Source organism: Bradyrhizobium sp. 138, from assembly GCF_023074075.1.
GTDB lineage: Bacteria > Pseudomonadota > Alphaproteobacteria > Rhizobiales > Xanthobacteraceae > Bradyrhizobium.
This window is the reverse complement of record NZ_JADPKT010000033.1, coordinates 113,858-169,958: the sequence shown is the minus strand read 5'-3', so window position 1 is coordinate 169,958 and position 56,101 is coordinate 113,858. Positions and strand designations below refer to the sequence as shown.

Here is a 56,101-nt window from a genome sequence, read left to right as displayed (position 1 = left end):
CCAGAAGCTCGACAAGGCGAAGCTGCCGAATTTGGCCAATGCCTGGCCGATGGTGAACCAGCGTCTTGCGACCTACGATCCCGGCAACGTCTACGCCGCCAACTACATGTGGGGCACGACGGGCATCGGCTACAACGTCGCCAAGCTGAAGCAGATCCTCGGGGCTGACGCGAAGATCGACAGCTGGGACATCGTCTTCAAGCCGGAGAACCTTGCAAAATTCAAAGACTGCGGCGTGCACATGCTCGACTCCGCCGACGACATCTTTCCGGCGGCGCTGAACTATCTCGGGCTCGATCCGAACTCGACCAAGCAGGCGGACCTTGAGAAGGCCGCCGATGCCGTCGCCAAGGTCCGGCCCTCCGTGCGCAAATTCCACTCGTCGGAGTATTTGAGCGCGCTCGCCACCGGCGAGATCTGCTTCGTGGTCGGCTGGTCCGGCGACATCATGCAGGCCCGCGCCCGCGCGGCCGAAGCCAAGGGTGGCATCGAGATCGGCTACGCCATTCCGAAGGAGGGCGCGCAGATGTTCTTCGACAATCTCGCGATCCCCGCGGATGCCAAGAACGTCAGCGAAGCCTACGAGCTGATCAACTATCTCTACCGCCCGGACGTCGCCGCCAAGAACTCGGACTTCCTGTCCTACGCCAGCGGCAACCTCGCCAGCCAGAAGCTGGTCGATCCGAAAATCCTTGGCGACAAGAACATCTATCCGGACGAGACGACGCTCGCAAAACTGTTCGTCATCACCGCGCGCGAGCCGGCGACCCAGCGGATCATCAACCGGCTCTGGACCAGGGTGAAGACGGGGCGGTAGCGGGGCGGCGACCAGCCTCGAATCCAAAACCTGCAAAACAACCCCATGCACAGTAGAACCGCGCCCGCCGCGTTGTCGGCGGTAGCGGCGCTCAAGTCACGATGCGAATTGGCCTAATCGCTCCGCAGACGCAAAGGAACTGAAACACCTCGCGCGTGGTGAAAAGTGAGCCGCAAGCGCGAACCTACCACTCATACCGGACTGTGCCCTTGCCCGTGTACGTCCGCGTGCTGCGCGAGAACTCGCCCTCGACCGTGCCCGCGAGGGAGAGACCGTTTCTCCACTTCAGCTCGGCGCGGCCACCGGCGAGCGCGGAGTCCGCCGCAGGCCGCGCGCCGCTGACCGTGAAGGCGGCCCCGGGGAGTGTTTGGAAGGCTGCGTTCACGAACCGGCTGGTGTTGGTGTCGTGGGCCCAGGCGAGGCGGCCGCGCAGGGTGAGCACGCCTTCGCTGACGAGGAAGCGCTGGTCGGTGCGGGCGCCGAGCTCGGTGCGGACATTGGTGGTGTCCCGTGACGTATAGGACAGCGCGAACTGGTTGCTGCCGACCAGCGCGGTCTCGCCGTAGCCGGGGAGGTGGAAGGCCGTCGCCTGCACCGCTGCGTAAGGCGTGACGCCGAAGCTGGAGGTGGGGATAGGCGCGAAGCGCCAGCCGGTTTCGAGGCGGGCTGAGAAGGTGCTGGCCTTGAAGTTTGCGGTGAGCTTGTCGGTGCCCGACACCGTGACGGTGCGATCGGTGGTGACGTCCTGCCAGCCATAGGCGAGAGCGGCGGAGACGTAGGCCGGGCCAATCGTGTGGCGGGCATAGAGGCCGGCCTGGAACAGATCGGCGCGGCCGCTGCCGAGGTTGTCGGACAGCGAAAAATTGTAGCCGGCGCCGCCGAGCGCAAAGCCGACCAGCGTGTTCGGAGAGGCGCGATAATCGGCGCCGACCACGGTGCCGTAGATGCGGCTGGTGGTGGTGCTCGACCCTGTTGCAGCGTTGCCGTTCAACGTGCTGGCGCCGCCATAGCCGGAAGCCCACACGCCCCAGCGCCGGTCGATGACATCTGCGCTCGCCTCGCGCGGTGTCACCGCGGCATAGGCCTCGCGCACTTTGGCGTCGCGCGGGCTGGTGGAGGCGTAGCCCAGCGTTCCACCGTCGCCGGTCGCGCCGCGCTCGCCGTCGGTGCCGCCGCCGCCGAGCGGGTCGAGCATGTTCACGAACTGCTGCGTCGCGTTGAACGCGGATTGCGTGCCGGCGGCGCCGGGCTGGCCGGAGACCTGGCTGAGCCCGCGGTTGAGCTGCGGCTGGCCCATGTTGAGCAGCGCATCGAAGCCGGCCGGCGGCGTCGCGCCGCCCTCGACCGCCTTGTTGATGGCGCCGGCGACGCTGCTCTGGTTGGCGCCCGTGCCTGCCGGCAGCACGATCGTGCCGGGATCGAGCACGAGATAGACGTTGTTCGTGTCGTAGGTGAGGTGCGGATTGCGCGTGGGGCTGAAGCTGCCGGCGACGCTCAGCCCGGCGAACCGGGTGCCGCCGAGCCCGCCGGTCGCGTTGAGGATGGTGTAGGTCTGGCTGCGGAAGCTGCCGGGGATTGCCACCGCCTGCACAGTGGCGCCGGCGAGCGTCGCGGTGCCCGACACGTTGGTGCGGTCGGCGGCGGACGTGGAGACCTCCACCCTGTAGAAGCTGCCGGCGGTGAATGCCAGATTGCCGCTGACGGAGAGCGTGCCCACGGAATTGCCGGGCGCCAGCGTGCCGCCGCTCGCGATCGTCGTATTGCCGACGATGCCGGTGCCGCCGAGCGTGCCGCCGCTGTTCACGGTGAGACTGCTGGAGGATGCAATCGAGCCGTTCACGACGAGCGCGCCGCCGTCCACGATCGTCGCGCCGGTGTAGGTGTTGTTGCCCGACAGCGTCAGCGTGCCGGTGCCGCCCTTGATCAGCGATGTTCCGGTGAGCATGCCGTCGCCGGTGACCACGCCGGTGACGGTGGTCGACAGATTGTTGCCGCCGACCGTCAGCTCTGTGCTGTTGAGGTCGAAGCGGCCGTTGCCGGCGAGCGAGCCGGCACTGATCCTGCCGTCGCTGCTCGGGCCGGGGGTGAAAAAGTTGAAGACTGCGCCGGGGTCGGTGTTGATGAGCTGCGCGTTGCCGGCCGTGGAGTTGCCGTCGAACAGGACATTGCCGCTGTTGTGGATGGTCGCGCTGCCGGCTGTGGAGTTGCCGTAGAACGCCAACTGCGCGTTGTTGGTGATAACAGCGCTGCCGGCCGTGCTATCGAGGAAGGCCAGCGTGCCGGCGGACACCGTCGCGCCGGAAAAACTCTCCGCGCCGGTCAGGGTGAGCGTGCCGGCGCCGGCCTTGGTAAGCGTGGTGCCGCCAAGATTCTGGCTCAGGACGAAATTGTTGGCGGCATCTGCGATGTCGAACGTGCCGCCGCCGGCGCCCAGATTGATGGTGCGTGCGGTGGTGGTGAAGGTCGTGCCTCTGATCTGCAGAGTGCCGCCCTTGAAGGTGAGGCTGCCCGCGAGGTCGCCGAGATTGTCGTCGGAGGAGACGATGACGGTGCCACCGGCGAAAGTGGTGCCGCCGCTATACGTGTTGGTGCCTGTCAGCGACAGCGTGCCGGTGCCGGTCTTCACCAGAGAGCCGCCGGTGCCGCCGCTTGCGCCACCATCGGCGATCACGCCGCTGACAATGGTCGACAGATTGTTGCCACCGACCGTCAGCTCGTTGGCGCCAAGATAGAAGGTGCCGTTGCCGGCGATCGAGCCGGCGCTGAGCTTGTGGTCGCCGTTCGGGCCGGAGCTGCCGGAGAAATCGATCACGGCGTTGGCGGCGTTGTTGATCAGCTGCGCATTGCCCGCGGTCGAATTGTCCTGGAAAGTGGTCGTTCCGCCGGCATTGTTGGTGATGACAGCGCTGCCGGCCGTGCTGCTGACGACAAAATTGATGGTATTGCTGTTGGCGATGGAGGCGTTGCCGGCCGTGGCCGCGTCGCGGAAAACCATCAAATTGGAGTTGGTGATTTCAGCGCTGCCAGCCGTGCTGTTGCCGTAGAAATACAGCCAGCGATTGTTGGTGAGAGTGGCGCTGCCGGCCGTGCTGGTGTCGTTGAAGGACAGCCAATCGTTGCTGGTGATCGTTGCGTTGCCGGCCGAGCTGTTGCCGTAGAAAAACAGCTGGGCGTTGTTGCTGTTGGTGATGTCAGCGCTGCCGGCCGTGGCGTTTCCGAAGAAAATGGCCCTGCCGTTGCTGCTGTTGGTGAAGGTGGCGCTGCCCGCAGTGCTGGTATCGTTGAAATACACCCAATTGTTGTTGGTGATGGTCGCGCTGCCCGCCGAGCTCGAATTGTTGAAGTTGACGGTGCCGGTGGCAGTGTTGGTGATGGTGGCGGCGCCGGCCGTGCTCGTGTCGTTGAAGTTCAGGGTTCTGTTGTTTGAGATGGCGGCGGAACTGGCGCTGCTGGTGTTGTGGAAGATCGTGGTTCCGCTGTTGGAGAGGCTGGTGATGCCGCTGGTGTCGGCGTTGACGACGTCGAACGTGCCGCTGGCGCCAACATTGACCGTTCCCAGAATGGTGCCGACATTGGCGGCAGTGCCGAGCTGTAACGTGCCGCCATTGACCGTGCTGCCGCCGGTATAGGTGTTCGCTCCCGACAGGATCAGCGTGCCGGCACCAGCCTTGGTCAGCGACGTGCCGTTCCAGCCGGTCGCGGCGTTCGCCGCCTGATCGGTCAGTGCTGCGCCGACCGTGAAGACGTCGGTGGCGTTGGTCAGCGTGAAGGTGCCGTGGGCGAGGGAGTTGCCCGCCGTCCAGCTCAGACCGTAGCTGGCGAGGTATTGCAGGCCGTCGATCGATTTACGGGTGGACAATGTGAGGTAGTCCACCGTGCCGCTGAAGCCGCCGATGCTGACACTGGCGAAGTCGCCGCTGATGCCCGATCGGGTGCCGATCAGCACCTGGTCGAGCTGGCTCGCATTGCTGATGCCGCTGATGTTGAAGGCGACGCCGTTGCCGATCGCTACGCTGTCGGCGGACAGCGCGGGGCTGTTCGTGCCGGCGGTGATGGATAGTGCGGTGTTGTTGCCGAAGGTCACGGTCTGGGAGACATTCAGGGTCGTCGCCGTCTGGATCGCCAGCGTGCCGCCGGTCACGGTCAGGTTGCCGCCCAGGTTGTTGCTGCCGCTCGTGCCGCCGTCGCCGAACTGCAACCGGCCGCTGGAGACGATTGTATCGCCGCTATAGGTGTTCGTGCCCGTCAGGATCGTGGTGCCCGAACCGATCTGCTGCACGGAACCGCTGCCGGAAATATCGCCGGCCAAGGTGATCGCGTCGCTGCGGTTGAAGGCGAGCACGCCGTCGTTGACGACATTGCCGACGATCGAGCCGGTCGTCCCGCCATTGCCGATCTGCAAAGTGCCGGCGGCGATCGTGGTGCCGCCCGTGTAGCTGTTGTCTCCGGTCAGGATCGTGGTGCCCGAACCGGTCTGCCGCAAGGCGCCGCTGCCGGAAATATCGCCGGCCCAGGTGATCGCGTCGCTGCGGTTGAAGGCGAGCACGCCGTCGTTGACGACATTGCCGACGATCGATCCAGTCGTCCCGCCATTGCCGATCTGCAAAGTGCCGGCCGCGATCGTGGTGCCGCCCGTGTAGCTGTTGTCTCCGGTCAGGATCGTGGTGCCCGATCCGATCTGCTGCACGGCACCGCTGCCGGAAATATCGCCGGCCAGGGTGATCGTGTCGCTGCGGTTGAAGGCAAGCACGCCGTCGTTGACGACATTGCCGACGATCGAGCCGGTCGCCCCGCCATTGCCGATCTGCAAAGTACCGGCCGCGATCGTGGTGCCGCCCGTGAAGGTGTTGGTGCCGGACAGGGTCAGCGTCCCGGTGCCGATCTTGACCAGCGAGCCGCCGGTGCCGGCGATGACGCCGCTCACTTCGGTCGAGAGATTGCTGGACCCGACGGTCAGCTGGTTGGCACCGAGATCGTAAAATCCGGCGCCGGCGATCGAGCCGGCGCTGCTTGCGGTGCGAAAGATCGCGGTTCCGTCGTTGGTGATGGCAGTGATGCCGCTGGTGTCGGCGTTGACGACGTCAAGCGTGCCGCTGCTGCCGATTCTGACCGTGCCCAGGATCGTGCCGGTGCTGGCGAGCGTGCCGAGCTGGAGAGTGCCGCCATTGATGGTGGTGCCGCCGGTATAGGTGTTGGTCCCCGAGAGCGTCAGCGTCCCGGTGCCGATCTTGACCAGCGAACCGCCGGTGCCGGCGATGACGCCGCTCACCTCAGTCGATTGATTGTTGGACCCGACGGTCAGCTCATTGGCGCCGAGCAAATAGAAGCCCGCGCCCGCGATCGAGCCGGCGCCGATCCTGTTGTCGCCGTTGGGTCCGCTGGTGTTGCTGAGATCGACCGAGGCGTTGGCATTGTTGATGATCGCCGCATTGCCGGCCGTGCTGTAGTTCCGGAAAGTCAGGCCCCCGTTATTGGTGATGGTCGCATTGCCGGCTGTGCTCCAGTCGGAGAACGAGATGCCGCCATTGTTGGTGATGACTGCGCTTCCCGCCGTGCTGCTATCGTTGAAGTTCAAGAGATTGGAGTTCGTGATGTTCGCACTGCCGGCGCTGCTCTGGCTGTAGAAAGTCAGCACGGCGGAGCCGGCGTTGGTGATGGTCGCGTTGCCGGCGCTGCTTTGGTCGAAGAAACTCAGCAAGCCGACGCCGACGTTGGCGATCGTGGCGTTGCCGGCCGTGCTGGTGCCGCGGAATTTCGCAACCCCGTTGTTGGTGATAGTCGCGGCACCGGCCGTGCTCGTACCCACAAATGACATGGTGGCGTGGAGTTGGTTGTTGATGGTGGCGCTGCCGGCGCTGCTTGCGTAGCTGAAGTCCAGGTTGCCGGAGTTGGTGATGCCAGCGCTGCCGGCCGAAGCGTTGTCCTTAAAGTAGAGATTGACGGTGTTGGTGATCGTGGCGCTGCTTGCCGTGCTGCTGTCGAGGAACGACAGGCTGCCTTGGTTCAGGATGCTTGCGCTGCCGGCGCTGGTTGCGTTGCGGAAGATCGCGGTTCCGTCGTTGGAGATGTCTGTAATGCCGCTGGTGTCGGCGTTGACGACGTCGAGGGTGCCGCTGCTGCCGATTCCGATCGTGCCGAGGATCGAGCCGGCGCTGGCGAGCGTGCCGAGCTGGACGGTCCCGCCATTGACGGTGGTGCCGCCGGTATAGGTGTTCGCGCCCGACAGCGTCAGCGTGCCGGTGCCGATCTTGACCAGCGAGCCGCCGGTGCCGGCGATGACGCCGCTCACCTCGGTCGAGAGATTGTTGGAGCCGACGGTCAGCTCATTGGCGCCGAGCTGGTAGAAGCCCGCGCCCGCGATCGAGCCGGCGCTGATCTTGTTGTCGCCGTTGAGTCCCGTCGTGCCTGAGAAATCCACCGAGCCGGCGGCATTGTTGGTGATGGCGGCGTTGCCGGCCGTGCTGTTGGTGCGGAAAGTTATGCCGCCGTTGTTGACGATCGACGCGTCGCCGGCTGTGCTTAAGTAATCAAAAGTGATGCCGCCATTGTTGGTGATGGTGGCGTTGCCGGCCGTGCTGTTGAAGTAAAAAGTCGTCGTGCCGCCGTTGTTGTTTGTAATGGCTGCGTTGCCGGCCGTGCTGTTGGCGTAAAAAGTCGTCGCGCCGCCGTTGTTGTTTGTAATGGTTGCGCTGCCGGCTGTGCTGGTGGCGCTGAAAAGCAGGGTGTTGTTGTTGCTGATGGCGGCGGTGCCGGCCGTGCTGCTGTTGGAGAATACAACTTGGCCGTTGTTGGTGATGGCGGCGGTGCCGGCCGTGCTGCTGTCGAAGAATTGAACGATGCCGTTGTTGTTGATTGTCGCTCCGCCGGCCGTGCTGGTGTTCCGGAAATACAGGGAGAAGTTGTTGGTATCGATGGTAGCGCCGCCGCCGTTGATGACGATGCCGGCGCCCGTGAAGGTCAATTGTGAGCTGCTGAGGTCAAACGTGTAGTTCGAGGCGCCGGCATTGAATGTCCAGCCGCCGACCGTGACGCCGCCAAAAAACGACAGGTCGGTGATGTTCGACGCGCCGAAATAGGCGGTGCCGGTCGGCCTTGTGCCGGTGTCCCAGTTGGCGCCGGTAATGTAGCTATTCGAACCTGGCGAGGCGAGCCAGGTGGCATCCTGCGCACGCGCCGGGGTAGCCGGGAGCGTCCAGGCCAAAGCCAGCGCCGACGACGTCAACAACGCGGCCCGCAGCCGGCGGGTCGCCTTGAAACAATCTTTCCCCGTCCGCACCACGTCCCCCGGTCTGCACTTGCGAGTCCTCGACCGGATTTGTCGCATTGGGTGGGAGGGGTGTCCTGATAAGGGGTTGGCTCATTTCTGAAGCTTTCTGATATTTCCGTTTCAGGCCCGATTTTCGGGCATTTCCGGCGGACTTCCGCTATATGAGCCGCCTTGATAGACGTGTTGGGGGATAGCTTGCTTCGTTTCGCCGGCTTCGAGCTGGACCTGCAGCGCGCGGAGCTGCGCGGGGTCGATGGCACGCCGATCAAGCTCCGGCCCAAGACCTTCGAGATGCTGCGGCTGTTCGCGACCAGCGGCGGCCGGGTGCTCAGCAAGCAGGAGCTGATGGAGGCGGTCTGGCCGAACGTCCATGTCGGCGAGGACAGCCTGTTTCAATGCATCCGCGAGCTCCGCACCGCGCTGGGCGACGAGCGGCGGCAGCTGATCAAGCTCGCCTCCGGCGGCGGCTATCTGCTGGCGACGGAGGTTGAGGTGGCGTTCGAATCGGGCGCGGTGCAGGCCGTGGAGACCCGGCCGGACCCCAGCAACGAGGTTGCGGCCCTGTTGCCGGCCGAGGTCGCCGCCGCAAGGCCTCAGCGCGCCTGGTTCGGCTTGAGCCGGCAGGCCACCGTCGCCGCCGTGGCCGGACTCTGCGTGATCGTCATGGGGCTTGCGGTTGCCGCGCCCGTGCTGAAGCCGGACCTCCTGTTCAGACGAACGCTGCCGCGGCTCGCGGTGATGCCGATCGTTGACGCCAGCAACGATCCGCGCGGCGTGACAATGGCGGCCGAGGTCACCGCGCGCCTCACGGATGGGTTTGCGAAGGTTCAGAACATCAGCGTGGTTGCGCCGCGCGTGGCGGTCAGCGGCGGCGACAGCACTGCTGTGTCCGGTGGACCATCCGATTACGAGCTGCGCGGCGAGCTCCAGCATGGCGATCAGTCCTGGACGCTGCGCGCGCGGATCATCAAAGCCGCGACCGGCGAGGTGCAGTCGGTCGTTGCAGCGTCAGTCGCCGCTGAGGAGATGGACGTGCAGCTCGCGCAGTCGCGCCTCGTTGCCGGGGTCGGTCATGTGCTTGCACGCCGTCTCAACGAAATTCTGGAGCGGAGTGCGGCGCGCGCCAAGACGCCCGGCGCGTCCGCGGGCGGCGACAAGGTGGCCGTCGAGCAGGCGCTCGCTTCGATCAACCAGACCACGCGCGAGCGCTTTGGCGCGGCGCAGGCGATGCTGCAGAAGGCGCTCACCGACGACCCCGACAATGTCGATCTCGCCGTCGCGCTTGCCTCGCTGCAGATGCGCGGCATCCAGATGGTCTGGTTCAGCCCGGAGGAGGCCGCTGCTGTCGAGGCGAAGGCCAATGCGACGCTCGAGCAGGCGCTGCGCGTAAAGCCGAATTCGATACCGGTGCTCGAGGCCACTTGCCGTTTCCTAAGCGCGACCAACCATTTCGTGGAAAGCCTCGTCACCTGCGCCAAGGCCTTGAGCTTCGATCCGTGGAACGGCTCTGCGCTCTATCTGATCGGCCTCGGGCAGGTCTATCTCGGCCGCTTCGACGACGCGCTCGCGACATTCCAGCAGGCCGATCGTTATGACACGCCGCCGGCCTCGCGCTGGACCTGGTTGCTCGGCGCGGGCATGACGTACGTCCTGACGGAGCATTACGAAGAGGCCTTGCCGTGGCTGCAGCGCTCGATCGCTATCACGCCGGGGACCGGCCGCTCGCACTTTCTGCTCGCTGCCGCCTACCAGAAAACGGGGCGCGCCGAGGAGGCGAGGGCGGCGATGCAGGAAGGGTTGAGGCTGCGGCCCGGCACGACGAGACTGAACGTCTCGCCGCCGATGAAGAACGCAAGTCCGGTTTGTATCGCAGCCTGGGAACGGGTCGTTCAGGCCGAGGTGGATGCGGGACTGCCGGAGCAGTAGGGCGGATAAGCGCCTCAACTTCTCAATCGCGCACGATGGTGAATTGAGCTAGTATGGGCCTCGAACGCAGCTATTGAGCCGAAACTGATGACAGAGCATTCGCGCATTTCGCTTGCACCTGATGTCCTTGCTGGCAAGCCCGTGATTAGCGGGACCCGTATCGCGGTCGAGTTCATCATCGGATTGATGGCAGATGGTTGGAGTGAAGCCGATATTTTGGCGAACTATCCGGGCGTTTCGCGCGAGGACATTCTCGCGTGCCTGGCCTACGCACGCGACTCACTGAGCGTCGAACGCGTTCACCCGACCGCAGCTTGAATGCGCTTTCTCGCGGACGAGAATTTTCCTGGCTCTGCGGTCGACGCACTTCGCGCGTCGGGTCATGACCTCATCTGGATCAGAGCTTCTGCACCCGGTAGCAGCGACCGCGAAGTATTGGCGCAAGCGTCGCAGAACCATTATCCTCCTTACCTTCGACAAGGATTTTGGGGAGCTGGCGAAAGCGTCACCGCTTCCGACCACATGCGGTATTGTGCTCTTGCGCATCCCTCCGCCCCCTCCCGGCCAGATCGGCAACGTGATCGCCAATCTGATTATGTCCCGGGACGACTGGGCGGGCCATTTTTCCGTGATCGAGCCCGGCCGAATCCGGATGCGACCGCTTGAAAAGTAGCGTCAGCCCAACCGCCACCTTCTATGCAGCCACAGCCACTGCTCGGGATGCTCGCGCACCCAGCTTTCCACCACGCTCGTGATCGCCTGCGTGGTGCCCTGGATATCGATCTTGCCGTCGGCATCGCGCACGGGCTGGACCTCCTCGGTCAGCTCGCCACGGAAGCGGCCGCCGGGCAGGCGGATGATGCGCACGCCGTGGATCGGGCATTCGACCTGGCGGAGCAGGCGGGCCAGCATCGGATTGGCGCGGGTCTTGCGGCCGAAGAAGCTGACCTCGACGCCGCCGGTCAGGTACTGGTCGATCAGCATGGCGACGTGCTTGCCGTCTTTCAGTGCCTGCGCGAGTCGCAACGGCGCATCACGGCCCGCCGGGATCAGCGTGCCCATGTTGACCTGGCGCATCTCCTGGATGATGCGGTCGGCCGAGGCGATGTTCGGTCGGCGATAGAGGATCGCGGTATCCAGCCCATGCGCGACGGCGGCGAGTGCCGGCAATTCCCAATTGGCGAGGTGCGCGGCGAAGATCAGCGCCGGCTTGCCGTCGTCACGGATCTGGTCGAACAGCTCGATGCTGCGCGGCGACAATTCAATCCGGCTGTTCTCCGGTTGATCGCGCTCGTAGTCCCAGACGTGGTCGATATGGGCGAACTCGGCGCCGACGCGGCCGAGATTGTCCCAGACGCCCATCAGGATGGCTTCGATCTCCTCGGCCGACTTTTCCGGAAATGCCGCGGTGAGGTTGGCGCGGCCGATGCGGTGCTCGCGCAGGCGCGGGCCGATCTGCTTCACGACGCGCGCGAAAAAGTCCGAGGTCTTGACCGGATCGAAATAGCGCGTCGTGCGCAGCATGCCGACGGTCGCCGCGCCGATCAGGCCTCCGCTGATCGACTTGGCTGCATTACGCGCGCGAATCTTCGTGCTGATAGGAATCAGCGCCATGCGTCCGGTCAGGCCGGTTCGCGGGTCAGGATCAGCGAGGCGTTCTGGCCGCCGAAGCCGAACGAGTTCGACATCACGGCGGTGACGCGGGCGTCGCGCGCGGTGTTGCCGACGACGTTGAACAGGATCGTGGGATCCGGGGTCTCGTAATTGATCGTCGGCGGGATGCGCTGATGCTCGAGCGTGAGCAGCGAGAAGATCGCCTCGACGGCGCCGGCTGCCGAGATGGTGTGGCCGACCATCGACTTGTTGGAGGTGACCGGGATCTTCTGCGCAAGCTCGCCGAACACGACCGAGGTCGTGTTGAACTCCATCTTGTCGTTCTCGGGCGTCGCGGTGCCGTGCGCGTTGATGTGGTCGATCTGGTCCGGCGTCATGCCGGCATCGGCCAGCGTCTTGTTCATGCAGCCGATGATCGGCTTGCCGTCGGGCGAGGAGCGGGTGCGATGGAAGGAATCGGTGAGCTCGCCGCAGCCGGCGATGACGCCGAGGATTTTTGCGCCGCGTGCGGTCGCCGCCTCGTAGCTTTCCAGCACCAGTGCGCCTGCGCCTTCGGCCATGACGAAGCCGTCGCGGTTCTTGGAGAAGGGGCGGGAGGCCGCCTGCGGCGGATCGTTCTGGGTCGACAGCGCCGAGAGCAGCGAGAAGCGCACCAGCGCTTCCGGATTCACGGTGCCGTCGGTCGCAACGCACAGCGCGGCGTCGGTCTCGCCGCGGCGGATCGCCTCGACGCCGAGCTGGATCGAGGTCGCGCCCGAGGCGCAGGCCGTCGACAGCGAGATCGGCGAGCCCTTGGTGCCGAAGATCTCGGCGAGGTGCGCGGCCACCGAGCCGAACATGAAGCGGTGATGATAGCCACTGTACTTGCCGCCGCCGGAGATGCGCAGCAAATCGTCATAGGTGAAGTCGGGTGCCCCGACGGCGCGGCCGAGCTCGCGGCGCTGCGGCCATTCGACCTCGACCGGTGCGACCGCCAGGAACAGGGGACCCGGGAAGTCGGCTTTGGCGCCGATGCCGGCCTGCGCGAGCGCTTCCTCCGTCACCAACTCGGCCATCCGTTCGGACAGGCCGGTGGAGGAGAACGGATCGACGCTGACGAAATCGACAGTGCCGGCCATCGTGGTCTTCAACCCGTCGACCGGAAAGCGCGTGATGGTGCGGATGCCGGATTCGCCGGCGACGAGCTTTGCCCAATTGTCGGCCTTGCCGGCACCGAGCGAGGTCATGATGCCCATGCCGGTGACGACGACGACGGGACGCCCGAGTTTGTCGCGTGGTGCAGTCATGTCGATCCCCCGGTGAGCTAGCCAACTGCCTCGACCAGCGCCATGCCTTCGCCGCGCCAGTGTCCGGCTCCCACCACCACAATCTGGGTGGGCGCTCCCTGCATTTCAATCTCGGTGCCCGTGGAATCGTTCGGCGGGAACAGCGCACCGCGCGAGATCGACAGCGCGGCGAGCGCGATCCCGAGCGGGAATTGCGTCTCCATGGTGTGGCCGAACATCGTGCCGGTCGAGCGCACCGGAAGGTCCGCATGGCTCTTCAGGAAACTGCGCTCCTCGCTCGTGGCCGGCTCCGCACCGGTCGCGCCTGATATGATCGCGCCCTTGCCTTCGCGCTTGGGCAGTTTTGCCCAAAGCTTCTCCAGCGTCGCGGTCATGTCGCCACCCTGCTTGCGCCGGGCGAGATCGGCAACGACGCTCGACAGCTTCGCGAACGGCTTTGCACCGCGCGCTTCCGCATGCGCCCGCGATTCCAGCACCAGGAACGCGCCGGCCGAGCCGAGCGCGAAGCCGGGATGATCCGTGCGCGCCCACACGGGGGCGAACTTGTCCTTCAGGTTGAAATCGCCGAATTCGTAGAGGACCAGCAAGTCCTTGCGCTCGCCATTGTGCGAGCCGCCGACCAGCGCGATGTCGCTCTCGCCCGAGGCGATGCGCGCCAGCGCAATGCGGGCGGCATCGGCGCCGGCGACCTCTTCGCCCATGAAAGTGCGCGAGGTGCCGCCAAGACCATGCACGATGGCGATGTTGCCGGCGAGCAAGTTGGAGAGCTGCGCCAGGAACAATGTGGGGCGCAAATCGCTCATCAGCCGTTCGTTGAGGAAGCCGGGCGCGTTCGCTCCCTTCGCCTCGGCGGTCAGCACGCCGGTGTCGACGTTAAGATCGCGCTCGCCGCCGCCGGCGGCCACCACCATGTCGATCTTCGACAGGATGTCCTTGTTGCCCTTGATCCCGGCGGAATCGAGCGCCAGGCCCGCGGCATAGGTGCCGATGCGCTGCCAGGCTTCCATCTGGCGCTGGTCGCCCTTCTTCGGGATCTGGCTGTCGAAGGTAACGGGCATCAAGGGATGCACGACGTAGGGTGCAAAACCCTTCTCATCGACATTGATGCGCTTCTCCTGAAGCGCGGCCCAGTTGGCATCCAGGCCCTCGCCGAGCGAGGTGGCGAGTCCAATGCCGGTGATCCAGACTTCGGTCTGGCCTGGCTTCGACGCAGTGTCAGTCATGGCGATACGGCCTGTTGCGGAAAGCCGACGCGCTCGGCGACTTTCGCCATGTACCCGCGCATATCCGCATTGGGGAAGGGAATCAGCGTGAAGGTGAGCGCCGAGTTGGCGCGCAGCTTGCCGCCAACCCTGATCTTGGCCTCGGTCATGGCATAGCCGGAGCCTTCATGCGTGAGGCTCGCCTCGATGCTCATGAGATCGCCCGGATAGACCGAACCGCGGACCTTGGCCTCCTTCACGGCGGCAAGGATCGGCATGCGCTCGAACTTGAACACGCCGAGCTGAAGCCAGCCCGAGGCCTGCGCCATCGATTCGATCAGGAGCACGCCGGGCATCAAGGGGTAGCCCGGGAAGTGCCCCTCGAAGATGGTGCTCTCCTTCGGGACCACGGCTTCGACGACGATCGTCTTCTCGTCGACCTTGAGGTCGACGATGCGATCGATCATGTGGAAGTATTCGAGTTGCATGACCGCGCGCTTAGGCGCTCGCGCCCTTGGCCGCAACCAGTTCGTCGATGCGGGCGCACAGATTCTTCAGCACGAAATATTGCTCGGTGGTCGCTTTGCCGTCGTTGACCTCCTGGGTCCACTTTTCCAGCGGAAGCTTGATGCCGAACTGCTTGTCGATCGCGAACGCGATGTCGAGGAAATCGAGGCTGTCGATGCCGAGATCGTCGATGGCATGGCTATCCGGCGTGATCGTGTCGCGCGGGATGTCGCAGGTTTCAGCGATGATCGTGGCGACCTGATCGAATGTGGAAGACATCACTAAGCCTTTGATATATTGCGGGTATTTGTCAGATTATCCAGAGTGGCACGGTGGGTGGGCATCGCGCCCCTGATGACGCCCTCAAACCCCCCTCTGGCCGGGTCGAAAGCCCGTATATCGGAGCGCCGCCCTGAGTTCAATGGAGCCGGACAGGCGAGGAGACGGGGCTGGGGATGCCCGCCGGAGCCGTTTCCGCCGGAGGCCGGCGATAGATCGGGCCTAGATATGCGGCGTCGTGATCTTGACGCAGTCGCGACGGCCCATCAGCACGCAATCCTGGGTCCGGCGCAGGTCGGCGATGCTGACCGCGAGCCAGATTCCGATTGCGGTCAGCGCGATGGTGAAGGCCAGCGCGGCGATGTTGGCGAGCATGCGATGGCGGAAATCGTCCGGCTCGGCGCGGGGCTGCTCGTAGCGTGACAGGTCCAGCCGTTCGGGCGCGACGCGCATCGGCTGCACGGAGCCGCTGCCGCGGTGGGCCGTCGGGGAGGGAGAGGTGCGCGGCCTGAACTGGAGCACCCGGTGCTCGTCGTCAGAGCTGATGGGCCGCTGGTTATTCATGGGGAGGGATCACTCCGAAGCAGCGGTTTTAGATAGCACAGGAGGTGAACACGTTGCAGAAAATATTCGCAATGCCTGCGTGCATTCGTGCGCGCGCACTATTTGAGCATGGATCGGTGTGGAGCAACTGCGGAACCAGCCGTCATGCCGGCGGCAGGGCCCGAGGGGTGCGTTGCAACAACGGGCGTAGCAATGGCCAAGGACGTCACGCCTTCCTTTGCCGTCCACATCGGCTTGTGATCTCCGCGTCCTTCCGAGCACGTGTTGCCGCCGCATGGCCCATGTCATAGTCGGGGGAACCTGGACCGCAGTTGCAACCATGCGAGGGGCCTTCGACCATGACCACGACCAACGCGCGCGAGCCGAGAGTGCATCCGGTCCCGATCCTGTCGCTCCGGCCGACGCAGATGACGGTCGGCATGCGCGAGGTCAAGGAGAAGCGCAAGCGCTGGCGCGAGCATGGCAAGAAGAAGCAGGCCGATCTGCTCGGCAAGCACATGATCCCCGTCGTCTACGGCCCGGACGCGCGCTATTACGTGATCGACCATCATCATCTCGGCCGCGCGCTGCACGATGAAGGCGTCAAGGAGGTGCTGGTGACCATCGTCGGCGACCTCCGCATGGTCGAGCGCGAGGCGTTTTGGGGCGTGATGGACAACAAGCGCTGGGTCTACCCTTACGACGCCAAGGGCGAGCGGCGGCGGTTCCGCGACCTGCCGAAATCGATCGCCGATCTCAAGGACGATCCGTTCCGTAGCCTTGCCGGCGAATTGCGCCGCATCGGCGGCTTCGCCAAGGACACCACGCCGTTCTCCGAATTTCTGTGGGCCGACTTCCTGCGCCGAAAGCTCTCGCGGAAGGTGGTGGCGGCCGATTTCGACAAGGCCGTGGAGAAGGCGATGGCCGCGGCCAAGAGCAAGGATGCGATCTATCTGCCCGGCTGGTGCGGTCCGGCGGACGATGATTAGGACGGCGGAAATCTCGTGTCGTGATGCTTCACATCAATCGCGCTGGAAGATCCTGGCGCCGGGGTAGGCGCGGCGGGCGTAGGTGATCACCAGCGCGCGGTCCTGGGTGTCCAGGAAAGGCGTTCGGATCCGGCACGACCCGATGATGAGGTGCCACAGGCCATTGAGCTTCTGGATCACGACTTTCATTTGAGTATTCCTTGATGACTCCCGTTCCAGCGAACGCTGCTTGTCGCCGCTGCGCCCAGGGCTTGCGGCCGCGCCGTAGAATTTGCGACATCGCCGGCGATCCGCTGCAAAATACGTCGACCATTGTTAGTTGGTTGCGGCACGTGCCCAGATAAGCCGCGTCTCATCACAGCCGCTTGAGCGAAATCAAAATCTACGTCGATGAAACCGTCCTGAAACAGAGCCGTCGCAACTCTATGGCGTAGTCGAGCTCACACAGGAGGCGAACATGCGCCGTCTGGTTTTCGTAATTGCCTTGCTCGCGGTTGCTTCGGCGGGAATCTCGGCATCGTTTGCCGCCGTTCACCACACCAAGTCGTTGACGTTCGCGGAGCGCTTTGCTCCGGCGCTCGAGTTGATGGCGAAGCGCTAGCGGCAAAGCGCCTCGCTGGTGCGGTCCGGCGGACGATGATTAGAGAGCGCCGCCATCGCGCGGCAATTGCATCGCTGCGCGCGAACGCATGGCTTCAGCCGGCCGGGTCCCGATCGATGTTCCGCAGCCGCACGAAGGCCGCCCAAGCCTGCGGATACGCCTTGTCAGCGGGATCGATCGCTAGCAGCGCGCAGCGTGCTTGCTTGATCTCTTCCGACAACACGCGTTTCGTCGGAGCTTGCAATTTCCGCGATTGCTCCCAGCGGGCCTCGATCTCCTTCGCAAGAGCCAAGGCTTCAGCGGCCGTCCGCTGCTGCGTCGATTTCGCCGGGCATTGATCTGAGCCGAGCGCCGGCCATGCGATCGGTGGCCGATCGGCCTGCCAGGTCGGTTCGCTGTCGGGTGCGGCCCTCACCTGCGAGCCCGAAGGCTGTCCAGTCAGTGCCGGTCCCGGCCCGGCCGGACCCGACGAGGAGACCGATCCCGGCGCGACTGCTGCTGTCTGCGCGGCGAGTTGGCCAAGCTGTTGCTCCATTGTCCCGCCGCTGGATTGAGGGATCACCTTCCCGACGGCCTTGGCCACCGCCAGCGCGCCGGGGGAGATCGGCAGTTGTTGTTCGGCAGTCCTGACGTCGGCTGCGATCGGGCACGACTTGTAAGGCGTGTGTTGGGACGTAATCCGGCCGTCGTCGTCGACCCGGGCGAGATCGCTGGCGACGGTGTAAACGAACGCGGCATCGATGGAGTGGCCGGTCTTGTTCTTCGCTTTCACGGCGCCGCATACGTATCGCGCAGCGTCTGCCTCGACCGTTCGCAGGCCGCTGAACTGAGCCGAATGCGGCTCAATGAGCATGCGAGAGACCGCCGCCCGGGCCTTGCGATGCTCGGATTGAAACAGGCTCCATATTTCATCGGGATTGACGATGTCGGGTTGGTAGTTCCACACGTAGCCAGCCCCGAAGAATGCTGCGCCGATGCACGTCGCGATGATGGATGCCCGCAGGTTCATGAGATGGCGCCCTCTGGCAGGCACGACTCGTCCGCGTCTCCGCCCGTGGTCTGGACGGAGATTTTGGAGGTTGTGCCGAGATGTTTGCGCTAGTAGGGGGCGAGAGCGTTAATAAAACGTGTGAGATTGTGGAATCGCTTGGGTTCCCGTCGAGCGGGAACTTTATTTCTTGCTGCGGCGTCATTTTCGCATACGAGTCACACGCCCGTCATGCCCGGCCACACTGATCGCCGATCTGTCTTTTGAAGCAAGCAAGGGGTCGGCGGGCCAGCGACATCGCGTCCCAGGCTCGGCTTGACATGCCGCAAATCCGTGCCGGTGCTGGCCGGTACTGTTTGCCTGCATGACTGCCGAAGAGCGTTGCGCCCCGATGTCAGGGGTGAGGTGGCTCCAGGTCGTGCTGATCGGAGACCTGATCATGAGCATCATCTTTCGCGTCGTCTTTATCATCGCCGGCGCGGTCTCCGCGCTGTTCGTCGCGCGTGATGCCCTGAACTTCACCATCATCCAGACCTTCGTCGCCGTCCTGCTCGTGACGGCCATCGTGGGGGCTGGAAGTCTCGAGCCTGCGGCGGAAGACGTGAGGGCAGAACACGGCGAGTGCGGCGGTGAAATCGTCAGCGCCGGAATTCATGCAGCCAGCGGAAGGCGAGCGCGAGACGCTGACGTCATTTCATTAGAACGGGTCCAGTCTAAATAGATTCTACGGCGCGAACGTCCAAAAGACTTTGATTGTGCGTTCGGAGTCTCTGCATGGTCGTCCCCGTAAATTCGGGGACTGGGAATGCTGGAATTCGTGTTTGACGTACGCGCAACGAAGCGCGGGCGCGTGTCAATGTTGTGCGGTCTTCTCGCGCTTCCCCCAGCCATCGTCTTCGGCGGCAACGTGCATGCCCAGAGCACGAGCGGAGCATCCGATCTTCCACCTGTCGTGGTCGAGCAAAGCGGCGCGAACAAGCGCCAGGTTACGGCACCGCGCAACTCGCGATCTGCCGGCGCCGGACGCGCGCGCTCGCGGGCGGCGCGACAGGCGACCCAGGTCGTCGCTCAACCAGCTGCCGTTGCTGCGGAACGCGGGACGGACCCGGTGAGGGGGTTCGTACCCGTCGTCAGCTGGGCTGCGATGAAGTCTGACGTACCAATCCTCGAGACACCGCAATCCGTCTCGGTCGTCAGCCGCGATCAGCTCGACGCCCGCTCGGTCACGACGCTCGCCGAAGGATTACAATATGTTGCGGGTCTCGCGGTGCAACCGGGCGGCAAGGACCCGCGGTTCGACAACGTTTTTATCCGAGGCTTCGACAACAACGGCTACGGCGCCTATCGCGACGGACTGCGAGAGGTCGGCGATCCCGCTTTCTTCTCGCTGTTCCGCAACGAGCCCTACGGCTTCGAACGCATCGACGTCATCAAGGGACCGAGCTCGGTCATGTACGGGCAGGGCGCACCGGGCGGCCTCGTCCACGTCATCAGCAAGCGGCCGCCCGAGCGTGCCTTCGGCGAGATCGTCGGTCAGTTCGGCAATTACGACCGGTTTCAGGGCGCATTCGACGTCGGCGGTCCCGCGACCAAGGATGGCACGTTGCTCTACCGGTTGACCGGCGTGTTCAGGGATTCCGATGCGCAGATCGCCAATTTCTCGAATTTCGTGAAGGACAACCGGACCTATATTGCGCCGGCCGTGACCTGGAAGCCGACCAACGATACGACGTTGACCATTCTTGCCGACTATACCCACGATCTGACCGGCAACGCCTTTCCACTGTCGGTGGCTCATCTGAGCGGCGGAAAGATCACAGGTATCACAGCGCTGCCGCTGTTTCTCGGTGATCCCAGCTACAACAAGTTCGACCAGGAGCAGGAGCGTGTCGGCTACCAGTTCGAGCATCGCTTCAGCAACAATTTGATCTTCGAATCGAAAGCCCGCTACGGCCACAGCGAGCTCGACTATCGCTATCTGACGTTCATCGGAAGTCCGCTCGATACGGCCACGGTCTTTCCGCGGCGTGCAATGCGCATACGGGAGCAGGTCGACACGCTGTCGACCGACAACCACCTGATCGGCAAGTTCAGCACGGGGCCGCTTCAGCATACGGTGGTATCCGGCATCGACTATTTGACGTTCAACATGACGGACCGGACCTATTCCGGAAATGCGCCTTCACTCAGCAAGATCAATCCGGTCTACAACCAGGCCATCGCGGATCCGACTTTGCTCACCACCCCCTCGGCGAACCAGACGATCGACCAGGTCGGGGTCTATGTGCAGGACCAGATGAAAATCCAGAACTGGATCTTCACACTGGGCGGACGCTACGACGCGTCCGATCAGAACACCTATGCCTTGCTGACCAACAAGACCACCGACACCAAGGACACCGCCTTCACAAAGCGCGGGGCGGTCTCCTACGTGTTCGATTCCGGAGTGGCGCCCTATTACAGCTATTCGGAATCGTTCCTGCCGACGCCGGGTACGGATGTCGCGGTGAAACCGTTCAAGCCGACGACGGCGCAGCAGCATGAAGTCGGCGTGAAGTACCAGCCGTCGCGGACGCTGCTGATGACTTTGGCGCTGTACGACTTGACGCGGCAGAATTCGCTCACGTCCGATCCCGTAAATCTCGGCTATTCCGTCCAGCTCGGCGAGGTGAACTCGCGCGGCATCGAGTTCGAGACGCTGGCGCAGATCGTGCCCGGGCTGAATCTCGTGGCGACCTACACCAACCAGGACGTGAAGGTGACGCGGAGCACCGGGGCCGATCTCGGGAAGGTGCCGACGCTCGTGGCCCGCCAGATGGCGTCGGCCTATGTCGATTACACAGTCCAGGGCGGCACCTTCGACGGCTGGGGTCTTGGCGGCGGCGTCCGCTACAATGGGCCGACCTTCGCCGATCCGGCCAACACCATCGTCAACGAGGGTTACGTCGTGTTCGATGCCGGCCTGCACTATCGCCAACCCAAGGGCGTGAACCTGGCATTGAACGTGAAGAACATCGCCGACCGCGTCACCCTCGCTTGCACAACGAATGGCGGCTGCCAATACACCAGCCCGCGCACCGTCACGGGCACGGTGAGCTATCGCTGGTAGAGGCCATGGTTCAAGCACGCACGATCCGCCTGTGGTCCCGCGTTCACACCTGGACTTCGCTGGTGTGCATGCTGTTCCTGCTCATGCTGTGCGTGACGGGGCTTCCGCTGGTGTTCCATGACGAGATCGACGATCTGCTCGAGGATGAAATTGAAGCGCCGGCCATGCCGGAAGGAACGCCGCGTCTCTCGCTCGATCGGATGATCGCGGCGGCCCAGGCGCGCTTTCCCGGACAATACGTCCTGCTGCTCAATTTGAAGCAGACCGAGCCGCTGGTGACGGTCGCGGTCTCTCCGACCGCCGTCCCGGCGCCGGGCAACTTCCATCGTCTCACTCTCGATGCGCGCACGGCGGACGTGCTCGGAGAGGAGGCGCCGCATCAGGGTGTCATGGATATCGTATTGCGGATCCACAAGGACATGTTCGCAGGGCTGCCCGGCGAATTGTTTCTCGGGGCGATGGGGCTCGTGTTCGCCGTGTCGATCATATCCGGTGTCGTGGTCTATTGGCCGTTCATGCGCCGGCTCGATTTCGGTACGATTCGCCGGCGATCGTCGCCCCGCGTCAAATGGCTCGACAGCCATAACCTCCTCGGCATCGCCACTGTGACCTGGACGATGGTGGTGGGCCTGACCGGCATGATCAACACGCTGGCGACGCCGCTGTTCGATTTGTGGCGGGCGCAGCTCATTCCCGTGTTGCTGGCGCCGCATCTGGGTAAGCCTGTGGCTCCGATCCCTTCGGTTCAGGCCGCTGTCGAACTCGTCCGTGCAAGATTTCCGGATCGCCTGGTCACCTCGGTGACGATGCCGACGGCGGCGCGCTTCGGCAGCCCGCAGCACCTCGTCGTCTGGACCAAGGGCGCGACGCCCTTCACGGCGCGCATGCTCCAGCCGATGCTGGTCGACGCCAACGACGGCAAGACGATCGTCGCGCCCGAAGTGCCGTGGTACCTGACGACGCTTCAAGTCTCGCGCCCGCTGCATTTCGGCGATTATGGCGGGCTTCCGCTGAAGATCGTCTGGGCGCTGCTGGACGTGATGACGATCATCGTCCTCGTCAGTGGAATCTATCTCTGGGCGGCAAGGAGGAGGTCGTCGGTCCGCCGCAAGCCGCTCGACGCAGGCCGGACCGCGGCAATCGGTGTCTAGTCCCATGCTCCCTTCCGTTTCCAAGGCGAACGTTCCGAACCGGGCCCGGAATCACAGAAGCGCCTGGGACGCCTTCCGGGTTCCGCTCCTCGTCGGCCTGGTCTGCGCCGCGGGACTGGGTCTCGCGCTCGTTGGCGATGGGATCTGGGATGGCCTGTCGTGGCTGGCGTTGTCGTTGCCGGTTGCGCTTGCGGTGTTTTACTGGCATCGCGCAGGTCGCTCGCACTGACGGCGCAACCGATTGAACGGGTTGCTATGGGCGCTGCTCTTCGGGGTTGCTTTCGGCCTCGTGCACCTCGTCCTTGCCGCCAAGCATCCGGTGCAGCCGGCGCTCGAGGCGGTGGCCGATGGTCAGCAGGACGAAGGCCAGCGCCAAGGCGACGACGACGATCTTCCATTGTCCGGCGCCGCAAACGATGCCGAGGCAGGCGGCCAGGAACGTGCAGGCGGCGCTGGTCAGGCCGCGAACGCGAAACCCCGTGCTCTCGTGCACGATGACGCCAGCGCCGAGAAAGCCGATCCCGGTGAGGATGCCCTGGATGACACGGCTGGCGGCGTCGGCGACCTTGGCCGGTTCGGCAAGCTGCAGTGCGAGCAGAACCACGGTCGCGGTGGAGAGCCCGACGATGCCGAGCGTCTTCAATCCGATCGGCTTGCCGTGCAGGTCGCGATTCAGGCCGATCGCGCCGCCGGCGAGCATCGCGGTCCGAGGCGCAGCAGAATTTCGGGCCGGTCCAGCTCGGTCATGTCTTGTCCGTCACTTCGTGCGCGGGCTTTGAGGGCTTAGAGCCGGCAAAACATAGGTGATGCGGGCTAGATGCTCCAGAGGCGCCGTAGCGTCTCGTGCCCCGGACGCACCGCAGCGCTTCCCTGGCGATGCGAAGCATCGTCCAGTCAGCGGTACGCTGCAGAGCCAGGGCCCATCTCTCCACATGTACCGTGTTGCCGTCTGGGTCTCCGCTCTGCGCAGCAGCGTTTCACGCTGCAGCGCGTCCGGGACACGAGAGGGGTTTACCGCAGCGGCTTCTTCAAGAGCGAGAAGCGGTCCGGATCAAGCCCCATCGAGGGCTGCAGCATCGGAGCCTCGACGTTGGAGAGCGTCTTGGCCGGAGGGGCCGAGAACACCGGGTCGTTCGGCACGTCGCGCTGCGAGGTGGCACCGCGCCAGCGCTCGAGCACGGCGCCGACGAAATGCATGTCGTGGCCTGAGGTGACGGACGGTACGCTCGAGATGGTCGCTTCGCCGCGCGGCAATTGATGCGGCGGCACCTCCTTGAAGCGCAAGCGCGTCGGCAGCGCGACGCCTTCGCCGAAGGCCAGCACTTCACGGGTGCCGAGAGAAGGCACGAAGGAGAGCAGGTTCGCTGCGGCGTCCGACACGGCCGCGCGGAGCAGCGCCTGGTCGCGCTCGTTGGCAAGCCGCATCGTGAACAGCGTGTTGCACTGGGAGATGATGGTGGCGTCGAGCTCGGCCGGACGCTGGGTGATGAGACCGAGATAGACGCCGTATTTGCGGCCTTCCTTGGCGATGCGCGACACCGCCTTGCGGGTCGGCCCGAAGCCGATGTTGCGGTCGGCGGAAGCGTAGCGATGCGCTTCCTCGCACACGAACAGCAGCGGCGAGACGCCGTCGCTCCACAGGCCGAAGTCGAAGGCCATGCGGCAGAGCACCGAGACGACGGAATCGATGACCTCGGCCGGGAAGCCGGCGAGCTGCATCACCGTCATCGGCTTGCCGTTCGCCGGGAGACGGAACAGATGGCTGATGACCTCGGCCATGGTGTCGCCGCCGACATTGGCGTTGTCGAACATGAAGGCGTAGCGCGGGTCGTTGCGCACGGCCTCGATGCGCGAGATCAGCTTGTGATAGATGATGCGCGAGGAGCGATTTTCCAGCTTGCCCATGCGCTCGTCGATCAGCGACATCAGGTCGACCAAGCGATAGGGCACCGGCGTGTCGACGGTGTAGCCGATCTGCTTGGGATCGATGCGCTTCAGGCCGATGCGGTCGGCGTTCTGGTACTGGGTGTAGACGCCCTTGGCGAGCGGGATCACCTCGGCGAGGATGTCAAGCTCCTCCGGCACGCCGGCGCGGCCGCCGAACAGCACGTCGACGATTTCCTCGAAGTTGAACAGCCAGAACGGCAGCTTCAGATTTCGCGGGTTGAGCACCAGCGCGCGGTCGCCGAAGCAGCGGCCATATTCGTTGTGCACGTCGAGCAGGAAGATGCGCAGGTTCGGCCGCGCCTTCAGGATCTCGTTGAGCAGCAGTGACACGCCGGTCGATTTGCCGACGCCCGTCGATCCCAGCACCGCAAAATGCTTGGACAGCATTTCCTCGACATCGACATAGGCGATGACCGACCGGTCCTGCTGGAGAAAGCCGACATTGATCTGGTCCGAGCCGGTCGGCGCGTAGATCGTGCGCAGCTCCTGGCTGGTGATCAGATCGACCGAATCCCCGATGGTCGGATAGTTGGTGACGCCGCGCTGGAATTTCGGCTTGTCGGCGGCGTTGAGGATCTCGCCGAGCAGGTCGACCGAGGCGACCGCGATATAGTTGTCGCTGCTCGACAGGTTCTCGCAGGATACCTCGGTGATCATCGCGACGATGACTGAACTGGCGCTGCGAATGCTGACGAAGCGGCCGACGGTCGCCCTAACTTCCGAGATCGGCATCTGGCTCTCCGCCAGCAGCCCGACCCGGGCGAGCGATCCGCGAACCGAAATCACGCGTCCAAAGGATGTCACGATCAATGAACCTGGCAAGAGCGAGGGATTTGCCCCGGACTATGCGCGGCCGTCGCTGCACAAACGGTTAAGCGGCAGGCGCGGCCGCTTCGTTAAATCCGCGACAACTGGGCCGTCAGGTTTGTTCCGATCGCATCCATTTGGGCGGAAACGGCAGGAAAATGCTGCAATTCTTGGAAGGTTGAGCAATTAAGCAATATTTTACCATCCCGCCAGTGAGTCCGCCGTTCCCAGGATATTGGACTTCCAGCAGGGACGCCATTCGATATTCAGCGTGATGCTTGATTTGTTGACGAGACCTAATCATTTGTACATTAGTACAAATGAGCCGGCGGCTTCCATGCCGCCTTCGGGCAAGAGGGCGCATTGCGGCCCTAAGCCCGATCGCGCGATCCGACGGATCGCTAGCTGTGCCTGGAGGAAACCATGCAGCCCGAACCGATCCTCGATCTCGCTCATCTCGGCCATATGGAGCTGCTGACGCCGAAGCCCGACGAGAGCCTGAAATTCTTCGTCGACGTCATGGGCATGACCGTCAGCGGCCAGAAAGGCGAGTCGGTTTACTTGCGCGGCTGGGACGATTACGAGCGCTATTCGCTCAAGCTGACGGCGTCGAAGACCTCGGGCATGGAGCATATGGCGCTGCGTGCGCGCAGCCAGCAGGCGCTGGAGCGGCGCGTCGCCGCGCTGAAGGGCTCCGGCTTCGACATCGGCTGGGTCGACGGCGACATGGGGCAGGGGCCGACCTTCCGTTGCCACGATCCCGACGGTCACATCGTCGAGCTCTATTACGAGACCGAATGGTACCAGGCGCCGCCCGAGCTGAAACCCGCACTGAAGAACCAGGCGCAGCGCTTTCCCGCACGCGGTGTCAACGTCCGCCGCCTCGATCACCTCAATTGCCTCGCCGTCGATATCAAGGCCAACCGCGAGTTCTTCGAGAACTATCTCGGCTGCCGCCTTACCGAGCAGATCGTGCTCAACGACGGACGGGAAGCGGCGATGTGGCTGACGATGTCGAACAAGAGCTACGATTTTGCCTATTCGCTGGATCATTCCGGCACGCCGGGCCGCTTCCACCACGTCACCTACGCGCTCGACAGCCGCGAGGAGATCCTTCGCGCCGCCGACATCTTCCTGGAAAACGGCATCCACATCGAGACCGGCCCGCACAAGCACGCGATCCAGCAGACCTTCTTCCTCTACGTCTACGAGCCCGGCGGCAACCGCGTCGAAGTCGCCAATGCCGGCGCGCGCCTCATCCTCGCACCCGACTGGAAGCCGATCGTGTGGACCGAGGAGGAGCGCAAGAAAGGCCAGGCCTGGGGCCTGAAGACGATCGAGTCGTTCCACACCCACGGCACCCCGCCGGTGGACGGGAAGAAGCACGCTTAGTGGACTGAATTGCGCGCCCGCGCGATCGTCTCGCGGACGCCGGTCCAAGCCGGCTTGTCCGGTGCGAACTGCCTGCGCAGGAAGGTGACGAGTTCTTCGACCTGCGCGTCGCTCATGCTGCCCTTGAAGGCGGGCATGTAGCCGAGATCGCTCGACACCGGCTCGGTGACGCCGTGCAGAATGATCTGCACGAGATTGTCCGACTTGGCGCTGTGCAGATTGCTGTTGAGCGCGAGCGAAGGCCTGGTGCCGAACAGCGGCAGGCCGCCGACCTCGTGGCAGACGGCGCAGGCGCCCTGATAGAGGCGCGCGCCGGTGGACGGGGCGACAGTGACTTGGGTCGCGCTTTCGAGCCGTGCCGCAAGCACGTCCGGCGCATCGGCCGAGGCGTCGTTGAAGGAGCTGAGATAGATCGCCATCGCGCGGATGTCCTGATCGGGCAGGGCTTTGAGGTCCCTGACCACCGGCGCCATCGGGCCGGCGGCGACGCCGTGATAGCGCGAATGGCCGCTGCGCAAATAAGTGAAAAGTTCGTCCTCGCTCCACGGGATCGGCGCATGTGAGACCGAGGTCAGCGCCGGCGCTTCCCAGCCCTCGGCGAAGCCGCCGGCCAGATAGGATTGGCGCTGCTCGGCGCCGAGCGCATTGCGCGGCGAGTGGCAGCCGCTGCAATGGCCGAGGCTCTCGACCAGATACGCGCCGCGATTCCATTGCTCGGATTTGGCCGGATCGGGTTTGAACTCCCTGGCCTGATGGAACAGCGCATTCCACCCGGCCAGCAGCGGCCGCAAATTGAACGGGAAGGCGAGCGTGTTAGCGGGCACCGTCGCGCGCACCGCAGGCTGCGCCATCAGATAGGCGTAGAGCGCCTGCATGTCGGCATCATCCGTCTTTGAAAAGTGCGTGTAGGGAAAGGCGGGGTAGAGCTGGCGGCCGTCGCGATGCAGCCCGTCGCGCATCGCCCGTTCGAAGGCGGGATACGACCACGCGCCGATGCCGGTCTCGACGTCGGGCGTGATGTTGGTCGAATAGATCGTGCCGAATGGCGTCTCCAGCGCGCGTCCGCCGGCGTTGAGCACGCCGTCGATCGTGGTGTGGCACTCCGCGCAATTGCCGAGCGCCGCGAGTTGCTGGCCGCGGGCGATGGTTGCCGCGGAATAGACGGATGCATCGGGACGTGCGATCGGCGCAATCGCGCGCCCGGGCAGCAGCGCGGCGCCGATGCCGATCGCAGCGGTGCAGACGGCCGCAACCGCCGCGAAGATGCCGGCGCGCTTGGCGAGCGGATTCTCCCAGATGCGGGACGGCTTTGGCGCAGCAGGTGCGGGCAGGGCCTGCGGCACCGGCGATGCTTCGCCGTGCAACCCTCTGAGGATGCGCTCGGGCGTGAACGGCGGCTCGCGAAAGCGCACGCCGGTGGCATCGAAGATCGCGTTCGCGATCGCCGCCGCGCTCGGCACCGAGGCGGACTCGCCGACGCCGAGCGGCGGCTGGTCCTGACGCGGCAGCATCAGCACGTCGATCTTGGGCACGTCGGCGAAGGGGATGATCGGATAGGCACCCCATTCGCGTGCCGCCACCGCGCCGCGCTCGAAGGTGACCTCCTCCATCAGCGCGCGGCTGGTGGACTGGATGACGTTGCCGTGGATCTGGTGGCGCACGCCATCCGGATTGATCATCAGGCCGGAATCCTGGCCCGCAACCACCCGCGTGACGCTGACCTCGCCGGTCGACTTGTTCACAGCGACGTCGGCGACCCACGCCGACCACGCCGCGCCATAGCCGGGAAACTTGCTGTGGACGTAGAGCGCATAGGCAAAGCCGCGGCCGTGCACGACCTCACCGTCTTTCTCCTCGCGAACCGGGCGTGGCGTCCAGCCGGCGCGCTCGGCAACGGCATGGACGAGGTCGACCGCGCGCTGGTCTTTCAGGTAACGCAGGCGATATTCGATCGGGTCGACGCCGGCCTCGGTCGCGGCCTCGTCGATGTAGGATTCGTGCGCAAACGTGTTCGGCAGTGCCGAGACGCCGCGAAACCAGGAGGCGCGCACGATCGGCGCCATGTCGTGGGCGACGACGCGCATGTGATCGTAGTCATAAGGCGGGATCGCGGTGCGGTCGCCCATCTGAAGCACCGCGGGATCGGGCGAGATACGGCCGGTGAGCAGCAGCGCCAGCGTCGGTGCGGCATTCGAGGGATAGCGCGTGGCGAGGTCGTAAGCGGCGATGCCGCCATCCGCATTCAGCCCGCCATTGACGTCGATGAGCTGCGCCGTGCCCTTCGGCTCCCAGGCATGCTCCTGCTCACGGGTCAGCTGCACGCGCACGGGGCGGCCGACGGCGCGCGACAGCAGCAATGCATCGGCTGTGACGTCGTCGGCGCAGTTGCGGCCGTAGCAGCCCGCGGCCTCCAGGCGGATGACCTCGATCTCGCTCTCGGGGCGCTCGATCAGCAGGGCAAGGTCGCTGCGCAGCACGTGCGGGTTCTGCGTGCCCGACCAGACCCGGATATTGCCGTCCTGAAAATCCGCGACCGCGCAGGATGGGCCGATCGAGGCATGCATCTGATACGGCCAGACGTAAGTGCGCTGCATCGGTTTGGTTGCGCCCGAGATCGCCGCATCGACGTCGCCCTTGTCGATCAGCGTGCGCGGCGTCGATGGATTGGCGCGCAGCGCGGTCTCGACGTCGGAAAGATCGGTGAGGGTGGGCGTCGGTTTCCAGGCGACCTTGAGCTGCTCTGCCGCGCGGATCGCATTCTCCTCGCGCTCGGCGACGACACCGACGAAATCGCCGATGCGCACCACGGCGATGATTCCGGGGACGTCGCGCACCGAGGATTCATCGACCGTGATCAGGCTGGTGCCGACAAACGGTCCTGTATCGACGCCGGCATAGGGTGGGCGCACCACGCGACCGTGCAGCATGCCTGATACGCGGATGTCGTGCACAAAAGTCAGCTCGGCCGTGGCCTTGGCGGGCAGGTCGACGCGGGGCACCGACTGGCCGACGATGGCATAATCGCCGACCGCCTTGACGGTGACGTCGTCGGCAAGCTCGAGCTTGATCTCTTCGCCGCCGATCAGTTCGCCATAGCTGACGCTGCGATTGTCGTGCCCGCGCACGAGGCCTTCCTCAATCCTGAGATCGGCCTCCGGCCGCTCCAGCCGCTCCGCCGCGCGCGCGATCAAGAAATGACGCGCCTGCGCTGCCGCCTTGCGCAAGGGGACGGCGGTGATCTGGATGGTTTCGCTCGCGATCGTCGCGCCCTGGTTCGGCACGACAGAGGTGTCGCCGAGCACGACCACGACGCGCGCAAAGGATACATCCAACTCTTCGGCGACGATCTGGCCGAGCGCGGTGCGGATGCCGGTGCCGAGATCGACATGGCCGTTATAGGCTGTGACCGAACCGTCCGCGGTGATCCGCACGAAGGTCTCGGAGGTGACCTCGTCGACGGTGCGGACGACGACGAGCGAGCCGGATTGGCGCTCAGCTCCATCAGGGACAGGGGAGGCCATCAATCCACGGCCTCGGTGAGCTGGCTGGACGCGCGCATCACGGCGCGCAGAATTTCGACGTGGGTGCCGCAGCGGCAGAGATTGTAGCGCAGCGCCGCCAGCGCCTCCTGTTCGGTCGGCCGCGGGTTGATCGCGAGCAGCGCCTTGGTGGTCATGATCATGCCGTTGAGACAGTAGCCGCATTGCGCGGCCTGCTCATCGATGAAAGCCTGCTGCACCACATCGGGCTTGTCGCGCGTGCCGAGCCCTTCGAGCGTCACGATGTCGCGCCCGGCGCAACCGCTGACGGGAATCACGCAGGAGCGTGCCGCGGCCCCGTCGATCAGGACAGTGCAGGTGCCGCATTCACCAAGACCGCAGCCGTATTTCGGGCCGTTGAGCGCGAGATCGTTGCGCAGCACGTAGAGCAGCGGCGTCTCTGGCGCCGCGGCGATCTCGTGGACCCTGCCGTTTACGGTGAGGCGGATCGGTGTCTGCGTCATCCTCAGGTCCCAAGCCCGTATAAAATTCGACATCGCGACGATACCGTTTGTACACAAACGTGCAAGCCGTGCATGCCGCACTGCAGCGCGATTGCCTTCTTTGTGGACAGAGCGGATGGGCAAATGAGGTTTTATGCGGCAGCCGCATGTTTTGCGCCGCACCGCCGCTTGACAGCCATCCGGAGCGCGCGCACCATCGTTCGTATACGAATGATAACCGCAGCCGCTGGCTCCGATATGGTGACTGAAACGACGAGCGCCGCCATCGACAAGATCCGCTGCGATGCTTGTCCGGTGATGTGCTACATCAAGCCGGGCGCGGCGGGGGCCTGTGACCGCTACGCCAATCACGAGGGCAAGCTCGTTCGCGTCGATCCGCATGTGATCCTGGAGCGCACGGTCTCACATGGCGGCAAGCTGGTTCCGTTCAGCCGCACGGAAGATTGGGACGGCAAGATCGTCCACGAGCCCTCGACCTTCGTGACCGCGATCGGCGCAGGCACGACCTATCCCGATTACAAGCCGGCGCCCTTCATCGTCTCCGCTGAGGTCGAGGGCGTCGACATGGTGACTGTCGTCACCGAGGGCATCTTCTCCTATTGCGGCATCAAGGTGAAGATCGACACCGACCGCTATCTCGGCCCCGAAACCGCGACGGTGCGCGCTCAGGGTGAGGCGGTCGGCCACGTCACCACCAGCGAATACGGCTCGCAGATGCTGTCGCTCGGCGGCGTGCATCATCTGACCGGCGGCTCCAAGAAAGAGGGCCGCGTCACCTGCGACACGCTGATGGACCTCGCCAATTGCAAGGCCGTGGAGCTCACCATTGACGGCGGTGCGAGCGTGGTGGTGCAGGCCGGCCAGCCGCCCATCGTCAATGGGGTGAAAGAAGAGCGCATGCGCGTCGGCTGCGGCTCGGCGACGATCGGCATGTTCGCAAAACAATGGCACGGCAAGGTCGACGAGGTCGTCGTGGTCGACGACCACATCACCGGGGTGCTGAGCGAGCATCAGGCCGGCAAGCTGCTCGACATCGCCGACACCGGGATCAAGATGAAAGGCCGGCGCTCGACGCCCGGCCGCTATTTCCAGGTCGCTGATCCCGGCACCGGGTGGGGCGGCACCAACATTTCCGATCCGCTGGCGATCCTCGGGCCGTTCGATGCCAAGGAAGCAAAGCCGGGCCTGACCATGCTGATGGTTTCCACCACCGGCGAGCACTCGTCCTATTACGTGCTCGACGAGGCGTTGAGGCCGGTCGAGACCGAGATGCCCGCCGAACTAAAATTCTCGGTCGAGCGCATCCAGGAGAATTGTGAACCGGCGCTGTGCACGGTGCTGTTCATGGCCGGCGCCGGCGGCTCGCTGCGGGCGGGCGTGACCGACAATCCGGTGCGGCTGACGCGCTCGGTGAAGGATGCACTGACGCGCGTCACCAGCGGCGGCGCGCCGGTCTATGTCTGGCCCGGAGGCGGCATCACCTACATGGTCGATGTGATGCAGATGCCGGCGGGTGCATTCGGCTACGTGCCGACGCCAGCACTGGTCGCGCCGATCGAGTTCACGATGAAGCTGTCGGACTATGCCGCGCTCGGCGGTCACATGGATTACGTGAAGCCGCTGTCCGAGGTGAGGGGCGGCGACGATGTCAGGCAATTGCCCTGGCAAAACCCGATTCCGGGACATCGAACATGACGCGGCTCCCGCAAATCGCATTGCTGTCTGAGGGCCGGCGGCTGCATTTGCAGGATGGACCGATTGATCTGGTCATTGAGGCGAGGGGGCGCGCGGATGCGGTGCGTGCGGCCTACGAAGCCGCGGCCCGACGGTTCACCGGGTTGCTTGACGAGCTCTGCGCGGAATTGCCGGAGCTGCGGATGGCAGCCGGGGAGCGGACGTCGCTGAAGGGCGTGGTGGCGCGCCGGATGCACGCCGCGGTCGCGCCTTTTGTCGCCGATTGCTTCATCACGCCGATGGCCGCGGTTGCCGGCAGTGTGGCGGAGGAGATCCTCGGCGCAATGCTGGGCGCCGCGACGCTCGATCAGGCCTATGTCAACAATGGCGGCGACATCGCCCTTCATCTCGGCGGGAGCGAGCACTTTTCGATTGGGCTGATGGATCGGCCCGACCGTGACGGCGTGATGCGGACGATGAGGATCGATGCGGATGACCCGGTGCGGGGCATCGCCACCAGCGGGCGCCATGGCCGCAGCTTTTCGCTCGGGATCGCCGACGCGGTGACGGTGCTGGCCGCAACGGCATCGCAAGCCGATGCGGCGGCGACGGTCATCGCCAATGCCGTGGATCTGCCGGGACATCCTGCCATCATCCGGCAGCCGGCCAGCGAGCTTCAGCCCGATAGCGATCTCGGCGCGCGCCTTGTGACCCGACACGTCGGTGAATTGTCACAGAACGAGATCGCCGCTGCTCTCGAATCTGGCGCGGAATGTGCACGCCGATTGTTCGACCGCGGATTGATCGAGGGTGCCGTGCTGCAGCTTTGTGGTGATATGCTTGTCATCGGACCGAAAGATATTGAACGGCAGGAAGCGCGCCCGCGTCAGCTGGAGACCGCGGTTCATGCCTGAGCCGGGAACAGCCTTAAGGACACAATCATGAGCGCGATCATCCGCAAGATCGTCACCGTCGTCGAAGAGACGCAGATGGAGATGGGCCGGCAAGTCTCGCCGCCGACCCGGCGCGCCGCGGCGATCGCCGTGATCGAAAATCCATTTGCTGGAAGATATGTCGAAGACCTTTCGCCGCTGATCGCGATCGGTGAGGAGCTGGGCGAGCTCTTGTCGAAGCGCGCAGTGGCGGCGCTCGGCATCGATGGCGCCAAGGCGCAAAGCTATGGCAAGGCTGCAGCCGTCGGCGAGAACGGCGAATTGGAGCATGCGGCGGCGATCCTTCATCCGAAGATGGGCGCGCCGGTGCGTAAAGTCCTGAGCAAGGGCGCGGCGCTGATTCCATCGTCGAAAAAGCGCAGCGGTCCGGGCACGACGCTGGACATTCCGCTAGGGCATAAGGACGCCGCCTTCGTGCGCAGCCATTTCGACGGCATGGAAGTTCAGATCAACGACGCGCCGCGCGCCAACGAGATCATGGTTGCGGTCGCCGTCACCGACAGTGGCCGGCCGCTGCCGCGCGTCGGCGGGCTGACGGTTGCGGAGATCAAGGGCGAAGACGGTCTGAGATAGAAGACGCAAGCGAGTTCAAAACTGGAGGTTGGGATGCGAGCAGGAAATTACTTCGTCGGCGCGGCCTTCGCGCTTCTGGCAGGCGGCATGGCCCATTCGGCCATGGCGCAGGACATCAAGATCGGCGAGATCAACAGCTACTCGCTGCTGCCGGCCTTCACCGAGCCCTACCGGAAGGGATGGCAGCTCGCCGTCGAGGAGGTCAACGCGGCCGGCGGCATCAACGGCAAGAAGCTGGTCGTCGTCTCCAAGGACGACGGCGGCAAGCCCGCGGACGCGCAGACCGCGGCCAATGAGCTCGTGTCGAGCGAGGGCGTTGCGATGCTCGCCGGCACCTTCCTGTCGAATATCGGCCTTGCGGTCAGCGACTTCGCAAACCAGAAGAAGGTGTTCTTCCTCGCAGCGGAACCGCTGACGGACGCCATCACCTGGTCCAAGGGCAACAAATACACCTTCCGCCTGCGTCCCTCGAACTACATGCAGGCGGCGATGCTTGTGGAGGCTGCTAGCAAGCTGCCGGCCAAACGCTGGGCGACGATCGCGCCGAACTATGAATACGGCCAGTCGGCAGTCGCCGTGTTCAAGAAGCTGATGTCGGAGAAGCGTCCTGATATCCAGTGGGTCGACGAGCAATGGCCGCCGCAGGGCAAGATCGACGCAGGTCCGGTGGTGCAGGCGGTTGCCGCCGCCAACCCGGAAGCCATCCTCAACGTCACGTTCGGCGCGGACCTCGTCAAGCTCGTGCGCGAAGGCAACACCCGCGGCCTGTTCAAGGGGCGCGAGGTGGTTTCGTTCCTGACCGGCGAGCCCGAATATCTCGATCCGCTCAAGGACGAGACGCCCGAGGGCTGGATCGTCACCGGCTATCCCTGGTACTCGATCAAGACGCCCGAGCATGACGCATTCCTGAAGGCCTACCAGGCCAAGTACAACGACTATCCGCGTCTCGGCTCGATCGTCGGCTACCAAACCATCAAATCGGCGGCTGCGATCCTGGCGAAGGCCGGCTCGAGCGATCCGGAGAAGCTGATTGCCGCGGCAGAAGGCCTCTCGGTGCCGTCACCGTTCGGCGAGATCACTTTCCGCAAGATCGATCACCAGTCGACGCTCGGTGCCTTCGTCGGCAAGACCGCGCTGAAGGACGGCAAGGGCGTGATGGTGGACTCCTCCTACAAGAAGGGGGCGGATTATCTGCCTGGCGATGCCGAGGTCGAGAAGCTGCGGCCGAAGGATTGATCACCGCTGCGGTGGGTTAGCCCTGCGGACTGCGCGTAGCGCAGGCCGCCGGCGTAACCCACCTCTTTCGGCATCCGCAGAAATAAAGGTGGTGGGTTACGCCGAGCGCTCGCGCTTCGCGCAATCGCAGGGCGAACCCACCCTACGAAGCTACGACGACCTCTCCCCGCGAGCGGGAGGTCACGCAACACCCAAACCGGACCGCCGATGGCCTTTTATGTCGTACAGTTTCTGACCGGTCTCGCCAGCGCAGCGTCGCTGTTTCTGGTGGCCTCGGGCCTGTCGATCATCTTCGGTGTGACGCGGATCGTGAATTTCGCGCATGGCGCCTTCTACATGATCGGCGCCTACATCGCCTTCACGCTGACCGAGCGCCTGTCCGGCGCGTTCGGCTTCTGGGGTGGCATCGTGCTGGCGGCACTGGCCGTGGCGCTGATCGGTGTCATCGTCGAGATGGTACTGCTCCGGCGCATCTATCACGCGCCCGAATTGTTCCAGCTGCTCGCGACCTTCGGCCTGACCTTGATGGTCGAGGATCTCGTCGTCCTGATCTGGGGGCCTGACGATCTCGTCGGCCGCCGCGCGCCGGGCTTCAAGGGCGCCATCGATTTCTTCGGCCAGAACATTCCGAGCTACGACCTGTTCCTGATCGTGCTCGGACCGGTCGTGCTGGGCATCCTCTGGCTGCTGTTCCAGCGCACGCGCTGGGGCGTGCTGGTGCGCGCCGCGACGCAGGACCGCGACATGGTTGCAGCCCTCGGCGTCAACCAGAAATGGCTGTTCACGTCCGTGTTCGCGGTCGGTGTTTTCCTGGCCGCGCTCGGCGGCGCGCTGCAGATCCCGCGCGATGCCGTGCATCATGCCATGGATTTGCGGATCATCGTCGAGGTCTTCGTCGTCGTCGTGATCGGCGGCCTCGGCAGCATCGTCGGTGCCTTCGTCGCGGCGGTGCTTGTCTCCGAGCTCAATGCCTTCGGCATCCTGATCTTCCCCAAGATTTCCATCATCCTGGTGTTCCTGGTGATGGCGGTGGTTTTGATCGTGCGGCCCTGGGGCCTGTTCGGCAAACCGGAGGCGCCCGCGCGCAAGACGCCGGGTCTCACCGTCAATCCATGGCGGCCGTTGACGTCGAACGAGCGGCTCGCCGCGCTTGCAGCGCTCGTGATCGCAGCGACGCTGCCGCTGTTCGCAGGCAATTATCTGCTCACCGTCGGCTCGGAGATCGCGATCTTCGTCATCTTCGCCGTCAGCCTGCACTTCCTGATGTCGGTCGGCGGGCTCGCGTCTTTCGGCCACGCCGCTTATTTCGGCCTCGGTGCCTATGGCATCGCCTTCCTTGCCAAGATGGCGGGGCTGCCGATGATCGTCTGCCTGCTGCTCGGCCCGCTGCTCGGCTGCATGGGCGCGGCCGTGTTCGGCTTCTTCGCCGTGCAGCTCTCCGGCGTCTACTTCGCGATGCTGACGCTGGCCTTTGCACAGATCGTCTGGTCGATCGCGTTCCAATGGGTGAGCGTCACTGGCGGTGACAACGGCATATTGGGCGTGTGGCCTCCGAGCTGGGCGGCGAGTCCGTCGCACTTCTATTGGCTGGCGCTCGGCATTGCGGCGCTGGTGACCATCGCGCTGCGGGCCATGGTGTTCTCGCCGTTCGGCTATGCGCTTCGTGCCACGCGCGATTCACTTCTGCGCAGCGAAGCGATCGGCATCGACGCCAAGCGCATCCAATGGACCGCCTTCGTGATCGCCGGCACGACCGCCGGCATCGGCGGCGCGCTGTTCGCCTACCTCAAGGGCAGCGTCTTCCCGGATAATCTCGGCATTTCGCTTTCGGTCGATGCGCTGGTCATGGTGCTGCTCGGGGGCGTCGAAACGGTGTCGGGCGCGGTGATCGGCGCCATCGTCTACAAGGCTTTGAACATCTGGCTGGTCAGTCAGACCGATCTGTCGAAGCTCGTGCTTGGCGGCTTCATCATGCTGATCGTCGTCGTCTTCCCCAAGGGCATCGTCGGCATGCTGGAGATGCTGGCGCAGCGCCGCAAGAAAGCATCGCCGCCCGGATCCCCCTTGCTCGCCAAGCCGATCGAGTCCGCCGAATGAGCGTTGCACCCCCACTTCTCGCCGTCGAAGGCCTGACCAAATCCTATGGCGGCATCCACGCCGTGCGCGGCGTGTCGTTCTCGCTGCGCGCCGGCGAGATATTGGCGCTGATCGGGCCGAATGGTGCGGGAAAAAGCACCTGTTTCGACATGCTCAACGGCCAGAACAAGCCTGACACCGGTCATGTCCGCCTGCTCGGCGAAGAGATCACGGGCAGGAAGCCGCGCGAGGTTTGGCGGCTCGGCGTCGGGCGCACCTTCCAGATCACCGCGACTTTCGCCACCATGACCGTGCGCGAGAACGTGCAGGTGGCGCTGATCTCGCACGGCAAGCAGTTGTTCAACCTGTTCGGCTCGGCGCCGAAGTTCGATCGCGGCGAGGCCGGCCGGCTGCTCGAACTCGTCGGCATGGGCGGCTACGCTGATCGGCCCTGCGGCGAGCTCGCCTATGGTGACCTCAAGCGGCTCGAGCTTGCGGTGGCGCTCGCCAACCAGCCGAAGCTGCTCCTGATGGACGAGCCGACCGCCGGCATGGCGCCGCGCGAGCGCGTCGATCTGATGCGGCTCACCGCGCAGATCGCGCGCGAAAAGTCGATCGGGGTGCTCTTCACCGAGCACGACATGGACGTGGTGTTCGAGCATGCCGACCGCATCATCGTGCTCAACCGCGGCGCGCTGATCGCCGAGGGCTCGCCGGCCGAGGTGCGCGGCAATCCGCAGGTGCAGGCGGTCTATCTCGGCGAAGGCCTCGTCTACGATGCCCGCCACCGCGATGGAGCATCGGCATGAAGCTGACGGTCGAGGGGCTCAACAGCCATTACGGTCCGGCGCATATCCTGTTCGACATCGGCTTCGAGGTCGGCGAGGGCGAGGTGGTGGCGCTGCTCGGCCGCAACGGCGCCGGCAAGTCGACGACGTTCCGCTCCATCGTCGGCCTCGTCGCGCAGCGAACCGGCCGCATCATGTTCGAGGGCAAGGACGTCTCGGCGAAGCCGACCCATGAGATCGTGCGCGAGGGGCTCGGCTATGTGCCCGAGGAGCGGCGCATCTTCACCGACCTGACGGTGGAGGAAAACCTCGAAGTCGGCCGCCAGCCGAAGCGTCCGAATGCACCGCACTGGACCCGCGAAAAGCTGTTCGCGCTGTTTCCGAATCTGGGCGAGATGAAGAACCGTCCCGGCGGCCGCATGAGCGGCGGCGAGCAGCAAATGCTCACCATCGCGCGCACGCTGATGGGCAATCCGTCGCTGGTGCTGCTGGATGAACCCTCGGAAGGCCTGTCGCCGAAGATCGTGGAGCAGATGGTCGAGGCCATCCTGACCATGAAGAAGGAAGGCGTCAGCATCGTCGTCTCCGAGCAGAATCTGCATTTCGCGCGGCTGATCTCGGATCGCGCCTACATCATCGAGCGCGGCCGCATCTGCTTCGGCGGCACCATGGCCGAACTCGACGCGCGTCCTGATATCCGCGACGCGCATCTGTCGTTGTGAGGGCAAAGGGAAGGGCTGCGAGCGGATGGCGAGAAGCGTCACGGCGAAGAAGAGCATCAAACCGGCAAGACCGCCTTACGTGCTCGACGAGCAGGTCGGCTTCATCCTGCGCCAGGTCTGGCAGCGCCACAGTTCGATCTTTGCCCGCGACATCGGCACCAATTTGACGCCGACGCAATGGGCGGCACTATCGAAACTCGCCGAGACCGGGCCGTGTTCGCAGAACCAGCTGGGCCGGCTGACCGCGATGGACGTCGCGACCATCAAGGGCGTGATCGACCGCCTGACGGCGCGCGGCCTGACCGAGACCAGCCAGGATCCCGAGGACGGAAGGCGCCTGCTGGTGAGCCTGACGCGCGCGGGGCAGCAGCTTGCGGAGAAGGTCGCGCCGAATGCGCTCGCCATCACCCGGGAGACCCTGGCGCCGCTCGATGCAAAAGAGCGCGAGATGCTGATGGCGCTGTTGAACAAGCTGCGGTGAAGAAGGTGCCGTAGGGTGGGCAAAGGCGCGCTCTTCGCGCCGTGCCCACGATCTTTTCCTGATTGAGAATGATGGTGGGCACGCTTCGCTTTGCCCACCCTACGAGACCTGTTGAACAAGCTGCGGTGACCGGCGACTAACCTCGATGAAGACGTCATCGAGGTTTTTCGTCATGAGAGCGGAAACGCGGTTTGCGATGGTTTTGACTCTTGGTGCGACGCTGGCTGGCAGTTGCGTTCCTGCCTTTGCAGCGCAACCCTACGAGGGCTTCTGGGCCTCGGCCAAGAAAGATTGCCGCAATGACGACAGCCCCAACCGCATGAGCATCGAAGGCGGCAACCGCCTGTATTGGTACGAGACGCGATGCCGCGCCGGCGCGATCACCGCCGATGGCAAGCAGAGCTGGAAGATGCGGCTCGCCTGCGAAGGCGAGGGCGAGACGTTTCGATCCAATCCCAGGATCTCGGTCGCTGCGGACGGCCGGCTGGTGATCGAGAACGGCCCGGTCGGGCAGGCCAAGCGGCAAATCTATGTACGTTGTGAAATCCCAAAGCGACTCTGACCGGGTCGATCAGCTTTTTCCCGGCCATTTGGCGCGGTAGCGGATTTCGCTGCCGTCGGCGAGCCGTCGCCACGTTCCGAACTCCGGCGTATGCGGTGCCCGGGCCGTCAAATCGATTGGATAGACCCGGCTCGGCTGGCCCTCGATGTTGACGGCGAGCTGCCGGAGCGAGGTTCGAAACGCCAGCTCGACGTCGCCGGCGATGACAGCCTGATCGCCGTCGCGATAGAAGGCGGCCGGGTTTACTTCGCCCGGCATGGTGTTGAGGTCGGTCTGCAATTCGACGGTGATGCCCCGGGCTGACGTCGGCACCGCGACGCCGGCCGGAAAACGGACCTCGAAGACGAGCAGGGGATTGCCGCCGTTGCGGTTCAGCCACGGCGTCGCGGTCGCACAGGCGTATGCAGCATAGGCGGCAACGCCGGCGACGCAGAGGAGTACGAGGATGCCAAGCGACTTCAGGCTGTTGCGGGCGATGGTGCCGTTGCCGGCGTCCCGGCCTGCGCGTGCTACCAGCCAGTTGGCAAGGACGGCGCCGGCGATCGCGCCCATGGGGGAGTAGACGAACACTCCCAACAGGCCCGACATGATCGGGTCCGCCCGGTTGCCGACACCTAGGACGGAGATCAGCACGAAGATCGCGACATGGCCGGCAATGGCGCCAGCAAGGCCAACGGCTGTTCGCGACGAGTTTTTCATGATTTGCCTCGATGGCCCAGCAATGAACTGCGCCACCAGAGGGGCTGCCTGCGTTAGACGCAGCAGGCAGCGAACTCGTTCAACCCGTTCACGGCCGTCTCACTTCGCCACCACCTCCGGCACCTTCCCCGCCGGCGGTGTGTTGCGGCTGCGCTGGGTGCGCACGATGCCGTCGATGATGGTCATGCCGATGCCCGGGAGGTCGCCGAGCTGGACGCTCTCCAGGATGTTCTTGCCCGGCGAGTGCTGCGCCTTGTCCATGATGACGAAGTCGGCGGACCGCCCCACTTCAATGAGGCCGCAATCCAGCTCGCGCATCCGGGCGGTGTTGCCGGTGGCAAGGCAAAAGGCGAGTTCGGCAGGCAGCTCGCCGAGCGAGGACAGCATCGAGACCATGCGCAGGATGCCGAGCGGCTGCACACCGGAGCCGGCGGGCGCATCGGTGCCGAGGATGACGCGATGCAGATCGCCCATCTCGCGCGCGGTGCGCAGCGTGAACAGGGCCGAGCGCTCGTTGCCGTTGTGCACGAGCTCGAGACCGCGCTTGCAGCCCTCGCAGATGCAGCGGATCTGGTCATCGGGCAGCGCGGTGTGGCCGCCATTGATGTGGCCGACCACGTCGGTGTCGGCCTCCAGCACCACGTCCTTGTCGATCAGGCCGGAGCCGGGAATCGAGGGGCCGCCGGTGTGGATCGTGCTCTGGATGCCGTATTTGCGCGCCCAGCCGACCATCTTCCGCGCGGTCGGGCCGTCCTTGACGCCGCCGAGGCCGACTTCGCCGAGCAGCTTGACGCCGTTGGCGGCCATCTCCTTGAAGTCTTCCTCGACCATTTCGCATTCGATCACCGGCGCGCCGGCGTGAACCTTCACGCCGCCGGGACGCAGCGTCCAGAACGCGCGCTGGGCGAACACGGCCATGGCTTTCAGCCCGACCACATCGCGGGGGCGGCCGGGCATGTGCACTTCGCCCGCGGAGATCATCGTGGTGACGCCGCCATGCAGATAGCTATCGATCCAGTTGATCTGGTTCTGTCGCGGGGTCCAGTCGCCCGCAACAGGGTGGACATGACTGTCGATCAGGCCTGGTGCCACCGTGGTGCCCTGGGCGTCGACGATGGTGGTCGCGCCTTCGATGTCGACGTCCTTGAAGCGGCCGATCGCAGTGATCTTGCCGTTCTCGGCGACGATGGTGTCGCCGTCCAGGATCGGCTTTTCCAGGGCGCCGGACAGGATCAGGCCGATATTCCGGATCACGAGCTTCGAGGGTCCGGTGGCCTGGGGTGCGTCATGCGCCATGGAAGGGCTCCTTATTCCAAACTGCAATGCTTTCGATCTTGGGCAGCCTTGACCCGGGGATCAAGCAGGATTATTCATTAGTATACGAATGATCGTGTACAAACGACGCATAGCTGGACCGCCTCGAAAACCGCAATTGACGCGACAGGGAAGGTGAGATGAGCAATTTCAATCAGGAAAGCGTTTTAAGCGTCCACCACTGGACCGACACGCTGTTCTCTTTCAAGACCACCCGCAGCCCGACCTTCCGCTTCCGCAACGGCGAATTCACCATGATCGGGCTCAAGGTCGGCGAGAAGCCGCTGCTGCGGGCCTACAGCGTCGCCAGCGCCAATTACGAGGACACGCTGGAGTTCTTCTCCATCAAAGTGCCTGATGGCCCGCTGACCTCGCGCCTCCAGCACCTGAAGCAAGGCGATGAGATCATCGTCAGCCGGAAGGCCACCGGCACGCTGGTGATCGACAATCTGGAGGAGGGGCGTAACCTCTATCTCATCGGCACCGGCACCGGACTTGCGCCGTTCCTGAGCGTGATCAAGGACCCCGAGACCTATGAGCGGTTCGAGAAGGTGGTGCTGCTGCACGGCTGCCGTCACGTCAAGGAACTTGCTTATGGCGAGATGATCACCGAGACGCTGCCGAAGGACGAGCTGATCGGCGAGTACATTCAGAACCAGCTGATCTACTATCCGACCGTGACGCGCGATCCTTTCCGCAATCGGGGCCGTATCACCGACCTCATCACCTCAGGCAAGCTGTTCGCCGACATCGGTCTGCCGGCCCTCGAAGCGGCCCACGACCGCGTCATGATCTGCGGCAGCCCGGCGCTGGTGGCGGATACCCGCGTGCTCCTGGGTGAGCGCGGCTTTATCGAGGGCAATCATGGTGAGCCCGCCCAATTCGTGGTCGAAAAGGCCTTTGCCGAGCGCTAATCCCAGAATTCCTGCGCAATAAGACCGCATTTTGGCCGCGTGGGGCCCGTTGCGGCGCCGATTCGGCGCTTGATACACTGTGGGAGCGAATCAGCGGAGTTCCCACATGGTTGCGGACAGCGACAGCAACATCGCCTGGCACCGGGTCCAGTTGAAGAAGAACCGCGCCGAGTTGAAGGCGCTGGAGACCGCGCGCTTCACGATGGGCGAGATTGCCTCGTCGAAGCGCAACGGCCAGACCCAGAAGGCGGTCGCGGAACTCAAGCGCAAGATCGCGCAGTCCGAGCGTACGATCGCCGATCACGACAAGCGGACGCGCCGTCCGCTCGCAACCGATCTCCAGAGTCTCAGCAATGGCAGCTGGAGCCATTGGGACGCCTACACGCAACTTCAGCGCAAGACGGGTCAGCGTTCGCCAGGGCGCGGATAGACGCCTCTCGTTTGCGGTTCCTCTTGCACCGGCTGCGCCGCGCACCATCTGGGTGAGACGCCTGTAATCACTCCGGTGATCCCATGACAGTGCGCCTCGATTTCACCAGCGAGGCCTTCTTTCGCGATCCGCCCAAGGCCATTGCAACGCTGCGCATGTCCGGCCCGGTGGTCGCGACACGATTCCCTCTCGTCGGCGACGTCTGGATCACCACGAGCCATGACGCCACCGCGCAAGTTCTGAAGGACGGCGCCACCTTCACGCTGCGCAAGGAGGACGGCGACGTCGCCGGTCTGCGCTGGTGGATGCCGAGATTCGTCAGGACCATCGCCAACAACATGCTGACGATGGACGAGCCGGATCACACAAGGCTGCGCAGCATCGTTGATGAGGCGTTTCGTCGCCGCGCGATCGTCGCGATGGAGCCCCGCATCCGTGCCATCGCCGATGGTCTCGCGGGCGAGTTGTTCGCCCATGAAGATCCAGCTGATCTCGTCCAGCGCTACGCGCGCATCCTGCCGCTCGCGGTGATCTCCGAGCTCCTGGGCCTGCCCTTGGCCGATCGTCCGAAGTTCATCGCCTGGGCCAACGCGATATCCTCGCTGACCAATGTCGTCAGCTTTTTCCGCCTGCTGTTCGCGTTCCGCAAAATGCGCGCCTATCTCGCAGAGCAGTTGCAGATCGCGCGTGCGCAGGGCGGCGAAGGCCTGATTGCCGAGCTGATCCAGGTCGAGCGCGAGGGCGGCCAGATCACGCCGGACGAGATGGTCTCGATGGTGTTTCTGCTGCTTGGGGCCGGCTCCGAGACGACCACGCATCTCATCAGCGGTTCCGCCTATGAGCTCCTCAGAAGTCCCGGCCTGCGCGACTGGCTGGAACAGGACTGGAGCCGCGTTGGGCTCGCGGTGGAGGAGTTCCTGCGCTTCGTCTCGCCGGTGCAGTTCTCCAAGCCGCGCTATGTGCGGCAGGATGTCGAAGTCGAAGGCATGCGCCTGAAGAAGGGCGACCGCGTCATGGTGATGCTCGCCGCAGCGAACATGGATCCGGCGATGCATGACCGTCCGGAAAATCTCGATCTCGAACGCAAGCCGAACCGTCATATCTCCTTTGGAACGGGAATCCATTTCTGCCTCGGCCATCAGCTCGCGCGTATCGAAGCGGCCTGCGCGCTGCAGGCGCTGTTCGTGCGATGGCCGAAACTAGGTCTCGCCGTTGATCCTGCGCAGGTCCACTGGCGCAGACGACCGGGCCTTCGTGCCATCGCAAAGCTTCCTGTCACCCCAGGGGCTCACGGAACACATGCGGCGTCGTCTGAGGGGATGATAGCTAATCGTTCCCTCGCGCGGGCGGACTGAGCTTTCCGCCTTCGGCAAATCGTCGCTGATTGGGTTCTGCCAGGAACGGTGCGCAGCGCTTGCTGTTGTCATCAGGACTGAGGGCGCGCCAGGGAACAGGCTCCGTACCCGAGGTTTCCCAGATCTCACGGAGGTTGGATCATGACCAGCAAAATGCCGAAGGTTCCGCCGGACAATCAGAGCCGGAAGGGAACTGGCGACGACAAACAAATGTCGCCTGATCAAACCCCGCGCGGCCAACAGCGCGCGGAAAATCCGGACCAGCAGGGAGAGCAGGGCAACATCAAGCAGAACACGACCAATCAGGGATACCAGCAAGACCGCTGAGGAGGCGACATTCCATGTCGACATCCACCAAGACACCAAACAGCATTCGCCAGGGCGGACCCGGCGCATCACATGAGAACGCGAAGGCACCGTTGGAGGTGAAGAAGCCGCCTGCGGATGATTCACAGCGCAGCCACAGCCGCGTCTCAGGTGGCGGAGGTGAGCGCGACTCCCATCACGCGCACGATGAGGCCGGCAAGGGCGGAGGCAGGTGAAGATCGGAGACCCCCAATGCAAGGCAGAAAGACCCACGAACAGCAGGTGCGCATTCTCGAGCGCAAGCCTGACGTCCCCGATGCGCGAGAGCTGGATCAAGCGTTAGGGCGCAACATCGAAGACACCGCCATCCATCGCGCGCAGCCTGAAGCGCGGCAGAGCGAATTTCCGGTGAGCCGCGGCGGTCTCAACCAGGAGAGCGACCACAACAAGCACAATCACGCTGGCCAGAGTGGCCACAAGCCGCCGAAACCGACACCGGCGCAACAGAAGCACTAAGTCTTCGGAAGATCACTGCAAGAGGAGAAACCGATGCCAGCTGGGCACGGCAGCAAGACGCACTTCAGATCGGGCATGCATGGCAAGGGCGACGGGACCGGCGCCATGGCCGATATCCCCAAGGACAAGATCGGCGACAACATGGTGCTCTCCAACCGCGACAAGAAGCAGCATTCGGACATTCGCGGCATGGACGGCAAGACCATCCAGACCGAACAATATCAGGACCACGCAGCCAACCGGCTCGACGAGAAGCAGGAAACTGACGAGACCTGAGAGCGTTCCTCCCGACCAACTCGCGGACCGGTGTTCAGCCGGTCCGCTTTTTTGTCGGTGCGAGGTCGCGCTCCCAGCCGAACACGGAGCGGCCATCGAGATCCGGCGAAGCCGAGCGCTCGCCAGCGATGTAAGCCTCGACCGACGGTCCGCTCGCGGTGCGTTCGAGCCGCCGCGCCTGATCGTCGAGACGCTTGATCGCCTGCACCTCCTCGTCGCGCCCGAGCTTGGCGTTCTGGATCGCGTCCTTCAGCACGCGGATGGTCTCGTCATAGACCTTGATCGGGACGGGATAGGGATGCCGGTCCTTGCCGCCATGGGCGAGCGAGAAGCGCGCGGGGTCCTTGAAACGGTAGGGCGCGCCGTGCACGACCTCAGCGACCATCGCCAGTGAACGCACGGTGCGCGCGCCGACGCCCGGCGTCAGCAGCAGATCCGGAAAATCGACCGGGCCGCGCTCGGCCGCGGCGGCGAGCGTGCCATGCAGGCGGCGCGCGAACACGTCCATAGGCCTGACATCGTGATGGGCGGGCATGATCAAGTGCGGTAGCATCGCTTGCACCGGCTCGGGCGCGGTCCCCAACAGCCGCTCGAACTCGGAGACGATGCGATCGGGGCCGAGATCACCCAGCAGATCGAGCTGCGCGGTGCGTGAGATGTCGGCGCGATGGTCGGTGAGATTGATGATCTCGCCCTGTTGCGGCCCGTCAATCGCGCTATGCGGCGTATCGACGAAGCTCTTCAACGCCTCGGAATGCCAGTGATAGCGTCGTGCCTGCCGCTTGTCGCCGTTCATGCCCTGCTGCACCACCGTCCATTTGCCGTCGGCGGTGACGAAGAAGCCGTGCAAATACAGATCAAAGCCGTCCTGCACGGCTGCACTGTCGACCTTCGCCACCAGGCGGCTGGCGCGGGTCAGCTTTGCGCCGTCGAATCCAACGCGGTCGCCGAGCTGCATCAACTCATCCGGCGTCTTGCGCGAATGCTGGCCGCGGCCGCCGCAGACATAGATGCCGAGCTCGTCTTGCAGCGGCTCGAGCCCGCGCTTCAGTGCGCCGATCACGGAGGTCGTGATGCCTGAGGAGTGCCAGTCCATTCCCATGACGGCGCCGAACGACTGGAACCAGAACGGATGGGACAACCGCTGGAGGAACGCATCGCGGCCATAATGATGCACGATCGCCTGCGTGACGATCGAGCCCAGCGAGGCCATGCGGCTCGCCAGCCACGGCGGAACCCGTCCGGTGTGCAAGGGAAGATCGGCGCTGCCGCTACGTCGAGTCATGAGCGCACCAAGCTAGCCCAGTTCGGCAACGGTTGCACCTGTGGAATGCTGCGTTGCACAGGGCGGGGGAGCGAAGCCGGCCGGGAGGCGTTGAGCCGGCTACGCGAATGTAAAGACGGGGACAGCAATGAACTGGCAGGCCGTCATGGCCGACATCGACAGGATGTTCGGCTGGATACCGTCGTGGTTCGTCGGCCTCAGTCTGGTGCTCGGCGCGATCCTGCTGGCCCTTGGCCTCCATCGGCTTGCGGCCTGGTTTCTCAATCGCGCCTTCGGAACTCGCCTCCCGCTTCTGAGCGTGTTCATCGAGCGCACGACAGGCCCGGCGCAGTTGGCGCTGTGTCTTGGCGCGGTCGCATTGGTCCTGCCGCTCGCGCCGCTCGACGACACGATCCGCACGCCGCTGATGCGGCTGTTCGTGGTGGCTGTCATCGCGCTGATCGGCTGGATCTCGATCCGGATCGTCGACATGAGTGCGGCGCGCTATCTGCAGAATTTTCGCGATGTCACCGAGAATTTCGTCGCCCGCAAGCACGTCACGCAAGTCCGCGTGTTCAAGCGCGTCACCGATACCATCATCGTCATCATCACGGTGTCGACCGCATTGATGACGTTCGACTCCGTTCGGCAATACGGCGTCAGCCTGTTCGCCTCTGCCGGCGCGGCCGGTATCATCGTCGGTCTTGCCGCGCGGCCGCTGCTCAGCAATTTGATCGCGGGCTTGCAGATCGCCATCACCCAGCCGATCCGCATCGAAGACGCCGTGATCATCGAGAACGAGTGGGGATGGGTCGAGGATATCGCCGCGACCTATGTCGTGATCCGGCTGTGGGACTGGCGCCGCATGGTGGTGCCGCTGTCTTATTTCATCGAAAAGCCGTTCCAGAACTGGACCCGCGATACCGCATCCCTGATCGGTGTGATCGCCCTCCATGTCGATTATCGTGCCGACGTCCCGCGCATCCGAAGCTGGCTGGAAGAAGCGGTGAAGCAGTCCAAGCTCTGGGATGGCGCCGTGGTCAATCTCCAGGTGATCGACGCGGACTCCCGCACCATTGAGCTGCGTGCGCTGGTCAGCGCGCGCAACGCGCCGCAATCCTGGGACCTGCGCTGCGAGATCAGGGAAAAGCTCGTGGCCTTCATTCGCGACGAGATGCCGGAAGCGTTGCCGCGCGAGCGGGCGATCCTGATCCCGTCGGGCGGAGGCGATGATGCCGATTTCATGCGGGGCCCGGCGACGCCGGAGAAGATGCGAGCGCAGGCCCACAATTGAACAGCGGCCTTCCTTGCTCCGTCCGGGCTCGGGCGTCGGCTTGCCTGCGCCGCGGAGCCTCATTGTGCGTGAATGTTGGCGGCCTTCAGCACGGGCTCCCCACTTCGTCGCCTCGGCGTGCATATCAGCGTCAAACTCTTGCGCGTTGAGCCGACGGATGCCGCCCACGGTTTTTGTTGACGAGACCTGATCTTTTGTACGATAGTACAAATCACATGGTACGCAAGCCCACCAGCAAGGAAACGGCCCGCAAGCCGAACATGCGCGAGGCGATCCTCGCCGCGGCCGAGGAGCTGTTCGCCACCAACGGCTTCAATGCCGTCTCGGTGCGCGACATCGCGCACGCGGCCGGAGCCAATCCCGGCAGCGTGACCTATCATTTCAAGACCAAGGACGGCCTACTGCTGGAGATTTACCGGCGCCATTGCGGGCCGATGAATCTGCGCCGTTCGGAGCTGCTCGCCGCCGCCAGGCGCGTGCGCGATCTCCAGGACCGGCTGGAGGCGATCGTGCGTGCCTATGTGGTGCCGGCCTTCACCTCGGGCAGCGATCTCGCCGGTGGCGGGGCGCGCTTCACGCGGCTGCGCGCCGTGATGTCGGCCGAAGGCAACGAAGTCGCGCGAAAGATCATCGCGCAGACCTTTGACGACACCAGCCACGCCTTCATCGATGCGATCCACGAGAGCCTGCCGCATATCCCGCGCACCGATATCGTCTGGCGCAGCCACTTCCTGCTCGGCGCGCTCTATTATTCGCTGGTGACGCCGGACCGCGTCTCGCGCCTGTCGCGCGGCGAGGCCGACGGCGGCGATGCCGCCGGCGCCATCGAGCAATTGGTGCAGGCCACCGTTGCCGCGTTCCAGGCTCCGCCGCTCGATCATGCTGCGCCGGCGCGGCGGCGGCCGGTCGTCAGCAGCAAGGCTTGAAATAAGCGGTCTCGCTTCGGCGGTTCACCTGATGACAATGATGTACACGCCCACCATCCCGCCGCCCGATCCGAATACCCGCACGCCCAGGTTCAAGCTGCCGAAACTGTCCTGCGACGCGCATTGCCACATCTTCGGGCCCGGCGCGAAATATCCCTATGCGCCGGAGCGTTCCTACACGCCGCCGGACGCGCCGCTCGAGGACTTTCGTGCGCTGCATGCCAAGCTCGGCGTCGAGCGCGCGGTCATCGTCAATGCCAGCGTGCACGGCACCGACAACAGTGTGGCGCTTGATGCGATCGCCGAGAGCAATGGCGCCTATCGGGCGGTCGCCAATATCGACGACACCATCACCGAGCGCGGGCTTCGCGTGCTGCACGAGGGCGGCTTTCGCGGCTGCCGCTTCAATTTCGTCCGCCATCTTGGCGGCGTCCCTGACAAAGGCGTGTTCGATCGCGTCATCGCCATGGTCGCGCCGCTCGGCTGGCACATCGATTTGCATTTCGACGCGATCGACCTGCCTGACTATGCCGACATGCTGGCAAAGCTGCCGCTGAGTTACACCATCGACCATATGGGGCGGGTGAAGGCGTCCGACGGGCTCGACCAGCTGCCGTTCAAGATTTTGATCGAGCTGATGCAGCGCGATGAGAAATGCTGGGTCAAGATCTGCGGCTCGGAGCGGGTGTCGTCAAGCGGTCCGCCCTTTACCGACGCTGTGCCGTTCGCACGAAAAATCGTCGAGACCGCCGCCGACCGCGTCATCTGGGGCACGGACTGGCCGCATCCCAACGTCAAGGCGATGCCGAACGACGGCGACCTCGTCGATCTGATCCCGCTGTTCGCGCCGGAGCCGGAGCTTCAGCAGAAGATCCTGGTCGATAATCCCGCGCGCCTGTTCGAGTTCGACCGATGACGTTGCTGGCGATCCATACGGACGAAAGGAATCTCCCATGAAAACAGGTCTCGTGGTCACCGCCCATCCTGGCGATTTCGTCTGGCGCGCCGGCGGCGCCATCGCGCTGCATGCGAAGAAGGGCTATCGCATGAAGATCGTGTGTCTGTCCTTCGGCGAGCGCGGCGAGAGCCAGTTTGCCTGGAAGGAGAAGGGCGCGACGCTGGAATCGGTCAAGGCCGGGCGCAAGGACGAGGCGGAGCGGGCGGCGAAGCTTTTGGGCGCCGAGATCGAGTTCTTCGATTGCGGCGACTATCCGCTAAAACTCACCGAAGCGCATTTCGACCGCATGGTCGACATCTACCGCGAGCTCAATCCCAGCTTCGTGCTGACGCACGCGCTGAAAGATCCGTATAATTTCGATCATCCCAACGCGGCGCATTTTGCGCAGGAGACGCGTGTGGTCGCGCAGGCAATGGGTCACAAGCCCGGTGCGCAGTACAAATATTCGGCGCCGCCGGTGTTCCTGTTCGAGCCGCACCAGCCCGAGCAGTGCAACTACAAGCCGGACCTGCTGCTCAAGATCGACGAGGTCTGGCAGGAAAAGTACGAGGCGTTCCAGATCCTGGCCGCGCAGAAGCATCTCTGGGGCTATTACGAGCGTGTCGCGCTCAACCGCGGCATTCAGGGCAGCCGCAACACCGGTGTGCCCATGACCTATGGCGAGGCCTATCAGCGCCTGTTCCCGACCGTTGCGGAGGAATTGGCATGAAGCCGGTCGTCGTTCGCAACATCAAGCGTGCCGATCCCGCCGGCATGGCGGAGTACGGCGTCTCGACCGTGCACGAGGCCTATGGGCGCGTCGGCCTGATGAAGTCTTACTTGCGGCCAGTCTGGCCGGGCGCGGCAATTGCGGGTCCTGCCGTCACCGTGCTGGCACAGCCCGGCGACAATTGGATGATCCATGTCGCGGTCGAGCAATGCAGGAAGGGCGACATCCTCGTGGTCGGCTGCACCACCGACAATACCGACGGCATGTTCGGCGAATTGCTCGCGACCTCGCTGCAGGCGCGCGGCGTGCAGGGGCTGATCATCGATGCCGGCTGCCGTGACGTCAAGGCGTTGCACGAGATGAAATTTCCGGTGTGGTCACGCGCGGTCTCGGCCAAGGGCACGGTCAAGGTGACGCTCGGCTCGGTCAACATTCCCGTCGTCTGCGCGGGCGTCAATGTCGATCCCGGCGACATCGTCGTCGCCGATGACGACGGCGTCGTCGTGGTGCCGAAGCGCTATGCCGCCGAGGTCGCCGAGAAGGCGAAGAAGCGCAACGCGGACGAGGACGGCAAGCGCAAGCGGCTCGCTTCGGGCGAGCTGGGTCTCGACATGTACAATATGCGCGAGGCGCTGGCGAAGGCCGGGCTCATCTATGTCGACAATCCCGAGGACGTTTGAAGCGGAGCGGGCGGATGGATCGTCTCAAGCTGAAGGCCGTGCTAGGCAGTCACCCCCATGTGAGGGCGGTGAAGAGCGGCGAGCTCCGCTCCGACCTCTTCGATCTCGACTTCGTCGAGTACACGCCGACCAACACGGCGTTCAAGCCGATGGTGCGCGAGCAGGCTTTTGACGTTTGCGAGATGGCGATCGTCACCTTTCTGATGGCGAAGGCGCATGGCAAGCCGCTGGTGCTGTTGCCGGCGACCATGCTCGGCCGCTTCCAGCACTCTTATGCGCTCTACAATCCCGCACGGGGGACGCTCGCACCGTCCGATCTCGAAGGCAAGCGCGTCGGTATCCGCTCGTTCACGACGACGACCGGCGCCTGGATCCGGGGCATTCTCGCCAACGACTATGGCGTGAACCTCGACAAGATCCGCTGGATCACCTTCGAGGATCCGCACGTCGCCGAATATGTCGACACCACCGAACGTGCCCCGAAGGACAAGAAGATCCTGCAGATGCTGCTCGACGGAGAGCTCGACGCCGTGCTTGGCGAGACCTCGAACGATCCGAAGCTGAAGCCGCTATTCCCTGATCCGACTGCAGAGGCCGCCAAATGGTATGCCCGGCGCGGGGTGGTCCCTGTCAACCATCTCGTGGTCGTGACTGAGCAACTCGCGAAATCGCGCCCCGACGTGGTCGCGGGCATCTATGATCTTCTCAAACGCAATAAAGAGCAGATGGGGTCTGCGGCCTCGCCGGACCTCGTCCCATTCGGGATCGAGGCAAAGCGGAATCCGCTCGGACTGATCGTCGACTACGCATTCCAGCAGGCGCTGATCCCGCGCCGCTATGCGGTCGAGGAGCTGTTCGACGAGACGACACGAGGATTGAACTGATGGCAGATCCGAAGCGATGGCAGATCGGGCTGGTTGGATATGGCGAGGTCGGCCGGATTATGGCCGAGGATCTGCGCCAGCAGGACATCAAGGTCGCTGCCTATGATATCAAGCTCGATGGCGAGCAGGGCGTTTCGCTGAAAGAGCATGCGGCGAAATTCGGCGTGACGCTCACAGCCTCTCATGCTGAGCTGGCCGCGAAATGCGACTTCATCATCTCCGCCGTCACGGCCAGCCAGGCTGTGCCGGTGGCGAAGACCTGTGCCGCCGCGATCAACCAGGGCACCTGGTTCCTCGATTTCAACTCGGCATCTCCCGGCGCCAAGCAGCGCGCCGCGGCGCTGATCGATGACCGAGGCGGGCGCTATGTCGAGGGCGCGGTGATGACTTCGGTGCCGCCCTATCGCATCAAGGTGCCGTTGCTGCTCGGCGGCCGCGGCGCGAGGCAGATCGAGCCGCTTCTGAACGCGATCGGCTTTGCCGCGAAGGTTGCGAGCGACGAGCTCGGTGTGGCTTCGGCCGTGAAGATGTGCCGCAGCATCATGATCAAGGGCCTCGAGGCGATGGTCATCGAGAGCTTCACCACCGCGCGCGCCTATGGGGTGGAGGATGCGGTGCTGGCCTCGCTCACGGAGACGTTCCCTACCATCAATTGGGAGGAGCTGGGGGCTTATTGTTTCCAGCGCGTGATCGAACACGGTCGCCGCCGTGCCGAGGAAGTGCGTGAGGTCGCTGGGACCGTGCGCGAGGCAGGGCTGACGCCATGGTCCGCGCAGGGCACCGCCGAGCGTCAGGCCTGGGTCGCCGACCTCGCCGATGAAGGGTTGTTTGGCGCCAGGGGTACCAAGGACTTCGCCCGCAGCGCCGATTGGCGCACCGAGGCAGACCGGATCCTGGCGAAGATCAAGCGCTGACGCATGCGCGGTCAGCTCAAGACCGGACCGGCGTCGCGATAGTTCGAGAGTTCGTCGCGGGCGAGCTCGATCAAATCGACCAGGCTCTTGGCCTTGCGAACGATCTGCTCCCTGGCAGGCGCGGTGCGGAATTCCGTGACGATCATGCGGATGCACTTGTCGGCGGTATCAAGCGTCAAGAGCGCGCGGGTCATGTCGTCTTGCGTGCGGATCGCCGAGATATCGAGGTCCGACAGGACTTCGCCGATTCCACTCAGCCGCTTGACGGCCGTTTCCGCGGGCGTGTCGGCCCGAATGGAGCGATAATCGATGCTACTGAATGCGCTGAACATAAACATACTTCCCGACTGAACCCGGATGGTTCAGAGCGCCCCCTTAGTATGATCCGGACGGCCTTTTGTTCAATGCGCACAGCTACGGTCCGGGATTCTACCGGACTCGGATTTCGGGCGGGAATCGGCAGCAAAACTGGAGAAAGCGGCCCGATGGTCAGCCGTGTCCCTGACGATTTTACCGTTGGAAAATCCGCCGGAAACCCGTTCAGCTCTAGGGCCGGAACAGAGCGGGCTGCTGCCGTGCAAATGTCTGTCGGCCGCTCTTGAAGCCCATCGCGATATCGGGCAGCTCGGCAATGGCGAAGCGGCTATCCTTTGTATCGAGCACGACGAGATCGGCGGGATTGCCGAGCTTGATGCCGTAATCGTCAAGGTTCATCAGCCGCGCCGGCAGTTCGGTCACGAGATCGAGGCAGGTGTCGAAATCGCTCACCGAGGCGTGCGCGACATTGGCGTAGAAGTTCGCCATCCGCAGCAGCGAGGCGTCGCCGAACGGCGTGAAGGGATTGAGCACGTTGTTGGTCGCGACCGAGCACACCACGCCGTCGCCCGCGAGCTTGTGGGCGAGTGTCAGCCCGCGCGGCGCGTTGTGGGTGGCTTCGCGCCCCATCAGGTAGAGATCGGTCGCGGGCAGCACGGTGACGGCGATGCCGGCTCCCGCGAGTTGCGCGGTGGCAGCCTTCATTCGCTCCGGCGGCAGGGCCGAGAGCTTCGTCGCATGGCCGATCGCCACGCGTCCCTGATAATTGCGCCGCTCGGCCTGCCGGCAGACTTCGTCGAGATGCCACCAGGAGGGATCGAGATCGAAATCGAGATGCAGGTCGACGTCGACGTCAAACTCCTGCGCGAGATCGAAGATGCGCGCGAGATGCGCGTTCGGGTCGGTGTCCATATAGGGACAGCCGCCGATCACGTCGCCGCCGTCACGCAAAGCCTGGACCAGCAGGTCCTCAGCGCCGGGATCGTTGGTCAGGCCTTCCTGCGGGAAGACGCAGAGCGACAGGTCGATCGCCCAGAGATAATCGCGCTTCAGCGCCCTGACCGCCTCGAAGCCGCGCAAGCCGATGCGCGGATCGATCTCGACATGCGTGCGCATGCGCGTTGTGCCGTGTACGATCGCGCGTTCGAGCACTCTGGCGCCGCGGGCATAGACGTCCTCGACGCTGAAATCGCGCTTCATTCCGGCAACGGCGCGGATGGCGTCCGAGACGCTGCCGTGGTCATGCCCGCAGCGGCCGAGCAGGCAGGCCTTGTCGAGATGGATGTGGGTATCGACGAAGCCGGGCAGGGCAAGACGGCCGCCGAGATCGAGCTCGACCGCGTCACAGACGAGCTTCGGCTCGATCGCGGCGATCCGGCCGGCTTTCACGCCGATGTCGACGGGCGCGGCGGATGATCGCACTAGCGCATTACGGAAGATCAGGTCGAAGGTGGGCTGGCTGGTCATGGCTCTTGCGGACGGAATTTAGAGCAATCAACCGGGATCGGCGGCTCCAGGTTGTCGGCAGTGTAGCGGGGCAGATGTTCAAAATATATGCATGGATTCTGCGACAGTAGCAGTAGTATTCCGCGAACCCCGGGAGAACCAGCCATGTCCGTTGCCGCAAGAGCCGAAGCCGCTCCGATGTCCGACGCCGCGATCGTAGAGGCCTATCTCACGGCATCGATGATCCCCGATCCGGACGCTGCGGCCGCCTATATGGCGCCGGGTACCGTGATCACATTCACCGGCGGGCGCGAGTTCGATCATCCGCGCGGCCCGACCGGCTTCAACGCCAAGCGCTACCGCTGGGTCAAGAAGAAGATGGACCGGTTCGACGTCTGCCCCGGCGACGGCGAGACCGTGGTTTACAGCGTCGGCACGCTCTACGGCGAATGGATGGATGGGACCCCGTTCGAGGGCAACCGTTACGTCGACCGCTTCGTGGTGCGCAACGGCAAGATCACCAAGATGGACGTCTGGAACGACAGCGCCGAGCGTATCCTGGTCCAGCGCGGCATCGAGGCGTAAGCGCCGCTCGTCATATCGAAAGCTGTGATAGCTGATAGGCGCAGGCATGTCTGGCGGCCGGAACACGCCTGCGCTATCAACTCCGGTAACTGCGCCCGGCATGGAGGCGCGAGTCCCCTGAGGAGCCACCGATGCGTGTAACGACTGTTCTTCTGGCCGTCTCATGCCTTGCGAGCGCAGCCTCGGCTGAGGATCTCACGGGCACGCTGCAAAAGGTCAAGGAGACCAAGAAGATCACGCTCGGCTATCAGGAAGCCTCGGTCCCCTTCAGCTATCTCGACGGCAACCAGAAGCCGGTCGGCTTTGCCATGGACATCTGCCTTGGGATCGTCGATGCCGTGAAGAAACAGCTGGGCATGCCCGACATCGCCGTCGATACGCTCGCCGTGACCTCGTCGAACCGGATTCCCTTGATGGTCAACGGCACGCTCGATCTGCATTGTTCGGCGACCACCAACAACGCCGATCGTCAGAAGCAGGTCGCCTTCACCAACACGCATTTCCTCAGCGCGACACGATTTGCCGCCAAGAAGGCCGCCAAGATCAACACCATCGACGATCTCAAGGGCAAGGCGGTCACGGCCGTGGCCGGCTCGGTCAACCTGACCCAGCTCGCCAAGGTCAATACGGAACGCAATCTCGGCATCAATGTGATGCCGGCGAAGGACCAGGCCGAAGCCTTCCTGCTGCTGGAAACCGACCGCGCCCAGGCCTACGCACTCGATGACGTCCAGCTCGCGGTCGCGATCGCGCGGTCGAAGGAGCCGCAAGCCTACATGATCAGCGAGGAGGCCTTCTCCAAGCCGGAGCCGTACGGCATCAT

The 56,101-nt window shown here is 64.4% G+C and carries 52 protein-coding genes and 1 pseudogene (2 of these 53 cut by a window edge); 35 read left to right on the top strand and 18 right to left on the bottom strand.

Features of this window, described 5'->3' with window-relative positions; genetic code table 11:
* Positions 1–817, top strand: partial view of a polyamine ABC transporter substrate-binding protein gene (locus tag IVA79_RS16095; RefSeq protein WP_247554280.1) — the 3' portion only. Its footprint begins 296 nt before the window's first position; only the last 817 of its 1,113 coding nucleotides appear in the window; its start codon lies beyond the left edge, outside the window; the stop codon is at positions 815–817.
* Between the two features lie 184 nt (positions 818–1,001).
* Here the strand turns inward: IVA79_RS16095 and IVA79_RS16090 are convergent, their stop codons facing one another.
* On the bottom strand, positions 1,002–8,018 hold the full coding sequence (locus IVA79_RS16090; protein ID WP_247554278.1) for an autotransporter-associated beta strand repeat-containing protein: 7,017 nt from the start codon (positions 8,016–8,018) through the stop codon (positions 1,002–1,004).
* Positions 8,019–8,279: 261 nt separating this feature from the next.
* Between IVA79_RS16090 and IVA79_RS16085 the strand changes: the two genes are divergently transcribed.
* From IVA79_RS16085 to IVA79_RS16075, 3 genes are all read left to right on the top strand, one after another.
* Positions 8,280–10,010, top strand: a complete 1,731-nt coding sequence (locus IVA79_RS16085) for a winged helix-turn-helix domain-containing protein (RefSeq protein WP_247554276.1) — start codon at positions 8,280–8,282, stop codon at positions 10,008–10,010.
* Between the two features lie 87 nt (positions 10,011–10,097).
* On the top strand, positions 10,098–10,328 hold the full coding sequence (locus IVA79_RS16080) for a DUF433 domain-containing protein (RefSeq protein WP_247554274.1): 231 nt from the start codon (positions 10,098–10,100) through the stop codon (positions 10,326–10,328).
* A gap of 64 nt (positions 10,329–10,392) precedes the next feature.
* Entirely contained in the window at positions 10,393–10,683 is a 291-nt protein-coding gene (locus IVA79_RS16075) for a DUF5615 family PIN-like protein (RefSeq protein WP_247554272.1), read from the top strand.
* A 2-nt stretch (positions 10,684–10,685) separates the two neighbouring features.
* Here IVA79_RS16075 and IVA79_RS16070 read toward each other — a convergent pair whose 3' ends face one another.
* From IVA79_RS16070 to IVA79_RS16045, 6 genes are all read right to left on the bottom strand, one after another.
* Positions 10,686–11,624, bottom strand: a complete 939-nt coding sequence (locus IVA79_RS16070; protein WP_247554270.1) for a lipid A biosynthesis lauroyl acyltransferase — start codon at positions 11,622–11,624, stop codon at positions 10,686–10,688.
* Between the two features lie 8 nt (positions 11,625–11,632).
* Entirely contained in the window at positions 11,633–12,910 is a 1,278-nt protein-coding gene (locus IVA79_RS16065) for a beta-ketoacyl-ACP synthase (protein ID WP_247554268.1), read from the bottom strand.
* A gap of 17 nt (positions 12,911–12,927) precedes the next feature.
* Positions 12,928–14,133 carry a beta-ketoacyl-ACP synthase gene (locus IVA79_RS16060; protein WP_247554266.1) on the bottom strand — a complete coding sequence of 402 codons (1,206 nt, stop codon included), beginning with the start codon at positions 14,131–14,133 and terminating at the stop codon, positions 12,928–12,930.
* On the bottom strand, positions 14,130–14,600 hold the full coding sequence (locus tag IVA79_RS16055) for a 3-hydroxyacyl-ACP dehydratase FabZ family protein (RefSeq protein ID WP_247554265.1): 471 nt from the start codon (positions 14,598–14,600) through the stop codon (positions 14,130–14,132). The genes IVA79_RS16060 and IVA79_RS16055 overlap by 4 nt, the downstream gene beginning before the upstream one ends.
* A gap of 10 nt (positions 14,601–14,610) precedes the next feature.
* The gene (locus IVA79_RS16050; RefSeq protein WP_007592476.1) at positions 14,611–14,898 is read right to left on the bottom strand and encodes an acyl carrier protein; all 288 of its coding nucleotides are present in this window, start codon (positions 14,896–14,898) and stop codon (positions 14,611–14,613) included.
* A gap of 222 nt (positions 14,899–15,120) precedes the next feature.
* Complete coding sequence (locus tag IVA79_RS16045) at positions 15,121–15,462, bottom strand: hypothetical protein (RefSeq protein WP_247554262.1); 342 nt, start codon at positions 15,460–15,462, stop codon at positions 15,121–15,123.
* Between the two features lie 338 nt (positions 15,463–15,800).
* Here IVA79_RS16045 and IVA79_RS16040 point away from each other — a divergent pair, with 338 nt between their 5' ends.
* Positions 15,801–16,430 (top strand): ParB-like protein, encoded by a 630-nt coding sequence (locus IVA79_RS16040; RefSeq protein WP_247554259.1) that lies wholly within the window; start codon positions 15,801–15,803, stop codon positions 16,428–16,430.
* A gap of 33 nt (positions 16,431–16,463) precedes the next feature.
* Here the strand turns inward: IVA79_RS16040 and IVA79_RS16035 are convergent, their stop codons facing one another.
* Positions 16,464–16,619 (bottom strand): hypothetical protein, encoded by a 156-nt coding sequence (locus tag IVA79_RS16035; RefSeq protein WP_247554256.1) that lies wholly within the window; start codon positions 16,617–16,619, stop codon positions 16,464–16,466.
* A 268-nt stretch (positions 16,620–16,887) separates the two neighbouring features.
* Between IVA79_RS16035 and IVA79_RS16030 the strand changes: the two genes are divergently transcribed.
* The gene (locus tag IVA79_RS16030) at positions 16,888–17,031 is read left to right on the top strand and encodes a hypothetical protein (RefSeq protein ID WP_247554254.1); all 144 of its coding nucleotides are present in this window, start codon (positions 16,888–16,890) and stop codon (positions 17,029–17,031) included.
* 94 nt (positions 17,032–17,125) lie between these two features.
* Here IVA79_RS16030 and IVA79_RS16025 read toward each other — a convergent pair whose 3' ends face one another.
* On the bottom strand, positions 17,126–18,040 hold the full coding sequence (locus tag IVA79_RS16025) for a hypothetical protein (RefSeq protein WP_247554252.1): 915 nt from the start codon (positions 18,038–18,040) through the stop codon (positions 17,126–17,128).
* Between the two features lie 418 nt (positions 18,041–18,458).
* Between IVA79_RS16025 and IVA79_RS16020 the strand changes: the two genes are divergently transcribed.
* From IVA79_RS16020 to IVA79_RS16010, 3 genes are all read left to right on the top strand, one after another.
* Positions 18,459–18,740, top strand: coding sequence for a hypothetical protein (locus tag IVA79_RS16020; protein ID WP_247554250.1), 282 nt, complete (start codon positions 18,459–18,461; stop codon positions 18,738–18,740).
* Positions 18,741–19,163: 423 nt separating this feature from the next.
* Positions 19,164–21,128, top strand: a complete 1,965-nt coding sequence (locus IVA79_RS16015) for a TonB-dependent siderophore receptor (RefSeq protein ID WP_247554730.1) — start codon at positions 19,164–19,166, stop codon at positions 21,126–21,128.
* Positions 21,129–21,133: 5 nt separating this feature from the next.
* On the top strand, positions 21,134–22,279 hold the full coding sequence (locus IVA79_RS16010) for a PepSY-associated TM helix domain-containing protein (RefSeq protein ID WP_247554248.1): 1,146 nt from the start codon (positions 21,134–21,136) through the stop codon (positions 22,277–22,279).
* A 253-nt stretch (positions 22,280–22,532) separates the two neighbouring features.
* Here IVA79_RS16010 and IVA79_RS16005 read toward each other — a convergent pair.
* Both IVA79_RS16005 and IVA79_RS16000 read right to left on the bottom strand, forming a co-directional pair.
* Positions 22,533–23,026: pseudogene (locus IVA79_RS16005) on the bottom strand (MgtC/SapB family protein).
* Between the two features lie 264 nt (positions 23,027–23,290).
* Positions 23,291–25,030 (bottom strand): DUF87 domain-containing protein, encoded by a 1,740-nt coding sequence (locus IVA79_RS16000; RefSeq protein WP_247554246.1) that lies wholly within the window; start codon positions 25,028–25,030, stop codon positions 23,291–23,293.
* Between the two features lie 426 nt (positions 25,031–25,456).
* Between IVA79_RS16000 and IVA79_RS15995 the strand changes: the two genes are divergently transcribed.
* Entirely contained in the window at positions 25,457–26,425 is a 969-nt protein-coding gene (locus IVA79_RS15995) for a catechol 2,3-dioxygenase (protein ID WP_247554245.1), read from the top strand.
* Here the strand turns inward: IVA79_RS15995 and IVA79_RS15990 are convergent.
* Together IVA79_RS15990 and IVA79_RS15985 are read right to left on the bottom strand one after the other, a co-directional pair.
* Positions 26,422–29,946 carry a molybdopterin cofactor-binding domain-containing protein gene (locus IVA79_RS15990; RefSeq protein ID WP_247554244.1) on the bottom strand — a complete coding sequence of 1,175 codons (3,525 nt, stop codon included), beginning with the start codon at positions 29,944–29,946 and terminating at the stop codon, positions 26,422–26,424. The two genes, IVA79_RS15995 and IVA79_RS15990, sit on opposite strands and share 4 nt — an antisense overlap.
* Positions 29,946–30,428: a (2Fe-2S)-binding protein gene (locus IVA79_RS15985; RefSeq protein WP_247554242.1), complete on the bottom strand. Its 483-nt coding sequence runs from the start codon at positions 30,426–30,428 to the stop codon at positions 29,946–29,948. Before IVA79_RS15985 ends, IVA79_RS15990 begins: the two co-directional genes overlap by 1 nt.
* A 237-nt stretch (positions 30,429–30,665) precedes the next feature.
* Here IVA79_RS15985 and IVA79_RS15980 point away from each other — a divergent pair, with 237 nt between their 5' ends.
* The 9 genes from IVA79_RS15980 (at position 30,666) to IVA79_RS15940 (ending at position 39,493) form a co-directional block, all read left to right on the top strand.
* Positions 30,666–32,123 carry a 6-hydroxynicotinate reductase gene (locus IVA79_RS15980; protein WP_247554240.1) on the top strand — a complete coding sequence of 486 codons (1,458 nt, stop codon included), beginning with the start codon at positions 30,666–30,668 and terminating at the stop codon, positions 32,121–32,123.
* Entirely contained in the window at positions 32,120–33,016 is an 897-nt protein-coding gene (locus IVA79_RS15975; RefSeq protein WP_247554238.1) for a UPF0280 family protein, read from the top strand. The genes IVA79_RS15980 and IVA79_RS15975 overlap by 4 nt, the downstream gene beginning before the upstream one ends.
* Before the next feature lie 27 nt (positions 33,017–33,043).
* Positions 33,044–33,628: an amino acid synthesis family protein gene (locus tag IVA79_RS15970; protein WP_247554235.1), complete on the top strand. Its 585-nt coding sequence runs from the start codon at positions 33,044–33,046 to the stop codon at positions 33,626–33,628.
* A gap of 33 nt (positions 33,629–33,661) precedes the next feature.
* Positions 33,662–34,864, top strand: a complete 1,203-nt coding sequence (locus IVA79_RS15965) for an ABC transporter substrate-binding protein (RefSeq protein WP_247554233.1) — start codon at positions 33,662–33,664, stop codon at positions 34,862–34,864.
* Positions 34,865–35,071: 207 nt separating this feature from the next.
* Positions 35,072–36,961 (top strand): ABC transporter permease, encoded by a 1,890-nt coding sequence (locus IVA79_RS15960; RefSeq protein WP_247554232.1) that lies wholly within the window; start codon positions 35,072–35,074, stop codon positions 36,959–36,961.
* Positions 36,958–37,749, top strand: coding sequence for an ABC transporter ATP-binding protein (locus IVA79_RS15955; protein ID WP_247554231.1), 792 nt, complete (start codon positions 36,958–36,960; stop codon positions 37,747–37,749). Before IVA79_RS15960 ends, IVA79_RS15955 begins: the two co-directional genes overlap by 4 nt.
* On the top strand, positions 37,746–38,450 hold the full coding sequence (locus IVA79_RS15950; RefSeq protein ID WP_247554228.1) for an ABC transporter ATP-binding protein: 705 nt from the start codon (positions 37,746–37,748) through the stop codon (positions 38,448–38,450). The genes IVA79_RS15955 and IVA79_RS15950 overlap by 4 nt, the downstream gene beginning before the upstream one ends.
* A 25-nt stretch (positions 38,451–38,475) precedes the next feature.
* On the top strand, positions 38,476–38,931 hold the full coding sequence (locus tag IVA79_RS15945; RefSeq protein ID WP_247554226.1) for a MarR family transcriptional regulator: 456 nt from the start codon (positions 38,476–38,478) through the stop codon (positions 38,929–38,931).
* A gap of 196 nt (positions 38,932–39,127) precedes the next feature.
* Positions 39,128–39,493: a hypothetical protein gene (locus tag IVA79_RS15940; RefSeq protein WP_247554224.1), complete on the top strand. Its 366-nt coding sequence runs from the start codon at positions 39,128–39,130 to the stop codon at positions 39,491–39,493.
* A 9-nt stretch (positions 39,494–39,502) separates the two neighbouring features.
* Here the strand turns inward: IVA79_RS15940 and IVA79_RS15935 are convergent, their stop codons facing one another.
* A complete protein-coding gene (locus IVA79_RS15935; protein WP_247554222.1) occupies positions 39,503–40,192 on the bottom strand; it encodes a hypothetical protein in 690 nt (229 codons plus the stop codon).
* Between the two features lie 99 nt (positions 40,193–40,291).
* Positions 40,292–41,488, bottom strand: coding sequence for an amidohydrolase family protein (locus IVA79_RS15930; RefSeq protein ID WP_211418157.1), 1,197 nt, complete (start codon positions 41,486–41,488; stop codon positions 40,292–40,294).
* Positions 41,489–41,646: 158 nt separating this feature from the next.
* On the opposite strand from IVA79_RS15930, the gene IVA79_RS15925 reads away from it, so the two are divergent.
* The 7 genes from IVA79_RS15925 to IVA79_RS15895 all read left to right on the top strand — a co-directional run bounded on the left by IVA79_RS15925 (position 41,647) and on the right by IVA79_RS15895 (position 45,303).
* Positions 41,647–42,420, top strand: a complete 774-nt coding sequence (locus IVA79_RS15925) for a ferredoxin--NADP reductase (protein WP_247554218.1) — start codon at positions 41,647–41,649, stop codon at positions 42,418–42,420.
* 106 nt (positions 42,421–42,526) lie between these two features.
* The gene (locus tag IVA79_RS15920) at positions 42,527–42,850 is read left to right on the top strand and encodes a hypothetical protein (RefSeq protein WP_212087038.1); all 324 of its coding nucleotides are present in this window, start codon (positions 42,527–42,529) and stop codon (positions 42,848–42,850) included.
* 83 nt (positions 42,851–42,933) lie between these two features.
* A complete protein-coding gene (locus IVA79_RS15915; protein WP_247554215.1) occupies positions 42,934–44,205 on the top strand; it encodes a cytochrome P450 in 1,272 nt (423 codons plus the stop codon).
* Between the two features lie 141 nt (positions 44,206–44,346).
* Positions 44,347–44,532, top strand: coding sequence for a hypothetical protein (locus IVA79_RS15910; RefSeq protein ID WP_247554213.1), 186 nt, complete (start codon positions 44,347–44,349; stop codon positions 44,530–44,532).
* A 14-nt stretch (positions 44,533–44,546) separates the two neighbouring features.
* The gene (locus IVA79_RS15905; RefSeq protein ID WP_247554211.1) at positions 44,547–44,747 is read left to right on the top strand and encodes a hypothetical protein; all 201 of its coding nucleotides are present in this window, start codon (positions 44,547–44,549) and stop codon (positions 44,745–44,747) included.
* A 16-nt stretch (positions 44,748–44,763) separates the two neighbouring features.
* Positions 44,764–45,027, top strand: a complete 264-nt coding sequence (locus IVA79_RS15900) for a hypothetical protein (RefSeq protein ID WP_247554209.1) — start codon at positions 44,764–44,766, stop codon at positions 45,025–45,027.
* A 33-nt stretch (positions 45,028–45,060) separates the two neighbouring features.
* Positions 45,061–45,303 (top strand): hypothetical protein, encoded by a 243-nt coding sequence (locus IVA79_RS15895; protein ID WP_247554208.1) that lies wholly within the window; start codon positions 45,061–45,063, stop codon positions 45,301–45,303.
* A gap of 34 nt (positions 45,304–45,337) precedes the next feature.
* Here the strand turns inward: IVA79_RS15895 and IVA79_RS15890 are convergent, their stop codons facing one another.
* Positions 45,338–46,588 carry a DUF763 domain-containing protein gene (locus IVA79_RS15890; protein WP_247554207.1) on the bottom strand — a complete coding sequence of 417 codons (1,251 nt, stop codon included), beginning with the start codon at positions 46,586–46,588 and terminating at the stop codon, positions 45,338–45,340.
* Positions 46,589–46,715: 127 nt separating this feature from the next.
* On the opposite strand from IVA79_RS15890, the gene IVA79_RS15885 reads away from it, so the two are divergent.
* The 7 genes from IVA79_RS15885 to IVA79_RS15855 all read left to right on the top strand — a co-directional run bounded on the left by IVA79_RS15885 (position 46,716) and on the right by IVA79_RS15855 (position 52,932).
* On the top strand, positions 46,716–47,861 hold the full coding sequence (locus IVA79_RS15885) for a mechanosensitive ion channel family protein (RefSeq protein WP_247554206.1): 1,146 nt from the start codon (positions 46,716–46,718) through the stop codon (positions 47,859–47,861).
* Positions 47,862–48,076: 215 nt separating this feature from the next.
* The gene (locus IVA79_RS15880; protein ID WP_247554205.1) at positions 48,077–48,787 is read left to right on the top strand and encodes a TetR/AcrR family transcriptional regulator; all 711 of its coding nucleotides are present in this window, start codon (positions 48,077–48,079) and stop codon (positions 48,785–48,787) included.
* Positions 48,788–48,818: 31 nt separating this feature from the next.
* Positions 48,819–49,703: an amidohydrolase family protein gene (locus tag IVA79_RS15875; protein ID WP_247554204.1), complete on the top strand. Its 885-nt coding sequence runs from the start codon at positions 48,819–48,821 to the stop codon at positions 49,701–49,703.
* A gap of 37 nt (positions 49,704–49,740) precedes the next feature.
* On the top strand, positions 49,741–50,454 hold the full coding sequence (locus IVA79_RS15870) for a PIG-L deacetylase family protein (protein ID WP_247554203.1): 714 nt from the start codon (positions 49,741–49,743) through the stop codon (positions 50,452–50,454).
* On the top strand, positions 50,451–51,134 hold the full coding sequence (locus tag IVA79_RS15865; protein ID WP_247554202.1) for a 4-carboxy-4-hydroxy-2-oxoadipate aldolase/oxaloacetate decarboxylase: 684 nt from the start codon (positions 50,451–50,453) through the stop codon (positions 51,132–51,134). The genes IVA79_RS15870 and IVA79_RS15865 overlap by 4 nt, the downstream gene beginning before the upstream one ends.
* Before the next feature lie 14 nt (positions 51,135–51,148).
* The gene (locus tag IVA79_RS15860) at positions 51,149–52,018 is read left to right on the top strand and encodes an ABC transporter substrate-binding protein (protein WP_247554201.1); all 870 of its coding nucleotides are present in this window, start codon (positions 51,149–51,151) and stop codon (positions 52,016–52,018) included.
* Positions 52,015–52,932 (top strand): NAD(P)-dependent oxidoreductase, encoded by a 918-nt coding sequence (locus IVA79_RS15855; protein WP_247554727.1) that lies wholly within the window; start codon positions 52,015–52,017, stop codon positions 52,930–52,932. Before IVA79_RS15860 ends, IVA79_RS15855 begins: the two co-directional genes overlap by 4 nt.
* An 11-nt stretch (positions 52,933–52,943) precedes the next feature.
* Here IVA79_RS15855 and IVA79_RS15850 read toward each other — a convergent pair whose 3' ends face one another.
* Positions 52,944–53,264 carry a hypothetical protein gene (locus tag IVA79_RS15850; RefSeq protein WP_247554199.1) on the bottom strand — a complete coding sequence of 107 codons (321 nt, stop codon included), beginning with the start codon at positions 53,262–53,264 and terminating at the stop codon, positions 52,944–52,946.
* A 214-nt stretch (positions 53,265–53,478) separates the two neighbouring features.
* A complete protein-coding gene (locus IVA79_RS15845) occupies positions 53,479–54,714 on the bottom strand; it encodes an amidohydrolase family protein (protein WP_247554196.1) in 1,236 nt (411 codons plus the stop codon).
* A 144-nt stretch (positions 54,715–54,858) separates the two neighbouring features.
* Between IVA79_RS15845 and IVA79_RS15840 the strand changes: the two genes are divergently transcribed.
* Both IVA79_RS15840 and IVA79_RS15835 read left to right on the top strand, forming a co-directional pair.
* A complete protein-coding gene (locus tag IVA79_RS15840) occupies positions 54,859–55,278 on the top strand; it encodes a nuclear transport factor 2 family protein (RefSeq protein WP_247554194.1) in 420 nt (139 codons plus the stop codon).
* 131 nt (positions 55,279–55,409) lie between these two features.
* A protein-coding gene (locus IVA79_RS15835; protein ID WP_247554193.1) for an amino acid ABC transporter substrate-binding protein crosses the window boundary here: on the top strand, positions 55,410–56,101 show its 5' portion. It continues 217 nt past the right edge of the window; only the first 692 of its 909 coding nucleotides appear in the window; its start codon is at positions 55,410–55,412; its stop codon lies beyond the right edge, outside the window.

What these genes read in the sequence shown, in the direction of transcription:
- IVA79_RS16080 (WP_247554274.1), top strand. Translation starts at nt 10,098, where the DNA reads ATGACAGAGCATTCGCGCATTTCGCTTGCACCTGATGTCCTTGCTGGC.
- IVA79_RS16075 (WP_247554272.1), top strand. Translation starts at nt 10,393, where the DNA reads ATGACCTCATCTGGATCAGAGCTTCTGCACCCGGTAGCAGCGACCGCG.
- IVA79_RS16070 (WP_247554270.1), bottom strand. Translation starts at nt 11,624, where the DNA reads ATGGCGCTGATTCCTATCAGCACGAAGATTCGCGCGCGTAATGCAGCC.
- IVA79_RS16065 (WP_247554268.1), bottom strand. Translation starts at nt 12,910, where the DNA reads ATGACTGCACCACGCGACAAACTCGGGCGTCCCGTCGTCGTCGTCACC.
- IVA79_RS16060 (WP_247554266.1), bottom strand. Translation starts at nt 14,133, where the DNA reads ATGACTGACACTGCGTCGAAGCCAGGCCAGACCGAAGTCTGGATCACC.
- IVA79_RS16055 (WP_247554265.1), bottom strand. Translation starts at nt 14,600, where the DNA reads ATGCAACTCGAATACTTCCACATGATCGATCGCATCGTCGACCTCAAG.
- IVA79_RS16050 (WP_007592476.1), bottom strand. Translation starts at nt 14,898, where the DNA reads ATGTCTTCCACATTCGATCAGGTCGCCACGATCATCGCTGAAACCTGC.
- IVA79_RS16045 (WP_247554262.1), bottom strand. Translation starts at nt 15,462, where the DNA reads ATGAATAACCAGCGGCCCATCAGCTCTGACGACGAGCACCGGGTGCTC.
- IVA79_RS16040 (WP_247554259.1), top strand. Translation starts at nt 15,801, where the DNA reads ATGACCACGACCAACGCGCGCGAGCCGAGAGTGCATCCGGTCCCGATC.
- IVA79_RS16035 (WP_247554256.1), bottom strand. Translation starts at nt 16,619, where the DNA reads ATGAAAGTCGTGATCCAGAAGCTCAATGGCCTGTGGCACCTCATCATC.
- IVA79_RS16030 (WP_247554254.1), top strand. Translation starts at nt 16,888, where the DNA reads ATGCGCCGTCTGGTTTTCGTAATTGCCTTGCTCGCGGTTGCTTCGGCG.
- IVA79_RS16025 (WP_247554252.1), bottom strand. Translation starts at nt 18,040, where the DNA reads ATGAACCTGCGGGCATCCATCATCGCGACGTGCATCGGCGCAGCATTC.
- IVA79_RS16020 (WP_247554250.1), top strand. Translation starts at nt 18,459, where the DNA reads ATGAGCATCATCTTTCGCGTCGTCTTTATCATCGCCGGCGCGGTCTCC.
- IVA79_RS16015 (WP_247554730.1), top strand. Translation starts at nt 19,164, where the DNA reads ATGAAGTCTGACGTACCAATCCTCGAGACACCGCAATCCGTCTCGGTC.
- IVA79_RS16010 (WP_247554248.1), top strand. Translation starts at nt 21,134, where the DNA reads ATGGTTCAAGCACGCACGATCCGCCTGTGGTCCCGCGTTCACACCTGG.
- IVA79_RS15995 (WP_247554245.1), top strand. Translation starts at nt 25,457, where the DNA reads ATGCAGCCCGAACCGATCCTCGATCTCGCTCATCTCGGCCATATGGAG.
- IVA79_RS15990 (WP_247554244.1), bottom strand. Translation starts at nt 29,946, where the DNA reads ATGGCCTCCCCTGTCCCTGATGGAGCTGAGCGCCAATCCGGCTCGCTC.
- IVA79_RS15985 (WP_247554242.1), bottom strand. Translation starts at nt 30,428, where the DNA reads ATGACGCAGACACCGATCCGCCTCACCGTAAACGGCAGGGTCCACGAG.
- IVA79_RS15980 (WP_247554240.1), top strand. Translation starts at nt 30,666, where the DNA reads ATGGTGACTGAAACGACGAGCGCCGCCATCGACAAGATCCGCTGCGAT.
- IVA79_RS15975 (WP_247554238.1), top strand. Translation starts at nt 32,120, where the DNA reads ATGACGCGGCTCCCGCAAATCGCATTGCTGTCTGAGGGCCGGCGGCTG.
- IVA79_RS15970 (WP_247554235.1), top strand. Translation starts at nt 33,044, where the DNA reads ATGAGCGCGATCATCCGCAAGATCGTCACCGTCGTCGAAGAGACGCAG.
- IVA79_RS15965 (WP_247554233.1), top strand. Translation starts at nt 33,662, where the DNA reads ATGCGAGCAGGAAATTACTTCGTCGGCGCGGCCTTCGCGCTTCTGGCA.
- IVA79_RS15960 (WP_247554232.1), top strand. Translation starts at nt 35,072, where the DNA reads ATGGCCTTTTATGTCGTACAGTTTCTGACCGGTCTCGCCAGCGCAGCG.
- IVA79_RS15955 (WP_247554231.1), top strand. Translation starts at nt 36,958, where the DNA reads ATGAGCGTTGCACCCCCACTTCTCGCCGTCGAAGGCCTGACCAAATCC.
- IVA79_RS15950 (WP_247554228.1), top strand. Translation starts at nt 37,746, where the DNA reads ATGAAGCTGACGGTCGAGGGGCTCAACAGCCATTACGGTCCGGCGCAT.
- IVA79_RS15945 (WP_247554226.1), top strand. Translation starts at nt 38,476, where the DNA reads ATGGCGAGAAGCGTCACGGCGAAGAAGAGCATCAAACCGGCAAGACCG.
- IVA79_RS15940 (WP_247554224.1), top strand. Translation starts at nt 39,128, where the DNA reads ATGGTTTTGACTCTTGGTGCGACGCTGGCTGGCAGTTGCGTTCCTGCC.
- IVA79_RS15935 (WP_247554222.1), bottom strand. Translation starts at nt 40,192, where the DNA reads ATGAAAAACTCGTCGCGAACAGCCGTTGGCCTTGCTGGCGCCATTGCC.
- IVA79_RS15930 (WP_211418157.1), bottom strand. Translation starts at nt 41,488, where the DNA reads ATGGCGCATGACGCACCCCAGGCCACCGGACCCTCGAAGCTCGTGATC.
- IVA79_RS15925 (WP_247554218.1), top strand. Translation starts at nt 41,647, where the DNA reads ATGAGCAATTTCAATCAGGAAAGCGTTTTAAGCGTCCACCACTGGACC.
- IVA79_RS15920 (WP_212087038.1), top strand. Translation starts at nt 42,527, where the DNA reads ATGGTTGCGGACAGCGACAGCAACATCGCCTGGCACCGGGTCCAGTTG.
- IVA79_RS15915 (WP_247554215.1), top strand. Translation starts at nt 42,934, where the DNA reads ATGACAGTGCGCCTCGATTTCACCAGCGAGGCCTTCTTTCGCGATCCG.
- IVA79_RS15910 (WP_247554213.1), top strand. Translation starts at nt 44,347, where the DNA reads ATGACCAGCAAAATGCCGAAGGTTCCGCCGGACAATCAGAGCCGGAAG.
- IVA79_RS15905 (WP_247554211.1), top strand. Translation starts at nt 44,547, where the DNA reads ATGTCGACATCCACCAAGACACCAAACAGCATTCGCCAGGGCGGACCC.
- IVA79_RS15900 (WP_247554209.1), top strand. Translation starts at nt 44,764, where the DNA reads ATGCAAGGCAGAAAGACCCACGAACAGCAGGTGCGCATTCTCGAGCGC.
- IVA79_RS15895 (WP_247554208.1), top strand. Translation starts at nt 45,061, where the DNA reads ATGCCAGCTGGGCACGGCAGCAAGACGCACTTCAGATCGGGCATGCAT.
- IVA79_RS15890 (WP_247554207.1), bottom strand. Translation starts at nt 46,588, where the DNA reads ATGACTCGACGTAGCGGCAGCGCCGATCTTCCCTTGCACACCGGACGG.
- IVA79_RS15885 (WP_247554206.1), top strand. Translation starts at nt 46,716, where the DNA reads ATGAACTGGCAGGCCGTCATGGCCGACATCGACAGGATGTTCGGCTGG.
- IVA79_RS15880 (WP_247554205.1), top strand. Translation starts at nt 48,077, where the DNA reads ATGGTACGCAAGCCCACCAGCAAGGAAACGGCCCGCAAGCCGAACATG.
- IVA79_RS15875 (WP_247554204.1), top strand. Translation starts at nt 48,819, where the DNA reads ATGACAATGATGTACACGCCCACCATCCCGCCGCCCGATCCGAATACC.
- IVA79_RS15870 (WP_247554203.1), top strand. Translation starts at nt 49,741, where the DNA reads ATGAAAACAGGTCTCGTGGTCACCGCCCATCCTGGCGATTTCGTCTGG.
- IVA79_RS15865 (WP_247554202.1), top strand. Translation starts at nt 50,451, where the DNA reads ATGAAGCCGGTCGTCGTTCGCAACATCAAGCGTGCCGATCCCGCCGGC.
- IVA79_RS15860 (WP_247554201.1), top strand. Translation starts at nt 51,149, where the DNA reads ATGGATCGTCTCAAGCTGAAGGCCGTGCTAGGCAGTCACCCCCATGTG.
- IVA79_RS15850 (WP_247554199.1), bottom strand. Translation starts at nt 53,264, where the DNA reads ATGTTCAGCGCATTCAGTAGCATCGATTATCGCTCCATTCGGGCCGAC.
- IVA79_RS15845 (WP_247554196.1), bottom strand. Translation starts at nt 54,714, where the DNA reads ATGACCAGCCAGCCCACCTTCGACCTGATCTTCCGTAATGCGCTAGTG.
- IVA79_RS15840 (WP_247554194.1), top strand. Translation starts at nt 54,859, where the DNA reads ATGTCCGTTGCCGCAAGAGCCGAAGCCGCTCCGATGTCCGACGCCGCG.